The sequence below is a fragment of the Anaerohalosphaeraceae bacterium genome, from assembly GCA_037479115.1.
Lineage (GTDB): Bacteria > Planctomycetota > Phycisphaerae > Sedimentisphaerales > Anaerohalosphaeraceae > JAHDQI01.
The window spans coordinates 1-57,671 of sequence record JBBFLK010000004.1 but is presented as its reverse complement, the minus strand read 5'-3'; the positions used below and the strand labels follow the sequence as shown (position 1 = coordinate 57,671).

The following is a 57,671-nucleotide window of genomic DNA, read 5'->3' as shown; positions in this document are numbered from 1 at the left end:
AAGACGGTGATGAGGCCGAGCATCAGAAAAAGCAGAATCAGCATCGTTTGTTCTTTTTCGACGGCGGCGATTCGGCTGCGTCGGTTTTCCAGCCAGCTTTGGACGCGCACCGCCTCGAGCAGATTAAAATAGGGATGATTGCGGCGGCTGTCCAGATACTCCGTCCACAGTCTTCGCACCTGTTCGACGCCTTCCTGAAGCCCCACCGAGGGCTTAAAGCGGATATGAATCGAACTGATGCGCGGAAACGGGCTGTCCATTCCGGTCAGCAGGCGTGCTTCCTCCAGCGGCAGGTAAATCATGCTGCCGTCAATCTGCGGGATACCCGTGTGGCTGTCATCGGCCAGATAGTAGGTTTTGCTGTTGACCAGGTCTGTGCCGCCGCGCGCCATGGCCCCGCGTGGGGTCAGCGGAAAGCTGCTTAAAATCAGCCGGATGGGGACGGGCTGAAGCGGATGCAGGTAGGTTCCCTGCGAGGTTCGGCTGATTCCGGCCAAATCGATGCCGACCACACAGCCCGGCTCGTTCGGGGCATACGAAGGCACAAACGCCAGATGGGGCTGGTCTTTGCGGTAATGCAGGGAGCGGCCGAATCCGGTGGCGGCGCTGTGACGGACCGGGTCGATGCCGAGAAACTGAACGGCGATATTCCAATCGGCTCCGGCCTGGGTAATCAGGCCGACGCCGAATACGGCCGGGGAAACGGCCTCAATAAACGGCTGGGATTCGAGCAGGGCCAGCCAGTTCGGGTCATCCGGAAATCCTACCAGGGAATCCGTTGTAAGGATGCAGTCGCCGACGGCGCGGTGATTTTTTTCTTTGAAATCGGAGGCCAGTCCATTCATCACCGTCAGCACCACCACCACGATAAAGGTGCAGAGAGCCACGGCCGCCACGGCCAGCCAGGAACTGGGACGGGTGCGAAAATAGCGGACGGCCAGCTTCCAGACAAGCATCCTATTCGTACCTCAGCAAACGAACCGGTTCAAGCCAGGCCGCCCGCAGCGCCGGAATGAGGGCTCCGGCTACGGAGGCCAGAATCGCCGCCGGAAAAATCCATCCCGCAGCGGACCAGTCAACCGTATTCGGAATCTGCGAAAACATATACACCCCGGCTTTCCAGATTTTCAGACCGAACAGACGGCTGATTTGGAGTTCAATCGAATTGATATGAAAGGTAATCAGCCAGCCCAGAAGGATGCCGAGTGCCGCTCCGGCGGCGCCATTGAGGAAACCGAAGGCCAGAAACAGTCCGGCGACGTCGCGGCGGGAGGCCCCGCAGCTTTTGAGAATGGCGATGTCTTTTTGTTTGGTCATCACCAGCAGCGAAAAGATGCAGAAGACCAGCAGAATCACCGATAAGCTGACCAGTCCGAAAATCAGCAGCAGGACCCCCATTTGTTTGCGGTACTCAGCAATGAGCCGGGCCTGAAGCCGGCGAGAGGTTTCAATCGAGGCAAACGGTCCCCAGGCAAATCGGTCTTTGGCGAAATTGTCCCAGATGCCCCGGACAATTGCCAGACCTGTGTCTTCGGAAACGCCGGGGGCCAGCCGAATCTGAATAATATCCGCCGCCGGGGCGGGCAGGTCAGGATACAAAACGGCCGAAAGGGCTTCGAGCGGGACAAAGACATTCTGTTCATCCAGGTCCCAGACGCCGGTCTGCATCACGTCGGTGCAGGTAAACCGCAGGACCCTTCGTCGGAACTGCATCGGAGCCGGGCCCAACGACTCGCCGGCGGGCACGGATTGCAGCGAGCCGGTTGTCAGGGCCATTTTCTGTCCGATATAGCGTCGGACCTCGTCGAGGTTGTATTCATCGGTCTTTTCATCGGGCGCTGTGAGCACCCCAATGCCGACAAACCCGCCGATTTCACCGGTGTTCTGCGGGTCGAAGGACGGGTTTGTCTGTCCTTTCTGAACCAGCAGCGTATCCTGCAGGGGGCTGAGGGCCAGCCGCTGGGGCAGCTGAATGCCCCAAACCCGCACGGGACGGACCTTGCCGGGGCCGGCCAGAAGCAGACCGTGATTTTTCAGCACGGCCGCAGCCGCCTGGACGGCAGCGGGCTTTTGAAGCGCTTCCAGCAGCACCTCAAAATCGGTAATCAGCTGTCCGGAGGGGGCCTCCAGGACAATATCCCCCAGATGCCGCGTGGTGCTGGTTTCGAGGGCGGCGATAAAGCCGGTAAACAGACTGGCGGTAATCAGCAGCAGGGCGCAGCTGAGGGCCACGGCGGTGATGCTCAGCAGCATCATCCGGCGCCGGCGAAGATAGCGGCCGCATAAAAAGAAGGATACATGCTTCACACAGACTGCTCCTGCGAATTTCGAAGCGTTGACCGTCAGGAGGAAGCGTCCGTTTCCTCCAAAGATTCCGGCATCTGTCCGGCGGCAGCGGGCTTAAGCAGCGGAAAGAGGATGACATCGCGAATGCTCGGCGCATCCGTCAGCAGCATCACAAGCCGGTCGATGCCGATGCCCAGTCCGCCGGCCGGCGGCATCCCGTACTTCAGAGCCGTGATAAAGTCCTCATCCATTTTCGCCATGCTTTCATCGGCGCTGAGGCCCCGCAGCTGCCGGCGGAAGTTGGCCTCCTGGACATCCGGGTCGTTCAGTTCCGTATAGGCGTTGGCCAGTTCCATTGTGCCGGCGTACAGTTCGAAGCGTTCGGCGTAGCGGGGGTCTGCCTTGCTGGTTCGGGTCAGCGGGCACAGCTCCGCCGGATAATCCAGCACAAAGGTCGGGTTGACCAGATTCGATTCCACCGTCGCTTCAAACACTTCATTAATCACGACGGCATCTTCCATCCGGGTTTCGTCGATGCCCAGGGCACGGGCTTTGGCACGGACGGCCGGAATATCCTCAATCCGGCAGCCCGCATATTCCTCCAGCAGCTCGCTGTATCGGGCCCGACGCCAGGGCCGGGACCAGTTGACCTGCATCGAGCCGAACGGCAGAATCGGCCCCGGACAGTGGGTTTCTATCAGAGCGCTGATGAGCGATTCGGTCAGGTCCATCATATCACGGTAGTCTGCATAGGCCTGATAGAGTTCCATCATCGTAAATTCCGGGTTGTGCCGGGTGCTCAGGCCCTCATTGCGGAAGTTGCGGTTGATTTCGAAAATCTTTTCCATTCCGCCGACCAAAAGCCGCTTGAGGAACAGTTCGGGGGCAATCCGCAGATACAAATCGATGTCCAGCGCGTTGTGATGTGTTATGAAAGGACGGGCGGCGGCCCCGCCGGCAATGGACTGCATCATCGGGGTTTCCACCTCGACGAAGCCCTGCTGATGGAGAAAGGCGCGGACGGAGGCCACCAGAGCGCTGCGTTTGAGGAACCGCTGCATCACCTCCGGATTGGCCCAGAGGTCCACATAGCGGCGGCGGTAGCGCAAATCCACATCCGCCAGACCGTGAAACTTCTCCGGCGGCGGCAGCAGGGCCTTGCTCAGCAGAGTCAGCTGTTCGACCCAGATGGTGATTTCGCCGGTTTTGGTCTTGCCGAGAGTCCCTTCGGCCCCGACCAGGTCGCCCAGGTCGATGCGTTTGACCAGTTCCCACTGTCCGGCCAGAAGCTGTTTGCTCAGGCCCAGCTGAATGGCCCCGCTGGAGTCCCGCAGGGTGATAAAGATGAGTTTGCCGATGTCGCGCAGGAGCACAATGCGTCCGGCACAGCGGGCGCGCTGGCCCTCCTGCCCGTCGATGTATCGGTTTTTCACGGATTGAGCCGGTTCTGTATTCGGGAACCGGCCGCCGTAGGGGTCAAGACCCATTTGGCGAATCTGCTGACATTTTTCTCTTCGCTGCTGCTCGAGTTTGTTCATGCGGAGAACCTGTCCTTACAAAATTTCATTCGGGTCAATCGGCCGCTGCCAGATTGTCAAATCCGGCGGCTGAATCGGAACGCCCTGCTGAAGCAGTTTGGCCTGGACGACCAGCAGGGCCGCCGACAGCTGCGGGTCTGACAAGAGGGTTTCCTGAAGCGTATAGCGGCGTTCGTCTTCATTGTTGTGAAAGGTCTGCACGAGGATGTCGTTCTTTCGCTGAATCTCCAGCATCCGGCGCAGTTCATGGCTGTACATTTCGACTTCGACATCCGGAGCGATGCCCCAGTCTTTGCGGCCGAGCCGTTCCATCTGGTAGCGGTTTTTCACCGGCTGATCACTGGGCAGGTGATAGTAGGCCACGGTATATTTCAGCTGCGAGCCGCCGCCGGTAAAGGGGGTGACGACCTGGACGGAGCCTTTGCCGTAGCTGCGGGTGCCCACCAGGACGGCCCGGCGGTGTTTGGGGTCCTGCAGGGCGCCGGCCACAATCTCCGAGGCGCTGGCGCTGCCGCCGTTGATGAGGACGACCATCGGATAATTCGGGTGCGTCCCTTTTTCGTGGGCCATTTCATACGTGGCAAAGCCGTGACGCGGATTGCTTTTGACGATGACGCCTCTGGTCAGGAACAAGTCGGCCACTTCCGCGGCGCTGTTCAGATAGCCGCCGCTGTTGTAGCGCAAATCCAGAATCAGGGCCTTCATCCCCTCTTTTTCCAGCTGGGTGAGAATCTTGTCCAGGTCATCCCGGGAAGTCTCGGAAAAAGACGTCAGCCGCACATAGCCGATTCGATTGGCTTTGTCCGCCCAGAAGTCCCACTGGCCGGTTTCGGTGCGCTGCCAGCCGCGGATGGGCTGAACGACAATCCGGTCGCGGACGATGGTATAGTCCTTCACTTCGCCGGTGGAGGGCCGCCGGATGGTCAGCGTGACTTTGGTGCCTTTGGGCCCGGTGATTTTGCTGACCGCGCAGAAAATTGTCATCTTTTCCGTCGGTTCGCCGTTGACGGCCAGGATTTCATCATACGCATCCAGGCCCGCCCGATAGGCGGGTGTATCCGGCAGGAGACTGACAATCGTCAGCACCCCCGTGGCCTTGGAAATCTCCACGCCGATGCCGCTGAACTGCTGGGTCAGATTCTTCTCAAAATCCTTCACGTACCAGGGCCAAACGAGGTCGGTAAACGGGTCCAGCGTCTGCAGGACGGCCTGCGAAAAGTGGGCAATCATCACTTCCGGCGGAAGCGAAAGGGTGGTTTTGTTCAGCGTCAGCAGCGCATTCAGCAGCTCTTTGAGGTCGGCGGCCTGAAGGTCCGTTTTGCCCTTCCGTTCGGCTTCGAGAGCGTTCAGCTTTTCCAGAAAGGCCGCGGCGGCGGCTGCATCGGCGCGATAGGCGATTTCCGCCGAGGATTTTTCGAGCACCCGCACCAGCAGGCGGCACCGCACAAGGGCCTTGTCCATCATTTCCCTGTAATCGAGCGGACGCACATAGTTGTTGTCCAGCAGATACAGGGCCCGTTCAAACATCTCCGGCTTGATGTCCTGATAGCGTTTCTGGACGGTGTCGTCGCAGGAGCCGTCTTTGAGCGACAGCTCAATTTCCAGCAGTTCAGACAGTTCGTCGGCTTTTTCCCGATACTCCGGATTGTCCTCATCCAGGGCCGTCAGCCAGTAGTACGCGCGGAAATAGGCGTCGGTCCAGCGTCCCTGCTCTTCGTAGGTGCGGGCCCGCTGGAGGGCGGCCTGAACAATCTGCTGGATAAATGAGTCCTGCAGGAGGGCCTGTTTTTCCTCGTCTGTGGCCAGGTCCCGCAGTCGAATGGCGGCCGCCAGAACCCCTTCCAGCCCGTTGGCATCAGCCGGGGCCGTGCTGTCCGGCAGGTCCTCATCCTCCGAGAGAGCAAGCGATGTCTCGGACGGAGTCGGCTCGGCCAAAGCCGCCAGGTCCTGGATTTTCGATTTCAGTTCCGTCAGCCGCTGCTGCTGTTTTTCCCAGACCTGCCGGCGAATCTCCTGCCGCCGCTGCTGCATGGACTCCCAGCCCAGGAGAATTTGTCGAAATGATTCCAGAACCCCGTTCTCTCCGGCGGCGGTCTCGAGCGTTTCTCGGGCGGCCGCCGGATTGCCGCTGCAGAAAAAGTCAATGGCGGAAGCGGCTTTCAGCGAAACCGGCAGCGGAGAAGATGCGGCGGCGGTTTTATGGGATTCGGTGGGTTTTTGGGAGGACTGTGCCGGTCGGTCCGGCTCACAGCCCAATCCCAGCCACAATCCGGCTGCCAGGAGCAGTCCGGCGGCGAATTTCCAGTGTTTCATTTTTGCATACATATCGGTGTTTTGTTTTTTCAAGCAAGAGGCAGGACGGCGACCGCCGTCCTGCCGGGTTGGTTCTCCCTGATTTTTGTAAAGTCGTCTGATTACAGACATTCAGCGGCTTTGCCGGCGCAGCCGAGCACGTGCAGTTTGTGCTTGACCATCTGCTTGATGGCTTCACGGCCCGGCCCCAGATATTTACGCGGGTCGAATTCGCCGGGTTTTTCCGCAAAGACCTGGCGAATCTTGGCGGTCAGAGCCATTCGCAGGTCTGTGTCGATATTGACCTTGCAGACGGCCATTTTGGCCGCCCGGCTGATGGCCTCCTCCGGCACGCCCATCGCATCGGGCATCTTGCCGCCGTACTTGTTAATCAGGTCTTTGAACTCTTTCAGCACGCTGCTGGCCCCGTGCATCACCAGCGGGAAGCCGGGCAGACGCTGCTGAATCTTCTCTATCACGTCAAAGGCGATTTTCGGTTCGCTTTTGAACTTATACGCCCCGTGGCTGGTTCCGACGGCCACGGCCAGCGAGTCGCAGCCGGTCTTTTCCACAAAGGTCTGCGCCTGAGCGGGGTCGGTCAGGTGGGCCGATACGTCATCCACACCGACCACATCTTCTTCGATGCCGCCCAGCTGGCCCAGCTCGGCCTCCACAACCACACCGTGAGCGTGGGCATACTTGACCACTTCCTTGGTAATCCGGACGTTTTCCTCAAACGGATGGTGGGAGGCGTCAATCATCACCGAGGTAAAGCCGTCATCGACGCACTGCTTGCAGATTTCAAAGGTGTCGCCGTGGTCCAGATGCATGCAGATGGGAATGTCGGGGTTTTCCGCCACGGCCACGTCAATAATCGCCTTCAGATAGCTCATCTTGGCGTATTCGCGGGCCCCCCGGGAAATCTGCAGAATCAGCGGGGCCTTCTCTTCGGCAATTGCGGCCACGATGCCCTGCGTGATTTCCATGTTGTTGACGTTGAACGCCCCGATGGCGTAGCCGTTTTTGTAGGCCATTTCAAACATTTTTTTGGTTGTGACTAAAGCCATAACACTTCCTTTCTTCTTGTATTGACGTTCCGAAAAACAGTCTGTCATCCGGTTTTGAATCGGTCCGGCGGATTACTCCTCCCGCACCGGTTCGGTCATGCCCATATAGCGCCGTCCGATGGCCAGCTCCCGAACTCCCTGCGGCCAGATGCTCAGCGAAACCATCCGGCGGTCCAGGGATTCATCCAGCGAAAAACTCAGCCCGTAAAAGAGCCGGTGATAATGCCGAATCAGCGTCAGTTCGCTGCGGACGGTTTTGCCGTATTCGAAATTGTATTCCTGAGCCACGACGGCCGTATAGCGGGTGCCCAGCGAATACGTCAGGGCCGCCACGAGCGAATGGGAGCCCTCCTCGTGAATCCCTTTGGAGGGGATATCGACGCGCACGGGCCGCAGATACCGGCTTCCGATGTAATAACTCAGGTCCGGATAGACATAGCGGCTGATGCCGATATCCGCCTGCTGAATCTGTCCGCTGTCGATGTCATAATTCTGGTCGCTGAGCACGGCGGTTGTCTCGCTGACTTTCCATTCCACGTCGCTTCGGAGCGTGTTCCGCACCAGCCCGAAGAAGGGGTTGGCCCGTCGGGTCCGCAGCGGGATGGAGGGGTCGTTGAACAGAAAGCCTGCCGGTCCGTACCGCCCCAGCGGATCAATGTCTTCCTCCGCCGGATTCTTCACCCAGGTGGCATCCAAATCCCAGCGGAGCCAGTCCACGATTTCCTGTCGGCCTTCGGGGCCTCGGCGGGTCTGCCACCGCTGAGAAAGACCGACATTGTACATATTGCGCATTTCCACGGCGGGGCTGTTGTCTTCAAACAGGGCCGCTTCAAAGTGCGGTTTGACCAAATGGCGGATGCCGTTCAGATTCCACAAGCGGCTCTGGACGGACGGGTCTGTCTTCCAGAACATCGTGGACATCCGCACGCCGTACTCGCCGAGAACCGGTGTGTCTTCCGGAGAGACCGGCGTGCCGTCCAGGTCCAGATTGAATTCGCCGTGGTCCTCGTAAGCAAAGGTGACGGCGGCATACGGCACGGCCTTAATGGTGCCCAGCATCAGCGGCCAGTCCACTTCATTGCGGGTATAAGCCAGCGTATAGAAATCTTCTTTTGTCGGCGGCAAAACGAGGTCTTCATCAAACCGGTTGCGCAGCCGTCCGACCTGCGTGTCGCTGTAGAACGTCAGCCGGTGGTCCCAGAAGGACGCCCCTTTGAGGTGATATTCCACCGTCGGCAGTTCTTCGATGGTTGTCTCGAAGTCGTTGATGCGGGTCTTGCCGAGAATCGAAAAGGCCCAGTTGTCCTTCAGCCGCTTCAGGTGCACCAGTGTTTCCTGGGGCTTATCCGTATAGTATTCTCCCCGGTACATCCATTCCTGGAAATAGCGGTCGGACAGGTATCCGACTTCGAGGGTCAGCTGCCAGTCTTCGGGCAGGTATGTGCGGTGCCGCCAGCTGAACCGTCCGCGGACATCCTGTTCCGGGTCCACGTTGCGCCGTTCGCTGCCGTACCGCCCGAGGTCATCGGTGCCCCGATAGGTCATTACGTACCCGAGCAGCTCTCCGAATGAATCGGGGTGTTTGTATTCCGATTCGATGCCGGCGCCGACGCCCCGGTCGCTGAAATAATCCAGGGCCAGCTCGGCATCAGTGCCTTCCGCCTGGGCTTTGCCGAACAGGTTGGCCAGATTCCACCGGGTTTCCACGGCTGTGCCGAATTCGTTGTCGTTTCCGACCCGAAGCCGGCTGAGCGGAAAGGCCGGACGGGCGAAGTTTGTCTGGAAGGCAGGCCATTTCCATATCGTTGCAGGCCCGTATCGGAAGGACACGTCTTCAAAAACGGCTTCCGGTCGTGAGCCGGAGGCCCGGGTGCGTGCCCGTTCTTCCAGCTGCTCGCCGGTCATCAGAATCATTCGGGCGGCTCGGACGGAGATTTGCGGCAGATAGAACTCGCTGTCGGTCAGCTCCACCTGTTCGCCTTCGAATGTCGTCTCGTTGATTCGCCGCAGGGTTTCGGCCCGAATGTAAATCGGGATAGCGCGGGTGGGGCTGAAGGTCCGCAGCTCGGCCCCGACGACCAGCGCCTGCTGCCGCTGAAAATCATAGTAAATCTCATCCGCCCGGATGGTCATCTCGCCTTCAGTCATCACGATATTGCCGGCCAGATACACCCCTTCGATGGTGCCGGAGGCGATTTCATTGCCGCCGGGACCTGGTCGGGTCTGCGTCAGAGAATCACCCCCGTAATACACCACGGCGCTGTCCGCCAGAAATTCCAGCAGGGTGCCTTCCTCATCGCGCTTCTGCCACAGATAAAACCGTCCGGAAATGGTGGCGGCTTTGCGGCCGTCCGGCAGGGTTCGAATCTCAATTTCGGGGGCCGGTTCCCAGAGGGCGTTGATGTGAATCGGATACGATACAGCGGGCTTTTTCTCTTTGGGGGCGGTTGAGGAGGATTGGGCAAGGCGGGTCTGGGCGGCCGCGGCGGATTTTCGGACCGCCGGACTGTGCGGCGGCAGAAAACGGTCTTCCATCCGGGGCACATAGGCCGTCAGCGGCGGAACAGGGCCCTGACGAATCCGCCCGAAGGTGTCCAGGGCCCGCTGATACAGCGGGTCGCTTTCGAGCTCCTCTTGGCGAAGCGTTTCTTCCTCCCGGACCGTCACAAACACCTGTCCGGTCACCAGAAACCGAACGGCAAGCCGATGGGCGTTTTCCGCCACCGGCGCCGACGAAACCGTCATTCTCGAGCGGCTTCCTTTTTTCAGGGACACACCGCCCTCCAGATACAGATACGCTTCGTAATATTGTCCTTCAGAAAGACCGGATGGTTCCGTCCGCAGCCGGAGCACCGCGACAGCCCGGTCGGCAAAGAACTGGTTGTCGCCGATGCTTCCTTCGACCTGCCCTTCCAAAATCAGCCGGGACGGCTCCTGCGGGTCCTCAGCGGCCCGGAGCATTCGTCGGGCGGACAGATGCATATCCTGGCCGGCCGGAAACAGAGGGGTTCCTTCCGCCCAAGCGGCGGCCGATGCGGCAATCAACGGCCAGAAAAGCCATCCGATCCTTCGAATCTGCATGACTTATACCTTTCCGGAAGCTAACCAGACTCTTTGTATCTTTTCCGTGGAGAACATCCGCCTCTTCAAACCTGGAGATTATAGCGATTCAGCGGGTCAATTCCATACAAAAAAGCGAATAATCAGGGGATAGAACGCCCCCCGAATGCCGCCCTTAGAGACGTCGGTATTGGATAACCGCCCGGTACAATCCATTCAGACGGGCGGCTTTGACGATTTGCGGGGGGTATTTTTCATTTCGGGGCTGGAGGCGAATCTGGTCTTTGGAGTCAAAAAAGACCCGTTTGAAGGTGGTTTCATACGGGTTTTGGAGTCGGACAAGGCAGTCCGCCCCGCTCTGGACCGCGGCGGCGGGGGAGAAAATCACGATGTCGCCCTGGCGAAATTCCGGTTCCATCGAATCGCCGACCACCCGCAGGGCAAAGGCATTGGGGTCGTGCAGGTCCGGAGCCAGGACATAGTCGTCGGCAATCCCGGCCGGATAGCCGAGGTCGTCAAAATCGTTGGGATAGCCGGCGGCTACTTTATTGATAACCGGTATCCAGTTTCCAGGCGGGCGGTTGAGGGCGGTTTCCGTCTCCCGGCGAAACAGTTTGCTGACGTCTGAGATGCTTTGTTTGCGGGAAAGCAGATTTTGGATGAGAGTGCGATATCGGCGGTTTTCTGCCGTGAGGGCCTCAAACTCTCGTCGGATGTCGGCGGGGATTTTTTCTTTGTGTGCCAAATGAAGGAGATAGCCGCTCTTGAATTGGAGGATTTTTTCGAGTTTCCCTATCAGTTCGTCGGAGGGCGGGTTTTTGACTCGTCCGGTCTCAATGGTGGAAAGGTAGGGTTTGGAAAAGCCGGTCCTGGCGGCCACTTCATCTAAGGTCAGCCGGAGTTCTTTGCGTTTTTGACGGATGACTTGTCCGAAGGTCATAAAGCCAGTTTAACAACTGTTTGTGAAACAATCAAAGAATATTTGATAAATATCTAACAACGAAAGGAGAAAAAAAGAGTGGGTCTGTAAGCCGAGTTCTGTTCCCCGCACCTACTTGGAGTGCAGTCCGGTGTTTCCGCTGACAGGTTGAAAGACACGCTGTAAGGCACGTCGGACACTCCAAGTAGGTGCGGGGCGGCGGTTATTACACTGGACCGATTGTTGCCAATCGGCTCTGCCGGAAGGTTTCCCCTCAGGCAAGCAACCTACCCGCCGGAATCGCCCGGGCCAGGCTCCGGCATACTTGGTTTTGCAGGCGGCGGGGTTTGCCGTGCCGCTGCCGTTGCCGACAGCGCGGTGCGCTCTTACCGCACCTTTTCACCTTTGCCTGATCCCCGCACCTGCTTGAAGAGCCGAACGGGTTCTGTTCCGGAAGGTTGAAATGGTCCAAACCAAAAACCCTCTGTTCTTCAAGTAGGTGCGGGGCCATCGGCTGTGTGTTTTCTGTGGCACTTTCCCTCGGGTTGCCCCGGGCGGCCGTTAGCCGTCGCCGTGCCCTGTCCTGCTCGGACTTTCCTCCCCGCACCTACTTGGAGAGTAAACCGGTTTTTCCGCAGAGAGGTTGAAACACACGCTGCCAGACACGTCGTACACTCCAAGTAGGTGCGGGGCAACCGCCCGACCCACTCTTCTGTATTATACGAAAAAATTTTCTACGAGAGCAATGATTCAAAAAATTATATCCATTTCCGGCAGACAAACCGGCAAAATTAACTCGAGTATATCAAACGTCTTACAATAGAGGACATAATACGCCTTCTAATTCCTGAAAATATTTTCGTTTTTACATCTTTTTAATTTTGTCTCGGTTAACATTTGGGATATAATACTTGCTAAGTTGGGAGAAGGAGGGTAATCCCTTCGGGACTGCCCTCCTTAATTTTTGCGCACTTTTCGGCCGGCATTTTCACTCTGTCTTGAGTTCCTGTTTTTCTGGTTTCGGGCGAATAGCCAGCTTGTTGGCCCCATCCACAAACAGGATTTTGACCAGGGGGTTTTCTTCAATCCATTCATTGAGGAGAGTCTGCGGGTTTTTTACGGCCGTTAGATGAATATTGCGCACCAAGGGCTCTTCGAGCTGCGTGTGAATGTAGAACCTGCTTAGCCGACGCAGCAGCTGGGCGAATCGGTAGGGCTTGTGGCTGTACAATTTGTACTGAGCAGGTTTTTCGCGGAGGATTTGTTCAATCGGCTCGGTCAGTTTCAGATAAAAGTCCTTGTAGGCAATCTGCGGGCAGATGCCGTTGGCACAGGCCGCCAGAAACAGGATTTGCCCCCCGTCGAGCACGACCCGATGGGTCAGCTCCAGCGCCCGCTGGGCGATATACAAATCGCTGTCGTCCGGATGTCCGCCGCAGGAGACAACCATGCGCTCGACGCGCGGGAGGGTATATTCCGTGTGTTCATCGACGGCCAAAAAGGCCTGCGGGGTGACCTCCTGAGCCGGTCCGAACCGGGCCCAGTACAGTTTGCTTTTGTCGCTGATGGTTACGACAGCCCAAACGGCTCGCCCCCGAACGATTTTTTCCATCGCCTCCAGCTGGTCCGCCGCCAGCGGCTGAAGTCGGCGGGCCGGGTTCGGATGCCAGGGATGTGCGCCGTAAATCGAGCGGCTGTCAAAGGTCAGACTGTGATTGACCTGAGCGGTTTGGAACGCGCAGGCACCCGGTACAAAGTTTTTGACGGGATTGGAGTAGCCCGCAAAATAGTGAAATTTGACATCGCTGAAGACCAGAAACACATCCGCATTGTCCAGAACAGCGCTGTAAAGAATCGGTGTGCCGTATTGGGTTCTGCCGGCATCCGACATCCGCGACGTCTGGCAGTCGTGGAGAACGGTTTCATACGAAAAGATTCCCGCCTGCCGAACCAGCTGGACAATTTTTTCGAGGATGGCCTTGTTTTCCGGCGTTTGGGCGGTATGGGTACCGGTGCAAATCAGGAAGGTCAGCTGCTCGGCGCCTTTCAGCAGCCCAAAGACCGGCGGCAGGACCGCATTCCACGGAAAATCTCTTGTCCCATCCGGCAGCAGCACACAAAGACGCTTTCCCTGAATCTGCTGAACAAACTGCCTGGCTTGCGGACGGGCGGAGAGATTAACGAGGGAATCCTGCGGGTGAGCATCCGCCATCGGTCTGGGCCGAATCCAGCCGGCCAGATTTTCCGAAGGCAGATAGAGTTTTAGCTGTTCCCGGCCGTAGTGAAGCGATACTTCCATACCTACCATTTTATGCACTCTTGTCGGGGAAACAAGATTTTGCGAAGAACAGAAAAAGAATCTTGACAGGATTAAAACATCTGTTTAATATATTTGTTTCAAACAAATGTTTTAATTGGATATGGAAAATACCGATAATAATCCTGAAATCAGTTTGGATACACGGAATCGGCTCCTGGATGCGGCGGAAAAACTTTTCTGCCAGGGGGGGTTCGAGGGCATATCCATACGGGATATTACGGCCGAAGCCGGTTGTAATGTGGCCGCCGTCAACTACTATTTCGGCAGCAAGGAAAAACTGTACGAAGAGATGTTTCACAGGCGGCTTTCGGAAAAGATTCAGGGCCATTTGAAGACGATTGAGAGGGTTTGTGCCCGGCCTGAAGCGACAATTGAAGAGCTGCTGCGGGAACTGGTGCGTCCGACGATGGAGTCGGCTTTGCGGGGGGATACTTGGTCCCGTGTGGTGCGGTTTCTTGTCCGGGAGGCCCTTCATCGTCGATTTGATCGGGACAAAATCGCCGAGGAACTGATCGACAAATTTTTTGAGCGGCTGGCCGGGGCATTTCAGCAGCTGCTGCCGGGGCTTGAGAAGCGGGCGGCGTGGCGGGCGGTCCTGACTTTCGAATCGCTCGTGATGCACCCGATTTTGTTTTTTGAGATGTATGACCTAGTGCTGCCGGGCTTTACCGTAGAAGAAATCACCGAGCAGATTGTTCGGGTTGGGGCAGCCGGGCTTCGGAGTTGTTTGAAAGGAACAGCGGAATGATGAACATATCTGTCAGAGGATTTCTTGTTTTGCTGCCGATAGGGATGATTTTTACGGCGGGTTGTAGGGTGGGGCCGGATTATCAGCCGCCGGAGCCGCAGATGCCTGCGGCCTGGAGCCGGCTGGAGGACGCCTCCGTCCCGTCTCCGGACCTCTTCAAACACTGGTGGACGGTGTTGGATGACCCCGTGCTTGAGGGGTTAGTTCAGCAGGCCCTCGAAAGCAATCTGTCCCTGCAGGAGTCTTATTTCCGCATTCAGGAGGCCAGGGCCCTGCGTGATGCGGCTGCCGGCGGACGGTATCCGTCTGTAGGTGCTTCGGGTTCCTACACGCGCAGTCGACAGAGTGAAAATACCGCGTTTGCATACGGCGGGGGCACGGAAATCAGCACCTATTCGGCGAGTCTGGATGCCCTGTGGGAGCTCGATTTGTTCGGGCAGGTCCGCCGTTCCGTCGAAGCGGCGCAGGCCTCTTTGGAAGCGACGGTCGAGGCCGAACGGGCGGTGCGGGTCAGTTTGTGTGCGGAGGTGGCATCGGTTTATGTCGAGCTGCGCACAGCCCAGCTGCGGCTTCGTTATGCCCTGCAGAATCTCCAGACGCAGCAGGAAACGCTTCGTCTGACCTACAGCCGCTTTGATGCCGGATTGGCTCCGGAGCTGGATGTCGCGCAGGCCCGGCAGAACCTGGCGAATACAGAGGCCCAGATTCCGCTGCTTCAGCTGGCTGAACAGCAGGCCGTTCATCGGCTGGCGGTGCTTCTGGGACGTTTTCCGCGGGATTTTGAGATTGGGGCTGCCCGTCCGGATTTGATTCCGATTCCGTCGGAGAAAGGCATTCCGCCTTCGGTGCCGGCGGATTTGCTTCGCCAGCGTCCGGATATCCGGCTGGCTGAGCGTCAGCTGGCGGCCCAGAGCGCCCGCATCGGAATCGCCGCCGCGCAGCTGTATCCGTCGCTGTCTCTGTCCGGGATGTTCGGGCTGTCGTCGGAACATTTTTCCGATTTGGGCCGCTGGTCCAGCCGGACGTTTTCCTTCGGCCCCAGACTGGATTGGAATCTGTTTGCCGGCGGTCGGCTTCGCCGTCTTGTGGAGGCCGAAAAGGCGCGGTTTGAGCAGCTGTATTCGGCTTATGAACAGACAGTTCTGGCCGCCGTCGAAGAGGTGGAAAACGCCATAGCAGCTTATGCCCGCCATCAGGAGCGTCTGGCGGCTCTCCGGCGTTCCGCGGCGGCCGCAGAAGATACCGTTCGGCTGGTAGAAGCCCTGTATCGAAACGGACTGACGGATTTTCAGAATGTGCTGGATGCCCAGCGGACGCTGTATGCCCAGCAGGATTCTCTGGCCGCCGGCGAAGGAGCTGTGGTGCAGGATTTGATTCGGCTCTACAAAGCCCTCGGCGGCGGATGGGACCCGTCTGAGAACCTGGTTTCTTCTTCCTCTGCTTCGAAAGAAAAATCCTAAGGGTTGTTCGAGATTCGAAAGGATACATGCTTATGAAAGGTCGGAAAGCCGTTGTCATTGCCGCTGCTGTGACGCTGCTGATTGTCTTGGTGCTGGCCGCCGGAGTCTGGTTCTGGATGCACCGGCCTAAACCCGGCGCAATGCCGGCTCAGCGGGGACCGATGCCCCTGCCGGTCGTCGCCTGTGAAGTTCGGGATGTGACGGATTATTATGAATTTACCGGCACGACGGAGGCCGTTGATTCCGTGGAGATTCGGGCCCGTGTGGAAGGGTATCTTCAGGGGATTCATTTTACCGACGGCCAGCTGGTCGAAGAAGGGCAGCTGCTGTTTACGATTGAGCCGCAGGCCTATGCCGCCCGTCGGGATGAAGCGGCGGCCCGTCTGAAAGCGGCGGAAGCGGAGCTGGAGCGGGCCCGCGTGGATTTGGAGCGAATCGAAAAGGCCCTCCAGACCAACGCCGTCAGTCAGCAGGACCTGTCCACACGCCGGGCGGCTTTTCTGTCCGCTCAGGCGTCGGTCGATGCCGCTCGGGCGGCGCTGGCGGATGCGGAGCTGAATCTGAGTTATACCCAGATTCGCAGCCCTTTGCGCGGACGCATCGGACGGCATCTGGCGGATGTCGGCAATCTGGTCGGTCCCCAGTCCAAACCGATTCTGGCTTCTGTGGTCCGAACAGAGCCGATGTATGTGTTCTTTTATATGAGCGAATCGATGCTGGATGCCGAGCTTCTCCGCCGCATTCGGCAGGCGGACGGGGAGAATCCTGTGCCGTTTTTTGTTGGACTCGGCGACCGAACGGACTATCTGTTTGAAGGGCGTCTTTGCTTTGCGGACAACACAGTGGACCCGCGGACGGGGACGGTGTATGTTCGCGGGCAGCTGGCCAATGAAAAGGAACAATTGCTGCCGGGGATGTTTGTTCGCGTACGGGTGCCGATTCGACAGCGTCCGAAGGCCGTTTTGATTCCCGAAAAAACCATTCAGACGGATTTGGGCGGAAAATATGTTCTGATTGTCGGAGAGGGGCAGATGCTCCAGCGGCGCGATATTGTTTTGGGAGCATCAGAAGGAACGATGCGGATTGTTCTGCAGGGTCTGGACGGCAGTGAGACCATTCTGGCGGGCGGTTTTTATATGGCTCGCCCCGGGATGCCGATTCAGCCCGTTCCGGCGGGCCAGATGCCGCCGGGAGCCGGCGGGGCGCCGGGCAGTGCGGGCGGTCCGGCTCCGACCGAAAAACCTTGACCGTTTTCAGAGCCGATTTGAGGAAACATGGCGATGCAGTTCAGCAGATTTTTTATTGATCGGCCGGTATTTGCGACGGTCCTGTCGATTTTGATTATGCTGGTGGGGCTGATTGCCCTGCCGCTTCTGCCGGTGGAAAAGACCCCCGATATTGCTCCGCCGACGGTGATGGTCGAAGCGCAGTATCCCGGCGCCAGTGCGGAGGTGATTGCGCAGACGGTCGCTACGCCGCTGGAGCAGGCCATCAACGGCGTGGACGGGATGCTCTATATGACCTCCAGCAGCAGCGATACCGGAATGATGATGCTGACGGTGACATTTGAAGTCGGCACGGATGTGGATATGGCGACGGTGCTTGTGCAGAACCGGGTGGCGACCGCCGAGCCGCAGCTGCCGGAGGAGGTCAAGCGCTACGGCATCCGCACGCACAAGCGCTCCCCGAATATTACGATGCTTCTGGTTTTTCAGTCGTCAGACGGCCGCTACGACGATGTGTATGTGAGCAACTATATCAATCTTTATATTAAGGATGTGCTGACGCGTGTGTCCGGCGTCGGACAGGTGGAGGTGTTCGGGGCCAAGGATTTCGGGATGCGTCTGTGGCTGGACCCGGAAAAGATGCGGGCTCGTCAGCTGACGACGGATGATGTGCTCGCGGCGGTCCGCCGACAGAATATTGAGGTGGCCGCCGGACAAATCGGCGGCATGCCCAGTCCCCCGGACCAGCAGTTCCAGTGGACGATTCAGACCAAGGGGCGTCTGAGCACGCCGGAGGAATTCGGGAATATTATCCTTCGGGCGGAGGAGAACGGACGGCTGCTGCGGCTGAAGGATGTCGCGCGGGTCGAGCTGGGGGCTCAGAATTATTCCTGGTCCGTGCGTCTGCGCGGCAAGCCCGCCGTGGCGATGGCGATTTATGCTACACCCGAAGCCAACGCCCTGCGGGTGGCCGACGGGGTACGGGAGGCACTGGCTGAACTGTCCAAATCCTTTCCCAAGGGGCTTACCTACGAAGAACCGTACAATCCGACGCTGTTTATTCGGGAATCTCTGCGGGAGGTGGTTTCAACACTGCTGATGGTTGTGGCGCTGGTCGTCCTGACGGTCTTTGTCTTTCTGGAAGACTGGCGGGCTACGCTTGTGCCGGCGGTGACGATTCCCGTTTCGCTGATTGGAACACTGGCGGTAATGCTGGCCCTCGGCTTTACCATTAACACACTCTCGCTGTTCGGTCTGGTGCTGGCCATCGGGATTGTAGTGGATGATGCGATTGTCGTCGTGGAAAACTGCTCGCGTCTGATTGCGGATGAGAAACTGTCACCGCGGGCGGCGGCGATTAAAGCGATGGAACAGGTGACCAGCCCGGTCATTGCGACCACACTGGTGCTGCTGGCGGTCTTTGCCCCTACGATTCTGGCTCCCGGCATTACCGGCAAGCTCTATCAGCAGTTTGCCGTTACGCTGTCGGTGGCTGTTTGCTTTTCGACGCTTAACGCTCTTACACTCAGTCCGGTGCTCTGTGCGTTTCTGCTTCGTCCGCAGGAGGAGAAAAAGAGCCGCTTTTTCGGCTGGTTTGACCGCTGGCTGAAGCGCACGACGACGGCTTATACAGGCGTGGTTCAAAGCATCCTGAGGCGGACAATGATTGCGCTGGCTGTTTTTGCCGTCCTGACGGTTGTGGGACTGACCGGTTTTGGAAAACTGCCGACCGGCTTTCTGCCGACGGAAGACGAAGGGGCCATCTTTTTGGGCGTTCGACTGCCGGAAGGAGCTTCGCTGCACCGCACAGAGCAGGTGATGGAACGAGTCAATACGATTCTGGCGCAGACGCCCGGCATAGCCAACTTCGCCAGCATCAGCGGGTTTTCGATGCTGCAGGGAGGGATGATGGCCAACGGCGGGACCTGCTTTATCCGGCTGGAGCCTTGGTCCAAGCGGCGAGACCCGCAGCTGCATGTGTCGGCGATTGTGCAGCGGCTTCAGCAGCAGCTGTTTACGATTCCGGATGCGCTGTGTCTGGCCTTTCAGCCGCCGGCGATTATGGGGCTGGGGACTACCAGCGGGTTTGAAGTGCAGATTCAGGACCGCGGCGGCGTCGGGCTGGAGACCCTGGCGCGGATCGGCAGCGATTTGGTGTTTGAAGGCCAGAATGACCCGATTATTACGCAGCTGAACAGCACATTTGAGGCTGCCGTGCCTCAGCTGTATCTGGAGGTGGACCGCGTAAAGGTCCAGACGCTCGATGTGCCGCTGGAAAATGTCTTTAACGCCCTGCAGACGTATCTGGGCGGTGCGTATGTCAATGATTTCAATCTGTTCGGCAGGACGTTTAAGGTGATGGCGCAGGCCGAAGCGGACTTCCGCTCAAGAGCCGAGCACATCGGCCGGCTGGAGGTTCGCAACCGGTCCGGTCAGATGGTGCCGCTGCGCACGCTGGTTACCGTTCGCGAAACGGCCGGGCCGCAGACGATTTCCCATTACAATCTGTATCCGGCCACGCGCCTGACCGGCTCGGCCCGGCCCGGCTACAGCTCCGGGCAGGCCATCGAGCGGGTCCGTCAGCTGCTCGAAGAGAAACTGCCGGAAGGAATGGGGTATGAATGGTCGGGAATGAGTCTGCAGGAAGTCAAGGCCGGCGGAATGATGATTTACCTGTTCCTGCTGGCGGCCTTGTTTGCGTACCTGTTTTTGTGTGCCCAGTACGAAAGCTGGACGATTCCGATTGCGATTGTACTGGCGGTGCCGCTGGGCGTTCTGGGGGCGGCGGCCTTTACCTGGCTGCGGGGACTGGACAATAATATCTATACCCAGATGGGGATTGTCCTGCTTATTGGTGTTGTCTGCAAGACCTCGATTCTGCTGGTGGAGTTTGCCAAGCAGCTGCACGAAGAAGGCCGCTCGGTCGTGGATGCCGCGGTGGAGGCCGCCCGGATTCGTTTTCGCCCGATTCTGATGACGGCGCTGACAACGGCGCTGGGAATGGTGCCGCTGGTGGTTGCCAAAGGAGCCGGTGCGGCGGCTCGGCAGGCACTGGGAACCACGGTGTTCGGCGGAATGATTGTCGCCACCGTGCTGGGTGTGCTGCTGATTCCCGTTTTCTATACAGTGGTCCAGCGAACCAAAGAAAAAGCCGTCGAACTGGAAGAAAAGATTATTGACGCCGCAACACACTGGCCCGGATAATAGCCCGCGGAGAAATGTCGATGCGGATTGTACAGATAACACCGGGCTCGGGCGACCAGTTTTACTGTGAAAACTGCCTGCGGGATACGGCGCTGGTGCGGGCGCTGCGCCGGCTGGGGGCGGATGTGGTGCTGGTGCCGATGTACCTGCCGCTGTCGCTGGACGGGGACACCTCGCTGGAGCGCACGGAACTGTTTTTCGGCGGCATCAATGTCTATCTTCAGCACAAGCTGGGCCCGCTCGGGCGTCTTCCGGGGCCGCTGCGGCGCTGGCTGGATTCGGAGCCGCTTTTGCGGCGCATCAGCCGACGGGCCGGAATGACCAGCGCCCGCCAGCTGGGGGAAATGACGCTGTCGATGCTCGACGGCCCGCAGGGACGCCAATCCGCTGAACTGAACCGTCTGACGGATTTTCTGGCTTCTCTGGACCGCAGGCCCGATGTGATTATCCTGTCCAATCTGCTTTTGGCGGGGCTGGCCGGGCCGCTTCGGCAGCGGCTGGGCTGTCGGCTGATGTGCTGGCTGCAGGATGAAGACGGGTTTATCGACGGACTGGGGGAGCCCTGGACGGCACGCGTCTGGCAGCGGCTCAGGGAGCTGCTCGAACATTTCGAACTTTTCCTGCCGGTCAGCCGCTATTACGCCGAGGTGATGAAAAGCCGTTTGGGGCTGTCGGAGGAGAAACTCTTTGTCTGTCCGCCTGGTCTGGAGCTGGGGGATTATGCTCCCGCCCAGACGCCTCCTGCCCAGCCGTCCATAGGTTTTTTGGCTCGGATGGCGTATGTCAACGGGCTGGACATCGCCGCAGAGGCCTTTGCACTGCTGGCCTCCAAACCGGGACTGGAGCCGCTGCGGCTGCTGATTTGCGGCGGAAAGAATGCCGCCGATGAGCCGACGATTCGCTCCGTGCAGGAAACACTCGCTCAGGCGGGATTGGCCGAGCGGGTCCGCTTTGTTGAACGCTTCGAAAAGGCCGAGCGCCTGGCGTTTCTGCAGCAGATTCACGTGCTGGTCTGTCCGGCGCGGTACAGTCCGGCCTATGCAATGAATGTGCTGGAGGCGATGGCCTGCGGGGTGCCGTTTGCCGCCCCTCGGGCCGGAGTGTATCCGGAATGGGCGCAGCAGACCGGCGGGGGGATTCTGTATGAACCAAACAGTCCGCAAACCCTTGCGGAGACCCTCGAACCGCTTCTGCGAAATCCGCAGCAGGCAACCCAAATGGGAGCGGCGGCCCGGCAGGCCGTTCTGAGCCGTTTCGATATGGAACAAAATGCCCGCCGTTTTCTGCAGCGGCTGGAGACAAAAACCGGTTCGTAGTCTTTCGACCCTTTCGAGGAGCCCTCTATGCTCGAACTCAAGCAGGTCCGGAAACGCTATTCGACCGCTGTCGGCCCTCTGGAGGTGCTGCGGGGAATCGACCTGCGGCTGGATAAAGGGCAGTCGGCCTCCATCGTCGGCCCGTCCGGCTGCGGCAAAAGCACGCTGCTGAATCTCATCGGCGGTCTGGATAAGGCCGATGAGGGAACCGTTTCGGTTGAGGGTCGAGACCTTTCGACGATGGGCGAGGAGGCCCTGGCGGATTTTCGCAACCGCTTCATCGGGTTTGTCTTTCAGCAGCATCACCTCCTGCCGCAGTGTACGGTTCTGGAAAATGTGCTCCTGCCCGCTCTGGCCGGCGGGCGGCTTCGGGAAGAACCGGCGGCTCTGCAGCGGCGGGCGATGGAGCTGCTGGAGCAGGTGGGGCTGGCGGACCGGGCCGGTGAACTGCCCGGACGGCTGTCCGGCGGCCAGCGTCAGCGGGCGGCGGTGGCGCGGGCCCTGCTTTTGCGGCCGGTGCTGCTGCTGGCCGATGAGCCGACCGGCTCGCTGGATGAACAGACCGCTGTATCGGTGATTAACCTGCTGGACGAGGTGCACCGTCTTTACGGCCTGACCCTGATTGTTGTGACCCATTCAGCCCTTCTGGCCGCCCGGATGCAGAAGCGGTTTGTGCTTTCCGGCGGCCTGCTTTCTGAGCAGACACAGGACGCTGTGCGATGACGCTGTTTCGCTGGCTCATTCGCTCGCTGGTCTTTGACCGCCGCATCTGGCTGGGGGTTGTGCTGGCGGCGGCGGCCGCCGTGACGGTCTTTACCGGCTCTCTGCTCGTGGGCGATTCGGTGCGGCTTTCTCTGGCCCGGCAAAACCAGCTGCGGCTGGGCCGAACCGGCCTGGTGCTGACGGCTTCCCAGACTCTGTTTCGTGCACAGCTGGCCCAGGACCTTCGCGTACAGCTCAAACAGCCGGCGGCGTCGGCTCTGCTGCTGAAGGGCTGGGCGGAAAATGCCGACGGAACCGCCCGAGCCGTGAATGTCTCTATCGTCGGTGTCGATGATGCGTTTGCCGATTTTGCCCCGTCCGGAAAAGCACCCTGGCTGTCGGGTCTGGGCGAAGGAGCGGTGCTCAACGAACTCCTCGCCTCCCGACTGAATGTTCAGGCGGGGGATGAAATTGTCCTCACGTTTGAAAAAATCGGCGGGCTGGCGGCCGAGTCGGTGCTGTTTCCGGAATCGGAGCTGTCTGTTTCGGTTCGTCTGTCGGTTTCGGCCGTTGCGGACGCCGAATCCTTCGGTACGTTCAGTCTGCGGGCCGACACGGCCGGGGCGCTGAATGTGTTTGTCCGCCTCAATAGACTGGCCGAATGGATTGAGCAGCCGAACCGGGCCAACGCCATTCTTCTGCCGGACGGCTGCGGGCTCTCGGAAGCCGAGCAGGCCCTTCGGCAGGTCTTTCTGCCTGAGGATGTCGGTTTGATTGTCCGTTCTCTCAAGGGCCAGACCGGCGGCGAGGTGCTCAGCCGGCGCATCTTTATTCCGGAGCCGATTGCGGAGGTGCTCCTGCGGGCGGATGAACAGGCCGTCGGCATCCTCACCTATTTTGTCAACGAAATCACTCATCAGGACCGCCGCTGTCCCTATTCAACGGTCTCGGCGATGGCTCCGGCCTCTTCGGCGGTCTCCACCGTCTTTTCGCTGCTGGCCGATGATGAAATCATTCTCAATGAATGGCTGGCCGACGACCTGAAGGCCGATGCGGGCGATATTGTCACCCTGACGTATTATGTCCCTGCACCGACCGGACGAACCCTGATTGAGCAGACGGCGGAATTTCGGGTGCATTCCGTGATTCCGATGATGGGGTTGGGGGCGGACGAAACGCTGATGCCGGACTATCCCCAGCTGGCGCAGGCCGACAGCTGCCGCGACTGGAAACCGGGCATTCCGATTGACTTGAGCCGCATTCGCCCCAAAGACGAGGCCTACTGGAATCGATACCGCGGGGCCCCTAAGGCCTTTATTTCCCTGCCGCAGGCCCAGCGGCTCTGGGGCGGACGATTCGGGAATCTGACCGCCGTGCGTATCGGTTCGTCGATGACTGCCCGGCAGCTGACGGAGCATCTGCGGGCTTCTTTGCCGCCTGCGGCCGCCGGACTGCATATAGAGCCGGTTCGGCAGCGGGCCGCTCAGGCGTCCGTGGGGATGACGGATTTCAGCTCCCTGTTTTTCGGATTAAGTCTGTTTCTGCTCGTATCTTCGCTGCTGCTGACGGCGCTGCTGTTTCGCTTTGCCGTCGAGCGACGGTCTGAACAAATCGGCCTGCTCAAAGCGCTGGGTTTTCGCCGCGGCCGCATCCGGCTGATGTATCTGCTGGAAGGGCTGATTTTGTCGGCGGCGGGGGCCTGTTTGGGGCTGCTGCCTGCCGTTCTTTACACGCGTCTGCTGCTTTGGGCCCTCTCGGGGGTCTGGTCGCAGGCCGTGGCCGGGGCGTCTTTGGCGTTTGATTTTCATGCCTCGACTCTTCTGAAAGGGGCGGCGGCGGGACTGACGGTTTCGCTCTTTTCGATGATGCTCTCGCTGCGGCGCCGTCTGGCGTTGCCCGCTGCGGTCCTGCTGGGGATGCCCGCGGAGATTGCCCCTCCGCAATCCCTCAAACCGCGGCTTCTGTGGACCGCTGTTGTGCCTGGAATCGTCGGCCTTGTGCTGAGCGGCTGGGGGCTTCGTGCGGACCTTCAGAAAGCCACGGCTGTCTTCTTTGTCTCCGGTTCGCTGCTGCTGGTGTCGCTGCTTTTGTTCCTGCGATACAGTCTTTCCGCATCCGGTATCCTCATTTTCAAACGACCGGTCAGCGGTCTGATTTGGGCGGCTTGGCGCAATGCCTGCCGCCGTCCGGGCCGCTCGATGGCGGCAGCGGCCATGACCGCCGCCGGCGTCTTTCTGGTTGCGGCCGTTTCCCTGAATCAAAAATCGCCTCCGAAGGATGTTCGCGATCGCCGCAGCGGCACGGGCGGTTTCGTTCTGGCGGCCGAAAGCGCTCTGCCGATTCTGCAAAACCTTCCGGAGGCCGCCGCTCGGCTTGCCCCCGAGACGGACTGGGAGGTGCTGGGGCTGGAAGGGGCGGCCGCCTTTCGGGTTCGAGAAGGCGAGCCGGCCGGCTGTCTGAATCTCAATCGGGCCGTTCAGCCGCGGCTTCTGGGGGTTGACCCGGTGTCCCTTCGCAATCGCAGGGCCTTTGTCTTTCGGGAGGTTCTGCCGGGCACGGCGGCATCTCTGGAGGACGCCTGGCATCTGCTCGAGGCCGACTGGGGGCCGGATATCGTGCCGGCTGTCGGCGATGTCGGAACGGTCTATTGGGCCCTCGCACGCAAGGTGGGCGACACGCTTGTGCAGACCGATGAGCAGGGCCGGCCCTTTACCCTCAAGATTGTCGGCATGCTCGAATCCTCCGTGCTTCAGGGCAATCTGCTCATTCCGGAAAAGGCCTTTCTGGAGCGGTTTCCTTCGACGGCGGGCTATCGGGTCTTCCTGCTCGATGCACAGCCGCAGAAAGCCGAAGCTCTTTCGGCGGCCCTCAGCCGCACATTCCGCCGATGGGGGCTGGAGGTCGTTCCGACGGCTCAGCGGCTGGCGGTCTTTCAGGCGGTGGAAAATACGTACCTGTCCATCTTTTTGGTTTTGGGCGGGCTGGGACTGCTGCTGGGCACGGTCGGGATGGGCTGGGTGCTCTGGCTGAATATTCTCGAGCGGCGGGGAGAGCTTGCGATGATGCAGGCCGTCGGTTTTCGCAAACGGGTTCTTGTCTCGATGCTGGTTCAGGAGCATCTGCTTATCCTGTCGGCCGGTGTGCTGTGCGGTTTGCTGTCCGCTGTGCCGGCGGTGCTGCCGGCGCTGGCCGGGCGGATTGAACCGGTGCCGCTCGGACTGCTGCTGACGGCCCTGGCCGCCGTAATTTTCAGCGGCTGGATGTGGATTCGTCTGGCGGCGGCCTCCGCCCTCTCCGGGCCGATTCTGAACGCCCTGCGAAGTGAATAAGATAGACAAAAACCGCCTTTTCCATTATCCTGCCGGCTATGATTGCACGAAGAAAAACACGAACCGTTCAGGTGGGTTCCGTTCGGCTTGGCTCAAAGCATCCGATTGTCATCCAGTCGATGACGAAGGTCTTTACCACCCGCGCGGCCGCCTGTGTGCGGCAGATTGTCCGGCTTCAGGAGGCCGGCTGCGGTCTGGTGCGGCTGGCGGTGCCCACGCGAAACGACACCCGGGCCTTCGCCCGCATTGTCCGGCAGGTTTCCATTCCGCTGGTTGCAGACATTCACTTTTCGGCGGAGCGGGCGATTGAGGCCATCGAGGCCGGCGCCGCCAAGATTCGGCTCAATCCGGGCAATATCAAGGACCGCCGCGACATCCTGCGGATTATCGACTGTGCCAAACGGCACGGCATCGCTATCCGCATCGGCGTCAATGAAGCGAGCATACGCGATTTAAAAAGCGGTGATACGGCGATGGACCGCCGCGTGCGTCTGATGCGCACGGAAATGACCCGCTATGTGCGGCTGTTTGAGAAGGCCGGCTTTGACAATCTGGTTCTCAGTGCCAAAAGCGCCGACACGGTGCGGACGATTGAAATCAACCGGATTCTGGCGAAGGATTTTGACTACCCGCTTCATCTGGGCCTCACGCACGCAGGCCTTCCGGAGGATGCGGCTGTTCCTTCTGCGGTGACGCTCGGGGCGCTGCTGGCGGAGGGCATTGGCGATACGATTCGCGTCAGTGCCGCCGGCGACCCGGTCGAAGAGGTCAAAATCGCTCGTCAGATTCTTCTTTCACTGGGGCTGCAGGAGCCGACCGGACCGCAGCTGATTGTCTGCCCGACCTGCGGGCGGTGCCGCATCAATGTGGCCGCGCTGGCCCGCAAGGTCAAAAAGGAACTGACGCATCTGAACAAGCCCATTCGCGTAGCGGTAATGGGCTGTGTGGTCAACGGCCCGGGCGAAGCGGCGGATGCGGACATCGCTGTCTGTGCCGCCGAGGGCAAGGGCTTTTTGTATCGGCAGGGGGTGCGGACGGCTATCGTTCCCGCCGAGCGGCTTCTGGAGGCCCTGCGGGATGAACTCCGCCGCTGCCGATAGCAAACGCAGCTCCATCAACACAGGGGATTGACGACGAGATGTTCAAGCGGCTCAAATCCGATTTATATGCCTGCGGACAGGAAGGTCTGCCGAAGGAAATTACGGTGGACGGCCGGCGGTATCGGCTTCTTCGCACCTTCAAGCATGATTTTTTTGCGGCCACCGGGCTGTATGAGGCCGTTTTGGCCGACAAGCCCGAGGTCGGCACCCTGAAGGTGCTCAAAGCGGCTCGAATGCAGCCGTTTTTGGGGGTTGGGCTCTTGTGGCTGGGGCGGCGGCTGTGCCGGCGGGAACTGGAGATTCTCGAGCGTCTGCAGGATATGGACCAGGTGCCGCATCTGGTCGGACGATGGGGGCAGACGGGGTTTCTGTATGACTATATTGAAGGACGGACGCTGGATGAAAAGCCGCCGATTCCGGATGATTTTTTTGACCAGTTATCGCATCTGCTCGAGCGGCTGCACCGGCGCGGCATCTGCTATGTCGATTTGAACAAGCGGGGCAATATCCTGGTCGGACGCGACGGAAGGCCTTACCTGATTGATTTTCAGATTTCGATGGTGTTCAGCCGCAGCGGACGGCTTTGCCGGCTGCTTCAGCGGGAGGACCGCTATCATCTGCTTAAGCACAAGCGGCGGTTTCGACCGGACCTGATGAGCCCGCAGGAGCGGCAGGAAAGCTATCGCAAAAGTTTTTGGATTCAGGTCCATCGAGGTCTGGCCTGGCCGTTCCGACAGCTCCGACGGGGATTGATGCGATGGCTTTACCGTCGGGGGTACCTGCAAAACCCGCCGCCCGACCAGCGCTCCCCCGAAAACGACCCGGCGCGCTTTGACCGGTAAAGGCGCACGACCCCCGCCGGGGCGGGCGAAAAGCTTGTCCGTTTTGAAAGGCGGATTAACTGAAGCTCCGCTTGACGTTGGTGCTGCGTCCGGTGCGGCGCTTGCGAGAAAGAATCTGACGGCCTTTCTTCGTCCGCATCCGAGCCCGAAACCCGTGCTTGCGGGCCCGCTTGATTAAACTTTTGCGATGATTTTCCATAGGTTGCTGCTCCGCTTTCCGCGTTAAATATTTTTTGGATTTATTCTATCCTGTATCTAAAGGAGCGCAAAATTATACACATCCCGGACGTTTCGGCAAGAGGGAATCCGGGGATTTTGCGGAAAAGCGGGGTTATTCGAGGCAGGAAAGCCGGCCGCACCAGAGCCAATTTTCGGCAAAAACGGCAAAATCGGCAATGTCCACAACGCAGTCCCCGTTGGCATCGAACGGATTGGCCTCCAGACACGGGTCGGCTTGCAGCGGGTCGCTGTCCGGTCCGTTCTCATACAGGGCCCGTATCCACGGTTCGGAAAGCGGCACATTATAGATTCGCAGCTCATTAATCCGTCCTCGGAAAAGAGGATCAGAGGCAATCTGCGAGCGTCCCAGCCAGTTGTTGCGGTCATCCAGCTCCGACAGACGGCCGTTCAGAGTCGCTGTGTCCTTCAGCTGCCCGTTGACATAAAGCCGCATAGTCTGCTCCGGACTGCTCCAGACCACGGCGGCACAGATTTCCTGCTCCGGCAGTGCAGGCGGGGCCGAAAGAGTCTGAACAGATTGGCCCAGTCGGCTCTCAAACACCATCCTGGGGTGGGTCAGATGGCCGTTGTGCGGCGTGAGCATCAGATACCGGCTGCCGGCGGGCGAACCGGTCTGACCTTCCCCCCCTTCGCTGATTCCAAAGCTGAAAACCGGCTGATTGGCGGCGGTGCCCTCCGCGGTAAACCACACCATCAGCGTCAGATTGTTGCCCAGCGCGGACAGCAGACCATTGGGCAAATCGATGAAGGAAGCATTGGGGTCGCCGGACAGGCGCTGCTCCGATGCGAAAACCGCCGCCCCGTCCTGCAGAGAAATCCGCCCGCCGAGCGGGTCCACAGCGAAGGCATCGGCACCTCCGACGGAATCCTCCAGATTCTCATTCAGACTCCACCGATGCACAATCCGTTCGGAGGAAACATACAAAGACGCCGCGGCCGACTCATATTCTTCCAGATTGTCCAGCACCACTCGAACCCGATAAAGGCCCTCGTCTTCTTCGTCTGCATGGTGAATCGTCAGTCGGCTCAGGATATGAAACGGAGTCTCTACGGGGCGTTCTTCCGTGTATTTTGTCTGGTTGATTGGAAGCGGCTGTCCGTTGCGAAGCCACTGGAAAGAAAGAATCGGCCGGGCGGATACGGCCTCTATGGACCATTCCACCTGCGGCGCCGACGGCATCCGCAGCGTCGTTGGGTCCGGCAGCACATAACGGTCATCGAGTGTGCCGGAAAACGTCAGCCATTCCGGACAGGAGGCAAACGACCAGACATCGCCTTTGACCCATGTGTAAAGATTCCAGCAGGGTTCGTTGGTGTCCGGCATCACACACAGCCAGTTGGGCTCAATAACGAGGGTATCCACACGCCAGTAGTAGGTTTGGTTGCACTGCACGCCGTCAAAGAGAAACGAACCGTTTGGGTCCGTCGGCGAGGCCGGCGCAATCTCAAGCCCGCCGATAAGCATCGGCGCCGCCGGAAGATTGGGGTCGGCCACACGAGCCGGGTCTGTATCCAGATACAGTCTATAGGATTCCACCTGATTCGGATGCGTCCAGCGAAGGAGCACCTGGTAGGGTACAGGGGTTTCCGGCAAGGGGCTTATGCGAACGGCCTTCAGGGGCGGGTGAACGCCGTGCAGGCGAATCATATCGATTTCCGTCTGGGTCAGCACATGGTCAAAAAAGGCCAGCTGGTCAATCCGGGCGTTCAGGAACTTGCCGGGTTCGCCGCCGGTGGAGGCCAGATACAGCGGCAGAGGTTTTCTGGGATAAACCGGCGTGAGTGTATAGGTCTCTTCTGCAGGCCCATCATCAACGTAAATCCTGTATTCACCTGTGGTTCCGTTTCGAGTGCAGCAGACAAAATGCCACAGTCCGTCGTTAATCGGCGTCGATGAGAGGACGTCGTGCACCTCATCACATAACCCTCCGATTCCAAATCCGGCTTTGTCGGTACTCTCCAGGCAGACAGCCCAGTCGCCGATTTCGTTGGTGCATCCTTCATAGTCGGCACTGAGAATGCCTTTGCCGTTCCAGAACTTTCGGTTGCCGCCCGGGTGTGAATCGGTGGTCTGAATCCAAAAAACAATGCTGAAATCATGCACAACAAAGGAGGTTGTTACGGCAGTCTGGTCAATTCCGTTGAACGAAACAGCTTGGCCGTACAGGCCCGGGACAAAGACGGGGTTGTTTACCGGAATGAACGTTTTTTGCGGGTCCCCCAGAACGTCTTCAAACGACCCGTCGAATGGGTAAAAGGCAATCAACCTGCCCTGAACAGAGCCGGTCAAGACAAGCAGAACGAAACAAAAAAAATATTTTAAGAAGAATGAAATAGCCGCAGACCCCCTTTTTGCCACATTCGAAGTTTTCTCCAACAAAAAAATCCAGTTATTTTATAAACAAAAGGAACATAAAAGTCAAGGGAGCGGCGGGATGTATAAAGATTAGAGGGTCTGGTATGTCCAAATCGTTCAAAATGCGCAACTCCCCCTTTCCCCCATTTCTGACTTTCCTGTTTTTAATCTTCTGCCGCCATGGGGTTGTCCCCCGTTGCTGAAAAAGTAACCCTTAAACAGCCATTCTGCTGAAATAAAGGCGTTTGAGAGGTGGGAAGCATTGATAGAAAAAATTTCAAAATAGTAAAAATTTTTCATTTTTTCCTTTTTGGCCTATCAATGCCCCCCCTTTGACAGACGACTATATAGAGAAATCAGCAGATCAGGGAGGATTGCCTCAGTGATGCAGGGGGGGGGCGGACAGCTATCACAGTTTTGTTGAATGGATTCCATAATTTTTCAAGCAGATGATACGCAGGAGTTGGCAAAATGAAACGAGTATTATTGTATCTTGTATATCTTGTACTTGGTTCATGGGCGGCAGGCGGTGTCTTTTTTCGGTTGGCTGATCCGGATACTCTGCTGCCGCTGACAACCAATGAGGTCTTTCTCGGCCGGCCGATTTCAATTCTGATTTATTCGGATGCAAACGAACCCTGGCAGGGGGGGCTTTTCCTGCGCGGGCAAGACCGCCTTCACGGGCGTCTTGTCGGTCGAGGTACGGAACCGGTCCTTCGCCATTATCCGGACAGCTGCTTTGCCGATGCCGGCCCCCAGGCCCGCGCGATGCTTTGGAAGGATTCCTCTCTTTACGGGTTTGATTTTTATACCGAGCCGCTGGACCCGAACGCAGGCGACTGGTTTGTGGTAGATTACCAGGCCCTGCGCCCCGGTTCCTGTACTCTCGAATTTTTTGACTATTCTCCCGGAGACCCGAACAGCTGGTCAATCCCCGCCCAGACGCTGGTGCTCGAAAATATCCCATCCCGCGATTTCAATGAAGACGGCCTGGTAAATCTGGAAGATTTCGCCCATCTGGCCGCCTGGTGGTTTGAAGAGGGCTGTTCGGACCCGGACTGGTGTGCCCAGACCGATTTCGACCGGGACGGCTTTGTCGGACTGGGGGATTTGGCCCTATTTTCGGAGCACTGGCTTCGCGGAATGCCGGGCTGGCAGCCGCCGCTTCCGCCTTCCGCCGGGTTTGAGTACAAAGTCTTTTACAGGCTCACCGATGCCGAGGATGCCAACGAAATCACCCTTACCGTCGGCGAAAGCGTCCGCCTGTATATTCAGAAAACCACGGTTGAACAGGATATCAACCTGATTTATCTGGAGGCGGTGCTCTCCGATACCCAGCTGGGCTGGATCGACAATACGGAGTACGACCCCAACAATCCTCAGGCCTCCACAGCAGAACTGCTGGCCGAGCCGCGATACACCTTCTTTGATTACTGGGGGCCGGGCGAGACCCAGCCCGAAGGCATTGTCTTTTTTGCCGTCAGTCTCGGTGAACCCATTGAGGACGGCGCTGTCGCCAGTTTCCTCTATACCGCGTCCGAACCGGGCAATGTCCTGCTCGAACTGATTGATTCCAGTTATGTTCCCAGCAGGCGGTACAGCATTCTTATTCATCAGGTGGACCCGATGCAGTCCGACGGTTCCGGCGAACAGATGTATCAATCCGCTTCCATCCCGCCGGACAGCCAATCCGCTCAGGTACCGGAGATGGCCATCGAAGAAGCCGTAGAGTTTCTGGAGACCATCTGGGAGGAAAACCCGGATATTCGCGAGCAAATCAGCGAAGAACAATGGAATGATTTTGTCGAGAAAGTAAGGAATTCGAGCCTATGAATCGCACGAACTATCCAATGACAGGAGCAGAAATTTGGGGAAAACGGCTCACGGCGGGGCTGCTGCTTTTGTGTGCGGTTTCCGCAGCGGGACGAGTGTGGACCTCGGCGGAAACGGAAACCCTGCTTCGCACGCTGACGGGCTCGCCTCGTCAGTACTGGATTGAGGCCGGATGCATCCGCGCCAAACATCTTCAGTATCGCCAGGCGGATGACTGGCTGGCCCAGTCGGAGGAAAGCGTTGTTTTCGATGGGCAGCGGTTTCGTTGGGAAATCATCCTTGAAGGCGATGAGCAGGCGGTCCCGCAGCCGATGAAGCCGGGACAAAAACCTCTCCGCGTGCCGGATAAAGCGGCGAACCGCCACCGCGTTTTTCTTTGGGACGGGCAGCGGTACACCCGGTATTATCCCGCGATGGACTATGCGGTTGTCTCGGAACAGCCGGACGCCTCTATGGCTTCGCTGCGGGGCCCTCTGACGGCAGAGATTATCCCCTGGGGATACGGCGATTATGCCCTCTCCGCCCTGCAGTCTCGCCAGCCGACGGTTCGGGAGGAAAGCAGGGACGGCAAAACCGTTCTTCGTCTGTCTTTTGTCCATCAGCAGATTACGCCGCCTCTGGAGTGTGTGATGCTGCTGGACCCGTCCAGAGAGTATGCGGTCTTGTCTGTGACTGTCGAAAATCAGGCCGCTCGGATCAGCACGACGTACTCAGACTATGTGCAGGTCGGCGGACGATGGGTGCCCCGGGCGATTCGAACCGAACGGTATGCCAAGACAGGCACGGAACCGGAGCTGCTCTCTTATGAAGACTGGTCTTTTACAGAAATCCAGGCGGCGGCTCCGTCGAATGAGGCCCTGACCGCCCCTTTCAAAGACGGGACGCTTGTCGAAGTGCACCCCGGTCCGGGCAAAGAGTCGCTGCTGTATTATACCCGCCGTCAGTCGCCTGCTGCGGAACTCCTGTCCGAAAAACTGTCACAGAACAAGACCGAATCGAGGCAGACAGATTGTGCCTCCGCCGCCGTCCAGGTGCTCAAGCGCCGATTTGCCGCTTCCGTGCTGCCGGACACATCGCCGCGTGCGGCCTCTGCTGCTCCCGAACAGTCGATGACCAGTTTGTACGAGGTCAAGCAGACGCTCGAACAGGCCGGCCTGTATTGTCTGGCTGTGCAGACCGACCTGGAAACCCTTCGGGGCCTGACGGACTGCGGAATCATTGTTCATCTGCCGAACCAGCAGCATTACCTGATAGTGGACCGCATCGACAGCCAGTCAGTCTGGACAATTGATTTGAGCAGCCGGAAAATTTACTGGAAATGGCCGATTGCCGACTTTGTCCGGGACTGGAAAGATGGAACAGCTCTGCTGGTGGCCGATTCTCCGACCCGTCTGCCGACTCAGCTGCGTCCCCTTGACCCGATGCGGCTGTATGAAATCCTCGGCGGAGACGGTGAATTGTATGAGACCTATTCCTGCACCCAGAAGATTCAGGAGGATGACTGGATTCCCTGTCCGGTGCCCATCGGCGGATTTGTCTGCTACGGGAAAATCTATATTTATTATCCCCGCTACGGCTGTGTAGAGGATGTCAACGGGGGCTTTTGCGAGGGCAGACCGATGGAAGGAATGGACGTAGCGCCGTGTGTCAACCATCTGACTCTGTTCGGTTTCTGCCAGGTTTCGGATTGGTACACAACGTACATACGGGCCTGCCTATAGCGGTTTTTCTTGATTTTTTGGGGGGGCGCGGGTATCCTGTCTATTTATGAGAGACAGGAGAGGTTTGACCCTGATAGAAGTCCTCGTGACGGCGGCTCTGCTGCTTTTGCTGCTCGGAATGGTTTTTCCGACCCTGCAGTCCAGCCGTCGTTCAGGGCAGCTGCTTCTGTGCTCGGCAAATCTAAAACAGCTGGCTGTTATTACGGAAACCTACGTCCACGCCTACCGCCGGTACCCTCAGGGGTTCTGCAGTCTTTCTTCCTGCACGCAGGCGGCTCCGGCATCCGGGTTTGCAGGCCATCCGACATATGACCGGCCGGGGTGGTGGTGGTTTGATTTTTTGGGGGTTGACCGCTCCGCCGGAGGAATTCTCTGGTGTCCGGCCCGAAGGCCGATGAACAGCCCTTTCCACGATAATCTGCTGTGGTCCAATTACGGAATCAATCTGGCGGTTGCCAAGTGGGCCTCCGTTTCCGATTCCGGCGAGTTTCAGGGACTTTCGATGACCAAGGAGCAGATTCTTCGTCCTTCCGAAAAGATGCTTTATACGGATTCCGGATACGGCGTAATCAGCTGGAAGGCCGCCTCCGGCCTGCCTAATCCTTTTGATTACAATCCGCTCCGCCATGATTCGTTTTATTTTCCGGGCCTGAAGATAAACCGCATCCGCACCATTCATCCGGAACAGCAGACGGACGCAATCGACGGACGTCATCCGCGTGCCAAGTCCTCCGTTGCTTATGCCGACGGGCATGTTGCCGCCGAAAAGACCGAGCGCTTCGCCGTTCAGGCGGACTCGGAAGGGAATCTGAAACCCTCCTATTTTTGGACGGCCGGGCGATAATCAAATCCTTCCGCGGCGATTCGGCTCAACACCTCTGCATCCTGCGGATAGCGAATCAGCGTTGTTGAGACTTTTTGAAACGGATGGTGCTCCAGCCGCTCCCACCAGTCAATTCGAACCGGGAGTTTTGTCCGGGTGTCCAGATACCCGCGCCATCGCCGTTCAATTGGATAGCCCAGGGCGGAGAAATCCGTCCAGGTCAAATCATAAACCTGAACATTCGGCACAGTCGGTTCCTCCGGACGAATCATTTTCCATTTGTACTTGTCCGGCAGTTCCGAGGGACAGCGGAACGGAAGAAGCCCCCAGGGGATTTCGAATTTTTTGACGGGCTGTGTGATGGGAATCCTTTCAATTCCGGCGGCTGTTTTGATGTATTTGTGATGGCGGTTCAGGTCCCACAGGACCGAAGAATCCCTCCCGACAAACAGGTAAACCTCCAAAGATTTGGAAATCCAGATTTCCTGAAAAGGCCGCTGTTCTTCGAGAGCACGGGAGGCGATGATCAGATTCTGATTGTCCTGCGGATAGGATGTAATCGCGGCGTTGACAGGCTGTTCGAGCAGTTTATACACTTCGCTGATATCCAGCCCGCGCACCGGCCGAACCAGCCAAAGCAGATACACCGAGATAAGCAACACCGCCGCCGCGGCGTAACGAAGCCACCCGAGCGCCCGCCGTCTGACCGCAGCCGCCTTGTTCGGCTCCGCCGCCCGCTGCGCGACTGCAACCTCAAAGCTCCCATCTGAATTGCGGCTCAGTTTGGTCAGAACATCGGAATCCGCTCGATGCTCCATCGCCTGGAGAAGCTCGGCACAAGCGCCGGCGAACGATACACGAACGTCCTTGTCCCCGCTCAGGACGCGGGCAGCCGCCAGGGCCTGCTCCGCCGACAGCGTCAAACCTTTCAGGGCGGTCAAATCCTGCCGACACAGCGGGCAACGGGTCAGATGCGCCGCCGCCGGCGTGGGGACCGACGGAACCAGTTCCCCTGCGGCCAGGAGCGGCAGAAACGGCCTGACTTGGCGGCAGCCGACCCACTGTTCATACAGCGGCACCTGGCTCCGCAGAATCTCCGCCCGAACGGACCGAGCGGCCGGCTCCGGGCGTTCCAAAATCCCCTTCAGGCGTCCGAACTCCTCTCGACAATTGCGGCACTGTTCGAGATGCTCTCGAATGGACGCCGGAACTTCCGACGGCTCGTTTATATAGTCGTAATAGAACGCCGCCGCCTGCCGACAGATTTGTTTGGTCTCCTTCTTCATACGTTCATCCTTCTTTTTTATAAAACATTTCTCTGAGTTTTTTCAGACCGCTGCAGATGTAGCGGGCTGCGGTCTCGGGCTTGACGCCCAGTTTTAACGCCGTTTCCTTCAGCGAATAGTGGTCTTTGTAGCGGTAGAGAATGGCCCGGCCTTCGTTGGTCTGTAAGGATTCCTGAACCCGCTGGAAAAAAACCGCAATCTCCTCCTTTTCAGAGACGAGCGATTCGGTTTCTTTTTCTTGGGGGTCTATCTGGGCCTGGCGATAAAATTTCTGGAGAATTTTGCGTCTTCGAGACTGATTTCGATACCAGTCGCCGGCCCGTTTAAGTACGAGCTGATAGAAGAAACTTCGGGGTTTGTGAATCTCCTCGGTCGGCGGGTCCAGAACAAAAGACAAATACAGCTCCTGGTAAAAATCATCTCGATCGGAGGGGTTTTGAATCGCAAAGCGAATCACGGAACGGATAAAGTCCTCGTGTTCCAAAAACACACGATCGGCCCGATTCCGCAGTTCGGCCCACTGTTCCGGCGGCGTATTCTTTTCCGACCCCACAATGTCAACTCCGTGTTATTGCTTCTATCTCTTTAAAATAAAGCATTTTACGAAAAGTCCGCCGGAAATAGCAACCCTTTTTTCTCCGTTTTCTCCGATACACCTCTCTTTTTTCAAAGAACCCTCTGAATGATATCCGGCAATTCCATATCCGGAATAGCCCTATCCAGACTCCATATGCTTCTATCTCAAAGATGCCGGCAATTCATTCGCCCAGAGAAGGAAGGGCATTCTCCGTCTTCCTAATATAGGCGCCTAAGAAGCCCCCTTGATTGATAGAAAAAAATAAGAATTTATTAAGATTTTTTTCTAAAACTGTTCTAAGGATTTGTGAAAAAAAGGGATATAGATGGTTTTTACTCGAGAGGAAAGTCTTCTTGTGAAAATGTGTTCAGGAAGTTAGGATGCCCGTTTGTATGAACGGTCGGTTCTGGCGAAAATTCTGGAGGGTGCTTGTCTTAAGCTGGCGTCTGACGTCGGCCATCGTTCGCTGGTCGGCCGTTTTTCTTTGTTCTCTTCTGTGTTCTATCGGGATTGCTCTCCATATTCCGATAAAAATTGTGCTTTTACTGGCACTCATTCCGTTTGTTTCCGCATTTGTCCCTCGAAAAAGTCAAAAATGGTGCTGGGCTGCGATGGCTGTCGCCGCTATATCCGTCTGGATATGGATACAAGTCCCCTCCGGTGATTCGGCAGAATGGAACACTTATCCATTCGAGATAGAACAGACAGAAAATATCCCGGATAATGCCGCCGTCTTTTATAACTCCCTCGTGGAAAAGACCCGCGAATCCGTCTTTTCCTATCCTTATTCCGAATTTGAAGACCAATTTTCCTACGCCGGCCCCTGGAAACCGGAGCAGTTTCCCGCCTTAAGCCGCTGGATGGACGAATGTGAACCGATTCTTCAGCAGCTGATGGAGAACGCCCGCAAACCCCTGTGTCGTTTTGAGGTGCCCGGCGACCCCGTTCGTTATCAAAAGCAGCAGCTGCGCATCAAGGTCTTGAAGGCCTGGTGCAGTATCCTGCTCCGCTCGGCCAACCGCGATTTGGCCTGCGGCCGGCTCCAGCCGGCGCTCGAAAAACAGCTCACCATTGTTCACATAGCCCGCCATTTTTATCAGCAGGGAACGCTTCTGGACCAGGTAAGCGGGTATTATCTGGAGGAAGCAGCCGGGCGAGTCCTTTCCCGGATGATTGTGGAGGAATGCACGGAGCCGATGCTGGGGGAAATCGAAGAAACCCTTCGGCAGACTGACCCGATGTGGGAGAACAACTGGCCTCGCATTCTTCAGCGGGAAAAACTGCTGGCCCGCAATATCGCCGCGGTCTTTTACCAGCAGAATGCCCGAGGGCAGGTCCGCCTATCCCGGGATATCGGGCTGGGGCTTCATGAGGTGCTGGGCTATCCGCACTATCGGCTGTTTGCCACGGAACAATTCACCAAGCTGTCGGTTTTGATTATGTGGTTCAGCATGCCGGCCACGCCGCACGCGGCCGCCGACCTGATTAACGAACGCTACGACCGCTATGCACGAATGGCCGTGGAGGGAAAGGATTTGGAGTGGGTGGATACACAGCCGCTTTGGAAACGGGGACTCAACAGCCGCTCTCTGGTCGATTGGTATGCCAAACGGCAGGTGAGTTTCTATTATCCCCTCAACAGCCGAAACCGTCAGCAAAAGGCCCTGCGGCAGGCGACGGCCCTTCTGATGGAATTGAGGCGTTTTTATCTCCGGAATGACCGCTGGCCGCAGAATCTTGAGGAACTGTCCGCCTCGCGGGATTGGCTTGACCCTATCAGCGGCAAGCCGTTTGTTTATCTGCCGACGGAAAACGGCTTTCGCCTGTATAGTATTGGGGTAAACAAACGAGACGACCAGGGCGTCAATCATTTAAAGGAGGACAAAGATGACCGCCTGTACTGGCCGACGCCCCGATGGGAAGAGGAAACTGAAGGAGATGAAAAATGAACCGCACGCAAATGTCTTCCGGTAAACCGGAAAACACGGAGCAGAAAAACGAAACACAAACGAGACAAAAGAACCGAAGAATTTTGTTGTGGATTTCCCGTATTTTGTCCGTCCTTCTGATTCTCCTCTGGCTTTATGTCCGGCTGCCGTGGAAGGCGCTGGGGCTCTTTTGTCTATTCCTGCTCCCGGCGCTGCTTCCGAAACCTTATGCGAAAAAAGTTCGATACGGTCTTTTGGGCGTCGTGCTGCTGGTTCTGGTTTGGGTTTTCCTGCCGGCACAACCGGACCCGCGATGGAAACCCTATGCCCTCGAGGACCAAATCCTCCCCTGGCGGCAGGCACAGGAGATACCGGACGGCGAAAATGCGGCGGTCCTGTACAAAAATCTGCTGGCTCAAAAAGACTGGGAAGCAATGCGGGCTCAGCTGAACCGATTGGACCCGAAATCCGCTGCCGTCCGGCATCCGTGGCGGCGAGAGGATTTTCCTGAATTGGCCGGCTGGCTGAAAGAGAATGAATCCGTCATCGAACAGCTGCACGCCGCGGCGAAATACGAGAGATGCTGGTTTGGGCTGCAGCCGCAATGGGCTCAGACGTCAAACTGGGATAGTGTGTCCAATCTGAGAACTGCCGCCGGAATCCTGCTTCGCTCCTGTACGCTGGACCTGGCGGAGGGGCGCACCGAATCGGCACTGCAAAAGCTGTACACAGCCGCTCAGTTGTCCAGTCATCTCAGACAGCAGTCGATGTTTTTGTCCTTGCTAACCAGTCTTCATTTGGATGAGACGATTTGCGCGATTCTCAAATGCCACCTCATCGAAGGAACCGTCCAGCCGGGCCAGGACGAGCGGATTCAGAAGATTCTGGAGAAAATGGATATCTCCTGGCCCCGGCAGTGGTCTGCAGTAATGGAGTTTGAAAAACTGACGGCCAAACAGATGTGGGCCGCGTTGTATGAGGTCAACGAACAGGGACGGACCCGCCTGAAACGAAGCGGCACCGCCATTCTTCCTGTGCCCGATTCAGTCCCGCAGAACCGGCAGCCGCAGACTTATCTTGAGCAGGTCAAGGGACGGTTTCAATTCCTGCTGATGCGGCTGTTTTACCCCGGCCGTGTCGAGCCGCTCTTTCAGGAAATCGACAGAATTTTCGACCCGATCATTGAGCGGGGTCTTCGTCCGGAGCGCAGGATTGCTCTGTCGGAGAAAGACATAGTACCCCGATTCGAATTCAACGTTCGATTCATTCTGAAACTGCTTCATGAAAGCCCTCAGGGTGTCTATTGGAACATTACTGAATCTTATCTGCGGCACCAGTCGCAGCGGCGGGCGGTGGAGCTGTGCAGGGCCCTCCGTCAGGTCAGAGAACAGCATCAGGCCTGGCCGCCGGATTTGGATGCGTGCCGGCCTTATGCCCCTTCTGAAGAGATTTTCACAGACCCGCTTAGCGGCGGCCCCTATGTTTATCAGCCGAACGAGGCGGGCTTTCGCCTCTACAGCAAAGGCCGCAACGGCCTCGACGACGGCGGCGTCTATCAGCGGCGTTTGGACCGCAAAACAGGCCGGACCGTTGTCGAAAAGGATGACATTCCGCTCTGGCCGGTGCCGGAGAGCGGATGCCTGTAAAAACAGATTTGTATCTTTGACAGCGCAATAGTACAATCAGCCCTGTAAGGCAATAAGAAAAAAGACAGGTAAACGGTATTCTTTATGGCTTCGAATCTGCACGTTCCAAAAGAGCGTCTGGAGGTATTTTGCCGGGCGCACCGGATTCAGCGGCTTTCGCTCTTCGGCTCCGCCCTGCGGGGTGAATTGGGACCGGACAGCGATATCGATCTTCTGGTGGAATTTCTGCCGGGCTGTACACCGGGCTTTTTCAAACTGATCGAAATGGAAAACGAATTATCCCAGATTTTCGGGGGACGCCGGGTAGACCTGAGAACGCCGGAGGAATTGAGCCGCTACATTCGTGATAAGGTTGTATCCTGTGCGGAGGTGCAGTATGTTTCTCGATGACCGCACCCGAATCAGGCATATTCTGGATGCCGCCAGAGAAGCGGTCGATTTTCTCGACAAGTGTCAGCGCACGGACCTGGATACCGATCGAAAGCTGAATCTTGCCGTTGTGCGCCTGCTGGAGATTATCGGCGAAGCAGCTTATGGAGTAAGCGAAACCACGAAGGAGAGATACCCGCAGATTCCCTGGCATCAAATGACAGGGATGCGCAATCGGCTGATTCACGGGTATTTCGAGGTGAATGCAGACATTATTTGGAAAACGGTAAAAGAGGATTTACCAGCACTCATCAGACAGCTGGAGCAGCTGCCTTGTTTGTGACTTTTCAAAACTTTTTAAAATTAAATCATACAATTCACTATGACAAACAGCGCATTGATTTGTGAGCTCAAGCATCGAGCAGGACAGGAAGTTTTGCTGAACGGCTGGCTGTACAACAGCCGGCCCAGCGGCAAGGTTCAGTTTCTGATTGTGCGGGACGGCACGGGCTTCTGCCAGTGCGTCGTCGAAAAGGGCAAAATCCCTGATGACCTCTACGAAGCCCTCGAGCATCTGGGGCAGGAATCGTCTCTGTCGGTGGCGGGCATCGTTCGGGCCGAACCGCGCAGCCCGGGCGGCTATGAACTGCTGGTTACGGATGCCCGAATCCATCAGGCGGCCAAAGACTACCCGATTACTCCCAAAGAGCACGGCATCGATTTCCTTCTCCAGAACCGCCATCTCCATCTGCGGAGCCGCCGGCCCTGGTGCATCGGACGCATCCGCCATACCGTCATCGACGCCATCCGGCGATTCTTCAACGACCGGGGCTTTATCCTCGTGGATACGCCGATTTTCACCACGATTGCCGGCGAGGGCGAACAGACGCTCTTTGAAGTCGATTACTTCGGCCAGCCCCTGCATCTGACCCAGACGGGGCAATTGTATCTGGAGTCAGCGGCGATGAGTTTCGGGCGGGTCTACTGCTTCGGCCCGACCTTCCGTGCGGAAAAAAGCAAGACCCGACGGCACCTGACCGAATTCTGGATGGTCGAACCCGAAGTCGCCTATATCGACCTGAACGGCCTTTTGGAACTGGCCGAAGGGCTGGTGTCCTCGATTGTGCAGCGGGTCCTGACCGACAACCGCGCAGAGCTGGAGATGCTCGGCGCCGACATCGCCGGACTCGAAAAGGTCCAGCCGCCGTTTGTGCGGCTCACCTATACTCAGGCCGCCGAAATCCTCACCAGTCAGGCAACCCAGGAGTTTATGAAGCGGCAGCTCTCCCAGTTTCAGGCCCAAAAGGAGGCTCTCGAAAAAGAACTGGCCCAGCTCGAAGAGCAGGAGAAAAAAGGCGGTCTGAAAAAATGGCAGCAGGAGAAAAACGCCCGCCGCATCGTTGAAATCCGCAGCGATTTGGACGAACTGGAAACAAAAATCCAAAACAATCCCAAGCACGCCGAGCTGGCGGCCTCCTTCCGATGGGGCAAGGATTTGGGCGGTTCCGACGAAACTATTTTGTCTTTGATACACGAAAAACCCGTCTTCGTGACGCACTATCCCAAAGAGGCCAAGGCCTTTTATATGAAGGCCGACCGCTCCAATGAGCGCGTGGTCGAAAACTTTGACCTGCTGGCACCGGCCGGATTTGGCGAAATCATCGGCGGCTCCGTTCGCGAGGATGACTATGACCGGCTGCTCAAGCGGATTCAGGAGGAAGGATACAACCCGCAGAACTACTGGTGGTATCTGGATTTGCGCCGGTACGGCTCGGTTCCGCACGGCGGCTTCGGGCTGGGTGTGGAGCGCACCGTCGCCTGGATTACCGGTGAACGGCATATCCGCCAATGCATCGCCTTTCCACGACTAATGGACAAAGTATATCTGTAAATATCATAATATATCAAAATTTACTTGTTTTTCTGCAAAATATGTAGTAAAATGATGACGATATCATCAATATGCAACATATTTATATCGACAGAATTGTAACTCAAAAGATCAGGAGTCTTCTGGAAGACTTTCCTGCCGTGGTTATTTCCGGTGCCAGACAAGTTGGAAAGAGCACTTTGCTCCAACATGTGTTCGGACAGGAGGCGGACTATGTCGTCTTTGAAGAGTTTTTGGATGTGGAAAATGTCCGCAAAGACCCGGAGTTTTTTCTTCGGCAGCACCCGAAGCGTCCCCTGATTCTTGATGAAATCCAATACGTACCGGAACTGGTGTCAACTCTGAAGCGTTATATCGATCGAAATCCGTCTCCGGGGCAGTTTTTGCTGACAGGTTCTCAGCAATGGTCTGTCATGAAATCCCTTTCAGAGAGTCTGACAGGACGAGCGGCTTTTGTTGATTTGGAGGGATTCTGTCTTTCCGAAATTGCGAATCAGCCGTTCCAGAAATCCTGGCTCCAGCAATGGCTTGACAGTCCGGCTGAATTTCTGACAGAAAAGCATGAGCGCCTGAATTTGAACTACACTGTTCTGGATATCCTGTGGCGCGGCGGGCTTCCGCAGGCCTACTTCATCAAGCCGGAAAATCTGCCGGATTTCTTTCTGGCGTATCTGCGAACCTATATCGAAAGAGATGTGCGTTCTTTCGCCGATGTGCTCGACTGGCAGCTCTTTGGACGTTTTGTCGGGCTGTCCGCGGCTCTGACGGCGCAGGAGATTAATTACAGCCAGTTAGGAAGGGATTTGGGGCTGACTCCTCAGACGGCACGCCGATGGCTGGCCATGTTGAAGGCAACCTTTCAATGGTTTGAGGTTCCCGCATTTTCAGGAAATCCGGTGAAACGCATTTCCGGAAAACCCAAGGGTTATTTTGCAGACACAGGTCTTGCCTGTGCCTTGCAGGCAATCAGTTCGCCGAAAGCGTTGGGTACCAGTCCGCTTCTGGGCCGTCTGTTTGAGACAGCTGTCGTCGGTCAAATCCGAAAGTTGTCCGCCGTACTGTCCGGCAGACCGATTCTGCATCATTGGAGAACCTTGCGGGGAGCCGAAGTGGACCTGCTTCTCGAGCGGGACGGGCGGTTCTATCCAATCGAAATCAAAGTTGCCGGGGTGCCGTCCCGCAGCGATGTGAGCGGAATTGCCGCTTTTCGAAAAACCTATCCGAACCTCCAAATTGAAAAGGGATTGGTCATTTGTCCTGTCGAGAAAATAATGGCTCTTTCGGACGAGGATTATGCCGTCCCGTGGGATTTATTGTAACTCCGCAAAAAAATATCTTTCTTGATTATCCACTCGCAAAGGGGTAATCTGTCTGTTTTGTAGATTTACAAAAAGACAAAAAAATTTTTTAAGACTATGAAAGGAAAAGGTTTATGAAATTGGTTATGCCGTTTGCCCTGTGGACGGCTCTGGCTGGCATTGCGGTTCTTTCGGGCTGCAAAGATGAAAAATCCCAGCTTCAGCCTGCCTCGGCCCCTGCGCCCGCCGCTTCGTCCAAACAAGCCGCCGAAAAAGCCAAGCCGGCCGCCGATGCGGTGGTGGTAACGGTCAACGGGCAGCCTATCCTGGAATCCAAAGTCGCTCAGGAAGTCGAAAAGCGGGTGCAGGCCCGTCTGAAAATGGTTCCGCCGGGAATGGAAATTCCTCAGGAGCGCATCCAGATGCTTCGTGACCAGACGCGCCGGCAGGTCGTCGAGATGCTCGTGGACCTGACCCTGATTGATATGGCTCTCAAAGAGAAAAATATCCAGGTGACGCCGGAGCAGGCCGAGCAGGAAATGAAGAAGTTTGCGGAAGAAAACGGCCTGACCCTGGAGGCGATGACGGAACAGATTGCCGCCGCCGGAATGACCGTTGAAGATGTCAAAGAACAATTCCTGACCCGTGCCAAAGTCGATGCCCTGATGAAGGCCGAAATGGGCGACTTGAATGCCACGGAGGCGGAAGCGAAAACCTATTACGATGAACACCAGGAGGAGTTTGCTCAGCCCGAACTGGTTACCGCCAGCCATATCCTGCTTCGCACGCAGGGCAAGACTGAGGAAGAAAAAGCCCAGATTCGGCAGAAAATGGAAGGCATTCTTCAGCGGGCTCGGGCGGGCGAGGATTTTGCCGCGCTGGCCAAAGAATATTCGGAGGACCCCGGCTCCAAAGACCGCGGCGGCGAGTACACCTTCCCGCGCGGCCAGATGGTCAAGCCCTTTGAGGATGCCGCCTTTTCTCTGCAGGACGGACAAATCAGCGACATCGTCGAGACGCAGTTCGGCTATCACATCATCAAGAGAACCGGGTATAAACAGGCCGGCACCCAGCCCTTCGAGGAAGTCAAAGCGGACCTGATGGAGCGTCTGACCGATCAGAAGCAGATGGAAACCTGGCAGGCCCTCAAAGCCCGGCTTCGGGCCGCCGCCAAGATTGAATGGTCACCGGAGGAACAGGCCCGGCAGCAGGCCTTTGAGCAGCAGATGCAGATGATGCAGCAGATGCGCATGCAGCAGGTTCCGCCTCCGCAGCAGTAATCTCACACAGTCAGCCGATTCAGCCGCCGTTTGAGTTTTCACACGGCGGCTTTTTTTCTGCGCTGGGCTTGTGTGTTCGCCGGCCGTTTCCGCAAATCCGGAAAATCTCCCGAATGTCAGGACAGGCCTTCGATCAGGAGGGGAAGAAACTGTCCCTGTACGGATCGAAGAAATACGGGTCCAGGAGCCGTTCTCGGTCGGCCGGATAGGAAAACTTCAAAATTGTCGGCTGCACCAGCCGCACATACTCGTCGATTTTCAGATGAACCGAAACATCATGCTTGCCGGCAAGAAACGAAATCTCCTGACCGTTCATCAGGGATTTATCCATCAGGGTCGGCAGGTGATACAGATTCCCGAACGGCGCTTCGGCCCCGACCTCCGCATCCAGAAACAGCAGGGCCATTTGGTCTTCGTCCGCCAGGCGCACCTGCTGGACGTGAAGATGTTTCTGGAGCGCGGCAAAATCAATCTTCCGGTCCGCCGGAAGAACACACAGATAAAAACGCCCGTCCGCCTCCACAACCACTGTTTTGGCCACCTGCGTGGCAGGCAGTCCCTCCACGCGGGACAGCTGTTCGGCGGTATACGCCGGTTTGTGGCGGACCATTTCGTACTTGGCCTGCTGCTGGTTCAGATAATCAATGACTTTCATAAGCACCTCCTTGCTGGATGATGGGAAGGGAAAAATGATTTACTGAAAAAAGGAATGCCACGGAGCTTCCGGATGAGGTTCCGCAAGGAAATAATAGACAAACACCCCGAAGGAAATCAGACCCAGCAGGATAAAGAGCCACAGGAGTGGTTGATGTTTCAGTTTGGATGCGGATTGATGTGCCAGATGGGCCCACGCCGATGTCCAGGGATGGGTATGAATCGCAGTCATGATTTTGCCCTCCGCATATGGTTGACTGCTCGGCTCGTATCCGATTTTCGGGTTTCGGGCCGTCCCAGTTTTTCTTCACGCAGCAGGGAGCTCGGAGGTGACAGGTTTATTGTACAAAAAAGCCGGTCGATAAATCAATTGTTTTCCGCCTTTTTCTACGAGGGGTTCGAAAAGGAAGTTTGCGGAATTTCCGGGGGAAAAGCCGACAAGTTTTATCGAGACAAGATGACTCCTGAATGGGGTTTACAGCATGATATTCAGCTGTTCGTCGGCCCGGAGCATGGCTTCGGTTTCATTTTCCACCAGCTGGCGGATGAGCTCTTTGCGGATGCGGAGGATTTCCATCCGAAACACCTTTTCTTCGACCTGACCGGCAATAGCCCTCGCCAGCGGACGGCTGAGATGATGCCGACGCATCAGATGCTCAACGATGACGGATTTGCTCCAGGCCGAAACGGAAGGGCCTTCGTGTGCGGAATCATCAATGACTTCGATGCGTTTGCGCAGCAGTTTTCGCTGGATTCGATGCTGGTTGAGCGTTTCGGCGGCCGCACGATGTCCTGTGTCGTGCAGGACGGCCTGAATCATCAGATGAATCTCATCCGCGGTGACGGTCCGGCCGGAGGAACCGCTGTGCAGGTAATAGGTGACGGCCTGAGCCATCTGCTCGGCGGCATACAGATTCGGTTCCCCGGCGGCACTGAGGGCATGATGAAACGTCCCGAGCACTTTGGTATGCAGGTAGGGTTCTGTCGTCCCGTCGGTTTTTATCACCCGCACACGCATGGCGATTCCTTTCGACAGAGGTTAAACGGCCGAACGGCTTGGCGAAAGCCGTTCTTTATGACTGTCCGAACAAGCCCGGCTGGTCCGACAGGTCCGGTTCCTGGAGGACCTGATGGACCTCATCCAGCAGCTCGCCGGCGTCTTTAAACTCCCGATAGACGCTGGCAAAACGGATATAGGCCACTTTGTCCACCTTCCGCAAATGACGCATCGCCGCTTCGCCCAGAAACCGCGAAGAAACCTCTTTGTCAAAATTGCGGAAGACCTCTTCTTCGATTTTGTCGGCAATCTCCTGCATCTGTTCGGCGGAGACCGGACGTTTGTAGCAGGCCTTTTGAAGACCGGCGATAATCTTTTCCCGTTCGTAAGGGACGCGGGACCCGTCTTTTTTGATGACGCTGAGCTTGTAAATTTCCCCGACTTTTTCGTAGGTGGTAAACCGCCGCTTGCAGACCAGGCACTGCCGGCGTCGGCGGATTATCCGCCCTCCCTCGCTGGACCGCGAGTCAATCACCCGATCCTGGTCTTCTTTGCAGAATGGACATCGCACGAGCTGGTCCCCAAAACCTTTTTCGCAACGCGCCGAACAGCAATACTATATGTAGGCCCTGCCTATTCAGATGTCTTATATATAGCGTTCTACGGCAAAACTGTCAACAGGAAATCTGTTAAAAATGGGACAGCCGGGAAAGAACGTATCCTTCTGGAGGGGATCCGCTTCCGGACAGGCGGAATCTGTCAGCAGAGGGTGACTGGATGACAGGATGAATCCAAAGTTGGGGGTCCTCAGCAGAAGACATGGCGGCTCCGGAATGCCTTCGAACATTCATGGCCTTCGAACAGCGTGACCCTCTCGGCATTTGTCCTGTTTCTTCGGGCGTTTTGAGCCGGGGCCGGTTCTGGTTTTTCGTGGTTTTTCTGTTATTTTATAGACCTGTGAAAAATGAGTATGACATTGTGGTTGTCGGGGGCGGACATGCGGGAGCGGAGGCGGCCTGGGCGGCCTCGCGGATGGGGGCCCGGACGCTGCTGCTGACGCTGTCGCGCGACACGATTGCCAAGATGAGCTGCAACCCGGCCGTCGGCGGCATCGGCAAGGGCCAGCTGGTTCGCGAAATCGATGCGCTCGGCGGTCTGATGGGCCGGGCCATCGACGCAACGGGCATTCAGTTCCGCGTCCTGAACCGCTCCAAAGGCCCGGCGGTGCAAAGTCCCCGCGCGCAGGCCGACAAATACGCCTACAAAGACTGGATTCGCGACGCTCTCGAAGGGGCGGACAATCTGGATATTGCCGAAGGCATGGCCGCCGAGATTCTTCTGGCTGACGGACGGGTTGCGGGCGTGGCCTGCACGGACGGACGGGTCTTTCGAGCACCGGCGGTCATTTTGACAACGGGTACCTTTTTGGGCGGCATCCTGCACTGCGGCCCGGAAAAATGGCCCGGGGGGCGGCTGGACGAGCCGGCCTGCAATGAACTGTCCGACAGCCTGCGCCGGCTGGGGCTGACCGTGCGGCGGCTGAAAACCGGCACACCCGTCCGGCTGGACGCCCGCACCGTGGATTTGGACAAACTGGAGGTGCAGCCGGGCGATGAGCCGCCGGTGCCGTTTTCATTTCTGACCGATTCGATTCGGCAGCCGCAGGTGCCCTGCTGGATTACCTACACCAACGAGGCCGTCCACAAACTCCTGCGGGACAACCTTCACCGGGCGCCGATGTTTACCGGCCAGATTGAGTCGGTCGGCCCGCGGTACTGTCCGAGCATCGAAACCAAAATCGTCCGGTTTGCCGACAAGAGCCGCCACCAGATTTTTCTGGAGCCCGAAGACCGGGCCGTGACGACGATTTACTGCAACGGCATCAGCACGTCTGTGCCCAAAGATGTGCAGGAGGAAATGCTGCGGCTGATTCCGGGCACCGAAAAGGCCCGGATTGTTCACTATGCCTACGCCATCGAATACGACTATTGTCCGGCGACGCAGCTGAAAATCAATCTCGAAAGCCGCCGCATTCCGGGGCTCTTTATGGCCGGGCAAATCAACGGTACGACCGGCTACGAAGAGGCCGCCGCGCTGGGGCTGACGGCGGGCATCAACGCCGTGCTGTCCATTCGCGGGCAGGAGCCCTTTGTTCTGGGACGCGACCAGGCCTATATCGGCGTGATGCTCGATGACCTGCTGACCCGCGAAATCGATGAGCCGTATCGGATGTTTACCTCCCGTGCGGAATATCGGCTCACGCTCCGTTCGGACAATGCGGATGTGCGGCTGACGCCGCTGGGCCGGCGGCTGGGTCTGGTGGATGACGCCCGCTGGCAGGCCTTTCAGGCCAAACAAAGGCAGATGGAGGAGCTGACGGGCTACCTGCGTTCGGTTCGGATTTCGGGCAAGACGCTCTGGGAATGGCTCCAGCAACCCGGCCATCCGCTTTCCGAAGACCTCCGCCGCGATGAAACAGTTCGGCAGATGAATCTGCCCGGGCAGGTGCTCGAGGCGGTGTCGATTGCCGCCAAATACGAGGGGTATCTCCAGCGCCAGCAGCGGCAAATCGAGCGGTTTCGCCGGCTTGAGAATGTCCGCCTGCCGGAGGGGCTGGATTATTTCCGGGTCCCGCACCTGCGGTACGAGGCCAAAGAGAAACTGACGGCCTTTCGCCCGTACACGCTCGGGCAGGCCTCGCGAATCGGCGGAATTACGCCTGCGGACATCGACGTGCTGGCCATTTACCTGCGAAAAACCGTAAGCGTTTGACAGAAAAACAGATAAAACAGCATAGACCGCAGGATACTCCCAAAAATCCTCGAAAAATCCCTCAATCCTGCTTGCATTTTGGAGATGCGGATGGTATGTTTCCTTCTTTGCTGAACTGCTTTCAGCCGACGGGTAGGTAGCTCAGTTGGTAGAGCAACGGACTGAAAATCCGTGTGTCGGCGGTTCGAATCCGCCCCTGCCCAGTTCTCCTATCAATTGTGCCTCTTTTTCTTCCAATTTCCCCTCTTTCAATCAATTATTAATAAAGCTTTTGCAAAACAAAATCGAGGTCGGGGTTAAAATGCCCCTGAAAGAGAAGCAGCCATGGAAAAACAAGGGATTCTGTTGAAAAGTGCTCTCGTAGCGGCGCTGGGGGGCCTGCTGTTCGGCTTTGATACCGCCGTCATTTCCGGCGCCGAAAAGACCCTCGAGCGGCTCTATCACAATCAGTATCTTTCGGCGGCTCAATGGTTCGGGCGTCCGGACCTTCCCGCCGGTCAAAGCGAGGAGGCGCTTCCCGTCCTGCAGAAGACCTCTTTCTGGCACGGGACGGTGGTTGCCAGCGCCCTGCTCGGCACGGTCATCGGTTCGCTGCTGTTCGGAAGACCCGCCGACCGGTATGGACGGCGGACGATTCTGAAGGTGCTCGGCATTCTCTATTTTGTCTCGGCGGTCGGCAGTGCCCTGGCCTGGGGGATGATTTCCTTCAGTATCTTTCGCTTTATCGGCGGGCTGGCAGTCGGCGGGGCCTCCGTCATTTCCCCGATGTACATCGCCGAAATCTCCCCAGCACGTTTGCGAGGTCGGCTGGTTGCTATTACCCAGTTTAACATCGTCTTGGGGATTCTGCTGGCGTATCTGTCCAACTGGCTTATCAGTCTGATGAATCTGGGGGCGTGGGAATGGCGCTGGATGTTCGGCGTAGAGGCCTTTCCGGCAGCGGCATTCTTTCTTCTTTTGTTCGGCGTGCCCCGAAGCCCGCGATGGCTGGTTGCTCAGGGCCGCCTTGAAGAAGCCAAAGACGTGCTCAATCAGGTCGGCACTGACAGCGGCGATGTGGAGGAGGAGCTGCGGGCAATTCAGAAGTCCCTTACAGAAGACGCCGCCAGTTTGAAGGAGCCGTTCTTCCGCCGCAAGTATCTCAAACCCATCCTGCTGGCGGTGATGATTGCCGTCTTTAACCAGCTGTCCGGTATCAATGCTCTGATTTACTACACGCGGCGGATTTTCGAGATGGCCGGAGCGGAAGGCACCTCCGCCCTGGCCCAGTCGGTTATCATTGGGCTGACCAATCTGGTCTTTACGATGGCGGCTTTGGCGGTCATTGACCATTTCGGACGCAAAAAACTGATGCTGGCCGGCTCCATCGGATACATCCTCAGCTTGAGCATCGTCGCCTGGGCCTTTTATTCCGGCGCCGGCGGCGTAATGGTTCTGGCGGGCTTTATCCTTTTTATTGCCGCCCACGCCTTCGGACAGGGGGCCGTCATCTGGGTCTTCATCAGCGAGATTTTCCCCAATGCCCTTCGGGCTCGTGGGCAGGCTCTGGGCAGTTTTACCCACTGGATTATGGCAGCCCTGATTTCTCAGACGTTTCCGATGTTTGCCGAACAGCTCGGCTGGCGAATCTTTGCCCTGTACGGGCTCTGTATGGTCGGCCAGCTCCTTTGGGTGCTGTTCGTAATGCCGGAGACCAAAGGCGTACCGCTTGAGCAGATGCAGAAACAACTGGCTGTCGGATAATATCGCAAGGAGTGCGTCAATGAATCGGCCGGAGCGTTATAGACGAATGGTATTTGCGGTCGCCGCCGCTGTTTTTCAGGCCGGCTGCGCAAGGTTGGTCGAACATCCGGCCTCTGCAGAGCCGCACCGCCCAAATCCGGCTGTTGTTCGGGCGATGGAATCGATGCTGGCTCGTGTGCCCGAGGCGGCCGCCGACCCGATGCGTCCGGCCTATCATTTTTCTGCGCCGGCTCAATGGATGAACGACATCAACGGCGTGCTCCATTACAGGGGCTACTATCACATCTTTTATCTGCTCAACCCTTACGGCGACCAGTGGGGCACGATCCACTGGGGACACGCCCGAAGCCGGGATTTGGTGCATTGGGAACATCTGCCGATTGCCCTGTGGCCCTCCCGCGAAAAAGGCGAAGAACATGTTTTTTCCGGCTGTCTGACGCTGAATTCCGCAAACCAGCCGCTTATCTTCTATACGAGCATCGGGCATCCTTTGCCCGAACAGTGGGCGGCTGTCGGCTCTCCTGACCTGCTCGTGTGGGAAAAATACGCCGGCAATCCTGTCCTGAAAATGGAGGACCACGGCGGCCTTTCGATTGAAGAGTGGCGGGACCCGTTTGTGTTTTGTGCGGAGGGGAAAACCTATCTGGTTTTGGGCGGACGGCTGCCGGCCGGCGAGGGAAACCGGGCCGCGGCGTTTCTCTATGAAGCCCGGCAGGGGGACCTGCTGAAGTGGACATACAGAGGGATTCTCTTTCGGCATCCGGACCCGAAACTGCACAGCATCGAATGCCCGAATTTCTTTCCTTTGGAAAACCGCTTTGTGATGCTGATTTCGCCGTATGGGCCGGTGGAGTACTTTGTAGGCGATTTCGATGCAAAACAGGGAACGTTTACGACCGTTCATCGGGGCCTGGCGGATGCCAGCGAGAACTTTTACGGCACGAATGTGCTGATTGACCGCCGCGGACGGCGCATTCTGCTCGGCTGGCTGCGGGGGTTTCAGAACACAAAGGGCTGGAACGGGTGTATGTCCCTGCCGCGGGTTCTGACCCTTTCAGATAGAGGAGAACTGCTCCAGACGCCGGCGCCGGAACTGAAGTCGCTGCGAGGTCCGCTTTGGCAGCAAAAGCAAATTCTTCTCGAAAACCAGCGGATTCCTCTCGACATCCGCGGAAAACAGCTCGAAGTCAAAATGAAAATCGTCCCTGCCGACGCCTCCGAATGCGGATTGATTGTCCTCTGTAAAGAAGACGGAACCGACGGATTGGCGATTACCCGACAGGCGAACCGGCTGACTGTGGGGGACCGAGAGGTTCCATTGTCGGGCAATGAACCCGTTGTACTCCATCTGTTTTTAGACAATAGTGTCGTTGAAATCTATATTAATAACGGCCGCCAGTGCATCAGTCGGGTTTTGTCGCCTTGCCCTGAACAGGATTGGGACTATGTCTATCTGTTTTCAAATAATGGCCAAGCCCGATTCGAGTCTATCCGAATTTGGCAGCTGAATTCTATCGATAAGCAATCCGGCCTTTCTCAAGATTAACATAACTGGAGTATTCCTTGTTTTAATTCGAGGAATATGGCCTAACTTATCTTACCATATTATTCATTTTTCACTTTTTTAGAATTTTTCACCAGTCGTTCATTATCCCTTAAGGAAGCGGCTTTGGAATGCCGTTTTTCAGGACGTGGGGCGATTTGAACGGATAATTATGGATAAAAAGAGTGCAAAATTTTTCCGCTTGTACACGAGCATCCAGAACCGGCTGCACTCCATTATCCTGGTGATTGTTCACAATCCCAGCGCCGCCGATGATTTGCTTCAGGAAACCGCGGCGACGCTGTGGGAAAAGTTCGACCAGTTTGAGGAAGGAACGAATTTTTCCGCCTGGGCCATTCGAATCGCCAAAAACAAATGTTTTGAATATCTGCGGCGGAACGAAAAGACCAAGAAGCTTTTCCGCAACGAGTTTTACAAACAGGCCGCCGAGTTGGCAGTTGAATCATCAGAGGAGCTGTCCACTCGCCTGAAGGCCCTGGATATCTGCTGTGAAAAACTGGACGCCAGGCGGCGCTCTCTGCTGAAACTGCATTTTTCGGACAATATTTCCGTCAAAGAATTGTCCGTCCAGTTCGGCCAGCCTGTCAGCACGCTCTACAACCATATTGCTCAGGCGCTGGACTGGCTGCGGTTCTGCATCAAAAAGACTTTGTCCGCTCAACCCGTTCAGAGGTTCGAATGAATTCGTATCCGAACAGACGGCTTATTGATACTTTGATTCTGAAGCTGCTGGAGAATACCATCAGCGATGAAGAGATTCAGCAGCTGGATGAGCTGTTCGCGGCGCATCCGGAGCTGGTCAGGCATTACTGCGAGTTTGTCATTCACTACAACACGGTTCGGACCAAGTTTCAAAGCGAGCTTCCTTCCGGAGCCGCCTCGCTGCTGGCCGACAGCTCCATCGACGAGCGGTTCTGGGGTGAGCTGGCTCATGAGGAAAAATCGGCGCCGGCTGTAGAAGTGCCGCCGGCCCCCAAAGAAGAACCCCGCGAGGAAAAGCCCCAGCTGCAGCTCAAAACAGCACCGCGTGTCAGCAAATTTTCGATTTATTCACTGGTCCTCTCCTCCGCGGCTCTCTTCTTTGTTCTTGTGTATGCCTTTTTCTCACCGCCCGGAAGCGGAATGGAGGTGGCGACGGTTTCCGATTCCTACAACGCCAAATGGGGCACTAAGCAGCCGATTCAGAACGGCAGCCGTCTAGTGACCAAATCCGAGCCTCTGCTGCTGTACGAAGGAATTGTGAAACTGGCTTTTGACAACGGCAGCACGCTCCTTCTGGAAGGTCCGGCCAAATTCGAGATTCTTACCGAGGACCAGGTGCATCTGAATTTCGGACGGCTGTATGCCATCGTTCCTTCCCACGCCGTTGGGTTTATCGTCAGCACCGCCAACTCGAAAATCATCGATTTGGGCACGGAATTCGGCGTCAAAGCAGAGCCCGACGGGCAGACGGAGGTCCATGTGCTGTCCGGCAAAACCCTGCTGATTTCCGGCACGGGCAGCAATCCAAAAAATCACGTGGAAATCGCCCGCGGCCAGGCCAAGGCAATCGCCGGAAATGGAACAATTCAGGATATTCCGCTCAAAAAAGATTCGTTCGTCCGCCATATCCACTCGCAGACCGGTATCATCTGGCGCGGACAGACGCAGCTGAATCTGGCGGATATAGCCTCCGGCGGCAACGGGCTGGGAACCGGCAAAAACGAGATGGGCATCGACCCGTCAACCGGACGCGCTTCGACCATTCTTTTTCACAATCAGGAATCCCCCAACCTGTACCGTCCGACGCCGAGTCTGGACTATGTGGACGGGGTGTTCATCCCCAACGGGCGAATGCCGCAGATTGTCAGTTCTCGGGGACATATCTTTCAGGAATGTCCCGTCACCAGCGGCTGGTGGTTTACCAGCATAGTCGCCTCTCTTCGGCCGTTCCCGTGGCCTGTTCCGGAAAACTACTCCCAGGCGGTTCCGCCTTTTGTGAACTGTCTGGTGATGCATGCGAATATGGGGATTACGTATGACCTCAAGGCGCTTCGAAAAGACCTGCCGGGCGTCAAAATTGTCCGATTCCGCTCTTACTTTGGAATTGAGGGGAATGCGATTCGTCCGGAAGCCGCCAACGCCGATTTCTGGGTGCTGGTGGACGGAAAACCTCGCTTCTGGAAATCCCAGGTCAAAGTCGGACAGTTCGATTTTGCAGAAATTGAGCTGTCGGAAAACGACCGCTTCCTGACCCTGATGACTACCGACGGAGGCGATGCCCCCAATCGGTTTCTTAACGGTCAGTGGGTGACCACGATTGACAGCGACTGGTGCTTGTTCGCCGAACCGGTTTTGATTCTCGAATAGAAAAGAAAGAAAAATGCATGGAAAGGAGAGCAAGAAAATCTATGAGAAGAGCATACGGATTTACCCTGATTGAGCTGCTGGTGGTGATTGCGATTATCGGTCTTTTGCTGTCGATTATGATTCCGGCGCTGGGCCGAGCGAAGGAATATTCGTATAAAGTTGTCTGCAGCAACAATATCCGCTCCCAGGCGCAGGGGATTCGTCTGTATGCCGAACAGAATGACGGCTCGGTTCCGCTCAATGAAGGCGGCAACTGGCTTCAGGACCTGTCCTTCTGGTGCAGCAATCAGATTATGCAGTATGCCGGGCTGGATCAGAAGTCGTTTTACTGCCCGTCCAACCGGTTTAAGAGCTCCGACGACGGGCGGTTCTGGCAGTTTTCCTGGGTGGGCGATTCAGACTATCAGCCGCCGGTACCCGGTGCGGTGACCGGCCCGCTGCCTCTGCGGGATGAGAGCCGTCTGCCGGAGGCCCGCCAGCGGCAGGAGTTTCGCGTGATGTCCTACAACTATCTGTTTGACCGGGTCAACTACGCCAGCAATCCTCCGACCTCCCGGTATCCGGATCGGCTGCTGAGCGGAGTGCGGGCGGTCTGGATTCGCAAACTGACCACGCTGAATAACAGCAGTGCAACACTGATGATTGTGGACAATGTGCTCAGCCAGTACAGCGGCACAGCCGCTTCCGGCTACGTGCAGGCCCCGCCGGGCGGATGCAATTTTACAGAGGTGGCCGGCGGACTGTACAGCGCCTACGGACTGTATGACAGGGCCAACCATCTGGCTCGTCAGTCCGAACCGGGCTCCAACCGCAAGGACGTCGCCGGGGCCAACATGGCGTTTGCCGACGGACATGTGGAATGGAAACGGCGGCAGGACCTCCGGACACAGATTCAGTTCGGTCAGTATTTCTGGTGGTGAAAAACAGGCGGGAGAAGACATGGGTGATGAAACGCAGCAATCCCGGGCGGCAGCATATCCCTTGTTTGTTTCCCTGACTTCGTGAATAGATGTGTGAAGTGTGTGAGGATAGAGCGTACGAAAGGGATTGAGGAAGAATAACCACATTTTCGGAGGAAAGACGATGAAAGGTACGGGGATTTTCTTGTTGGCAATGATATGTGCAGCGGGCACAGCTTCCGCTGTTGTGACGGTCTATTCCAATGATTACAACAGCGAGACCATCGGCGCCGGTTTTCCGGCCTGGAACTGGATTGACGGCGATACGGCAAACGGTTTTGTCAAGAGCCATACGGCTGTTTATGCAAGCGAGGGAGCACCCTACAATACGGTTGTCAAACATGTGGGCCTGATTGACAATTCTCAGGGCACTGCGTCTGTGAACACGCGTTTCGGCTCCAAGTGGACGATTACCGTGTCCGGAAACACCAGCACCAATCCGGCAGACTACACCATTTCGTTTGATATCAAGAACGTTTCGGGCAGCTGGGACCCCATCGCGCTTGAATTCTTTGTGCTCACCGGAACGGGCAACGGCGTCGGCAGGGGCTCGGGTATTATGAACTTCACGCAGGCCGCCGGCTGGGTGCATGTGGAAAAGAATCTTTCGGAATTGACCGTAAACTGGTGGAACGGAAGTGCCTGGGATCTGACAGACACGACCTGGCAGATTGAAATCGGCGGTCCGGGCTGGCCGGGCTGGGCGGTTGCTGCCGGCACACCGGCCTGGGAACAAATCTGGCTGTTTGACAACCTGAAAATCACGATGATTCCTGAGCCGGCGAGCATGACTCTGCTGGGGCTGGGAGTGCTTGCTCTCAGACGAAAACGCTAAAAGTTCTCTTCTCTTCTTCAGTCGGAACCTGCTGATGGGGCGGCGCCTCCGAACCATCAGCAGCCCGGCTGAAATCCGAAACAGAGAAAAGGACTCATGCATCGCAGGGCAAGAGAACAGGTGTGAAGTGTGTGATATCGTGTACGCGGACTGAAATGGTAACAAGTATTTTTGGATGGAGGATTAAGAGATGAAAAAAGTATTGGTTCTATTTATGGCGGCTGCGTTGGCTGCAGGGTCACAGGCAATGGTGGTTATCGATTCATTTGTGAACATCGATTTTGATTCCGGGACTGTGACTTCCTGGCCGTTTAAAGGCTTTGACGCTCCGTGGGCCACGGAGATCCTTGGATGGACAAACTATCCTTCCACCGGCCCGCTGAACGATGCAGGGGTTGAAGGACCGGGTGCCTGGTGGCTGACCCAGGCTTATACCGATGTTCATAAGAATGCGGGCTTTATGTCCGCCGGCGATGCGGCCTACACAATGAGCTCCTATACCATCCAGGCTGGGGATGTGTTTTTCATTAAGTATATAGCCGGTGTGTGGGGCTGGACCGGTACGGGGCAGTGGACGGCTTCTTTGTTCTATAACCATCCGGACAATGTATTCGGCAGCTATGTCCAGAACATTAATTCCTGGATGCCGGATGGGGTCTGGTATTCTGATTCTGTTGGAATTCCGGCCACGCCTGCAGCGGTCGGCGGTACGCTCGGCATTCTCCTGAAAAGTACGGGGACCGGAATCGTGCAGATAGATGAAATTACGGTTTCTGTCGTTTCCATTCCCGAACCGACCATTATGGCCTTGCTGAGTCTGGGCACCCTTACCTTGCTCAGAAAACGGAAATGAACGCTTTTTTCTTCGGTCGGAACCTGCTGATGGGGCGGCGCCTCCGAACCATCAGCAGCCCGGCTGAAATGGCGGAGTGTGACAAAAGACCCCTTTGCAACAAAACTGAAAGGAGATTTAAGATGAGAATCAGTATAGTTGTTTTGATGCTTGTGGGGGTGTTTGTCGGAACCAGTCAGGGCCTGAATATTGCCGTATCCGGGACGAGCCAGACCGGCAATCAGGCCATCATTGACTTTTTTGTTCAAAACTTTAATGCGACGGTTACATTCGGGGATTTCAGCAACC

General features: G+C 57.1%; 44 protein-coding genes, 1 tRNA gene and 1 other RNA gene (1 of these 46 running past the window's edge). 28 read left to right on the top strand and 18 right to left on the bottom strand.

The window, feature by feature from the left end; all coding sequences use genetic code 11:
- The 9 genes from WHS88_02990 to WHS88_02950 form a co-directional block, all read right to left on the bottom strand.
- Nucleotides 1-956, bottom strand: the 5' portion of a protein-coding gene (locus WHS88_02990) for an FtsX-like permease family protein (GenBank protein MEJ5259135.1). 397 nt of this gene lie to the left of the window's left edge; only the first 956 of its 1,353 coding nucleotides appear in the window; its start codon is at nt 954-956; its stop codon lies beyond the left edge, outside the window.
- A 1-nt stretch (nt 957) separates the two neighbouring features.
- Nucleotides 958-2,307, bottom strand: coding sequence for an FtsX-like permease family protein (locus WHS88_02985; GenBank protein ID MEJ5259134.1), 1,350 nt, complete (start codon nt 2,305-2,307; stop codon nt 958-960).
- A 35-nt stretch (nt 2,308-2,342) separates the two neighbouring features.
- Nucleotides 2,343-3,824, bottom strand: coding sequence for a lysine--tRNA ligase (gene lysS / locus WHS88_02980; protein ID MEJ5259133.1), 1,482 nt, complete (start codon nt 3,822-3,824; stop codon nt 2,343-2,345).
- Nucleotides 3,825-3,839: 15 nt separating this feature from the next.
- Nucleotides 3,840-6,149, bottom strand: coding sequence for a S41 family peptidase (locus WHS88_02975; GenBank protein MEJ5259132.1), 2,310 nt, complete (start codon nt 6,147-6,149; stop codon nt 3,840-3,842).
- 89 nt (nt 6,150-6,238) lie between these two features.
- Complete coding sequence (gene fba, locus WHS88_02970; protein MEJ5259131.1) at nt 6,239-7,183, bottom strand: class II fructose-1,6-bisphosphate aldolase; 945 nt, start codon at nt 7,181-7,183, stop codon at nt 6,239-6,241.
- Between the two features lie 72 nt (nt 7,184-7,255).
- Nucleotides 7,256-10,264, bottom strand: a complete 3,009-nt coding sequence (locus tag WHS88_02965; protein ID MEJ5259130.1) for a hypothetical protein — start codon at nt 10,262-10,264, stop codon at nt 7,256-7,258.
- A 154-nt stretch (nt 10,265-10,418) separates the two neighbouring features.
- Nucleotides 10,419-11,183 (bottom strand): S24 family peptidase, encoded by a 765-nt coding sequence (locus WHS88_02960; GenBank protein ID MEJ5259129.1) that lies wholly within the window; start codon nt 11,181-11,183, stop codon nt 10,419-10,421.
- 71 nt (nt 11,184-11,254) lie between these two features.
- An RNA gene (rnpB, locus tag WHS88_02955) (RNase P RNA component class A) lies at nt 11,255-11,873 on the bottom strand.
- A 277-nt stretch (nt 11,874-12,150) separates the two neighbouring features.
- Entirely contained in the window at nt 12,151-13,470 is a 1,320-nt protein-coding gene (locus tag WHS88_02950; protein ID MEJ5259128.1) for a lactate racemase domain-containing protein, read from the bottom strand.
- A 112-nt stretch (nt 13,471-13,582) separates the two neighbouring features.
- On the opposite strand from WHS88_02950, the gene WHS88_02945 reads away from it, so the two are divergent.
- Genes WHS88_02945 through WHS88_02905 form a run of 9 tightly spaced genes read left to right on the top strand, consistent with a single transcriptional unit; the run spans nt 13,583 to nt 27,409 of the window.
- Nucleotides 13,583-14,230, top strand: a complete 648-nt coding sequence (locus tag WHS88_02945) for a TetR family transcriptional regulator (GenBank protein MEJ5259127.1) — start codon at nt 13,583-13,585, stop codon at nt 14,228-14,230.
- The gene (locus tag WHS88_02940) at nt 14,227-15,690 is read left to right on the top strand and encodes an efflux transporter outer membrane subunit (GenBank protein ID MEJ5259126.1); all 1,464 of its coding nucleotides are present in this window, start codon (nt 14,227-14,229) and stop codon (nt 15,688-15,690) included. The genes WHS88_02945 and WHS88_02940 overlap by 4 nt, the downstream gene beginning before the upstream one ends.
- 32 nt (nt 15,691-15,722) lie before the next feature.
- Nucleotides 15,723-16,937: an efflux RND transporter periplasmic adaptor subunit gene (locus WHS88_02935; protein ID MEJ5259125.1), complete on the top strand. Its 1,215-nt coding sequence runs from the start codon at nt 15,723-15,725 to the stop codon at nt 16,935-16,937.
- 33 nt (nt 16,938-16,970) lie between these two features.
- Entirely contained in the window at nt 16,971-20,120 is a 3,150-nt protein-coding gene (locus WHS88_02930; GenBank protein MEJ5259124.1) for a multidrug efflux RND transporter permease subunit, read from the top strand.
- 20 nt (nt 20,121-20,140) lie between these two features.
- A complete protein-coding gene (locus tag WHS88_02925) occupies nt 20,141-21,436 on the top strand; it encodes a glycosyltransferase family 4 protein (GenBank protein MEJ5259123.1) in 1,296 nt (431 codons plus the stop codon).
- 27 nt (nt 21,437-21,463) lie between these two features.
- Nucleotides 21,464-22,159 carry an ABC transporter ATP-binding protein gene (locus WHS88_02920; protein MEJ5259122.1) on the top strand — a complete coding sequence of 232 codons (696 nt, stop codon included), beginning with the start codon at nt 21,464-21,466 and terminating at the stop codon, nt 22,157-22,159.
- Nucleotides 22,156-25,467, top strand: coding sequence for an ABC transporter permease (locus WHS88_02915; protein MEJ5259121.1), 3,312 nt, complete (start codon nt 22,156-22,158; stop codon nt 25,465-25,467). Before WHS88_02920 ends, WHS88_02915 begins: the two co-directional genes overlap by 4 nt.
- Before the next feature lie 38 nt (nt 25,468-25,505).
- Nucleotides 25,506-26,567 (top strand): flavodoxin-dependent (E)-4-hydroxy-3-methylbut-2-enyl-diphosphate synthase, encoded by a 1,062-nt coding sequence (gene ispG / locus WHS88_02910; GenBank protein MEJ5259120.1) that lies wholly within the window; start codon nt 25,506-25,508, stop codon nt 26,565-26,567.
- A 38-nt stretch (nt 26,568-26,605) separates the two neighbouring features.
- Nucleotides 26,606-27,409, top strand: a complete 804-nt coding sequence (locus WHS88_02905) for a hypothetical protein (GenBank protein MEJ5259119.1) — start codon at nt 26,606-26,608, stop codon at nt 27,407-27,409.
- A 55-nt stretch (nt 27,410-27,464) separates the two neighbouring features.
- Here the strand turns inward: WHS88_02905 and rpmH are convergent, their stop codons facing one another.
- The 3 genes from rpmH to WHS88_02890 form a co-directional block, all read right to left on the bottom strand.
- Complete coding sequence (gene rpmH, locus WHS88_02900) at nt 27,465-27,608, bottom strand: 50S ribosomal protein L34 (protein MEJ5259118.1); 144 nt, start codon at nt 27,606-27,608, stop codon at nt 27,465-27,467.
- A gap of 132 nt (nt 27,609-27,740) precedes the next feature.
- Nucleotides 27,741-29,915 carry a LamG-like jellyroll fold domain-containing protein gene (locus tag WHS88_02895; GenBank protein ID MEJ5259117.1) on the bottom strand — a complete coding sequence of 725 codons (2,175 nt, stop codon included), beginning with the start codon at nt 29,913-29,915 and terminating at the stop codon, nt 27,741-27,743.
- A 207-nt stretch (nt 29,916-30,122) separates the two neighbouring features.
- The gene (locus WHS88_02890) at nt 30,123-30,305 is read right to left on the bottom strand and encodes a hypothetical protein (GenBank protein MEJ5259116.1); all 183 of its coding nucleotides are present in this window, start codon (nt 30,303-30,305) and stop codon (nt 30,123-30,125) included.
- Between the two features lie 171 nt (nt 30,306-30,476).
- On the opposite strand from WHS88_02890, the gene WHS88_02885 reads away from it, so the two are divergent.
- From WHS88_02885 to WHS88_02875, 3 genes are read left to right on the top strand one after another with little or no spacing between them, the layout of a single operon-like run.
- Complete coding sequence (locus tag WHS88_02885; protein MEJ5259115.1) at nt 30,477-31,838, top strand: hypothetical protein; 1,362 nt, start codon at nt 30,477-30,479, stop codon at nt 31,836-31,838.
- Complete coding sequence (locus WHS88_02880; GenBank protein ID MEJ5259114.1) at nt 31,835-33,559, top strand: cysteine peptidase family C39 domain-containing protein; 1,725 nt, start codon at nt 31,835-31,837, stop codon at nt 33,557-33,559. The genes WHS88_02885 and WHS88_02880 overlap by 4 nt, the downstream gene beginning before the upstream one ends.
- Nucleotides 33,560-33,605: 46 nt before the next feature.
- Complete coding sequence (locus WHS88_02875; protein MEJ5259113.1) at nt 33,606-34,403, top strand: prepilin-type N-terminal cleavage/methylation domain-containing protein; 798 nt, start codon at nt 33,606-33,608, stop codon at nt 34,401-34,403.
- On the opposite strand, the gene WHS88_02870 is transcribed toward WHS88_02875, so the two are convergent.
- Nucleotides 34,379-35,668, bottom strand: a complete 1,290-nt coding sequence (locus WHS88_02870) for a hypothetical protein (GenBank protein MEJ5259112.1) — start codon at nt 35,666-35,668, stop codon at nt 34,379-34,381. The genes WHS88_02875 and WHS88_02870 overlap by 25 nt on opposite strands.
- 4 nt (nt 35,669-35,672) lie before the next feature.
- Nucleotides 35,673-36,221: a sigma-70 family RNA polymerase sigma factor gene (locus WHS88_02865; protein ID MEJ5259111.1), complete on the bottom strand. Its 549-nt coding sequence runs from the start codon at nt 36,219-36,221 to the stop codon at nt 35,673-35,675.
- Between the two features lie 416 nt (nt 36,222-36,637).
- On the opposite strand from WHS88_02865, the gene WHS88_02860 reads away from it, so the two are divergent.
- The 7 genes from WHS88_02860 (at nt 36,638) to WHS88_02830 (ending at nt 44,657) form a co-directional block, all read left to right on the top strand.
- Entirely contained in the window at nt 36,638-38,194 is a 1,557-nt protein-coding gene (locus tag WHS88_02860) for a hypothetical protein (protein MEJ5259110.1), read from the top strand.
- Between the two features lie 86 nt (nt 38,195-38,280).
- The gene (locus tag WHS88_02855) at nt 38,281-39,819 is read left to right on the top strand and encodes a hypothetical protein (protein ID MEJ5259109.1); all 1,539 of its coding nucleotides are present in this window, start codon (nt 38,281-38,283) and stop codon (nt 39,817-39,819) included.
- 84 nt (nt 39,820-39,903) lie between these two features.
- Nucleotides 39,904-40,209, top strand: coding sequence for a nucleotidyltransferase family protein (locus tag WHS88_02850; protein MEJ5259108.1), 306 nt, complete (start codon nt 39,904-39,906; stop codon nt 40,207-40,209).
- Nucleotides 40,196-40,531, top strand: coding sequence for a DUF86 domain-containing protein (locus tag WHS88_02845; protein MEJ5259107.1), 336 nt, complete (start codon nt 40,196-40,198; stop codon nt 40,529-40,531). Before WHS88_02850 ends, WHS88_02845 begins: the two co-directional genes overlap by 14 nt.
- A 93-nt stretch (nt 40,532-40,624) precedes the next feature.
- Complete coding sequence (locus WHS88_02840; GenBank protein ID MEJ5259106.1) at nt 40,625-42,079, top strand: asparagine--tRNA ligase; 1,455 nt, start codon at nt 40,625-40,627, stop codon at nt 42,077-42,079.
- 71 nt (nt 42,080-42,150) lie between these two features.
- A complete protein-coding gene (locus WHS88_02835; protein ID MEJ5259105.1) occupies nt 42,151-43,398 on the top strand; it encodes an ATP-binding protein in 1,248 nt (415 codons plus the stop codon).
- Nucleotides 43,399-43,511: 113 nt separating this feature from the next.
- Nucleotides 43,512-44,657, top strand: a complete 1,146-nt coding sequence (locus tag WHS88_02830; protein ID MEJ5259104.1) for a peptidylprolyl isomerase — start codon at nt 43,512-43,514, stop codon at nt 44,655-44,657.
- Nucleotides 44,658-44,790: 133 nt separating this feature from the next.
- On the opposite strand, the gene WHS88_02825 is transcribed toward WHS88_02830, so the two are convergent.
- The 4 genes from WHS88_02825 to nrdR all read right to left on the bottom strand — a co-directional run bounded on the left by WHS88_02825 (nt 44,791) and on the right by nrdR (nt 46,879).
- Complete coding sequence (locus WHS88_02825; protein MEJ5259103.1) at nt 44,791-45,312, bottom strand: YbaK/EbsC family protein; 522 nt, start codon at nt 45,310-45,312, stop codon at nt 44,791-44,793.
- A 39-nt stretch (nt 45,313-45,351) separates the two neighbouring features.
- Entirely contained in the window at nt 45,352-45,543 is a 192-nt protein-coding gene (locus WHS88_02820) for a hypothetical protein (GenBank protein MEJ5259102.1), read from the bottom strand.
- A 243-nt stretch (nt 45,544-45,786) separates the two neighbouring features.
- Nucleotides 45,787-46,329, bottom strand: a complete 543-nt coding sequence (locus WHS88_02815; GenBank protein MEJ5259101.1) for a hypothetical protein — start codon at nt 46,327-46,329, stop codon at nt 45,787-45,789.
- Between the two features lie 55 nt (nt 46,330-46,384).
- A complete protein-coding gene (nrdR, locus tag WHS88_02810) occupies nt 46,385-46,879 on the bottom strand; it encodes a transcriptional regulator NrdR (protein MEJ5259100.1) in 495 nt (164 codons plus the stop codon).
- A gap of 248 nt (nt 46,880-47,127) precedes the next feature.
- Here nrdR and mnmG point away from each other — a divergent pair, with 248 nt between their 5' ends.
- From mnmG to WHS88_02765, 9 genes are all read left to right on the top strand, one after another.
- Nucleotides 47,128-49,080, top strand: coding sequence for a tRNA uridine-5-carboxymethylaminomethyl(34) synthesis enzyme MnmG (mnmG, locus tag WHS88_02805; GenBank protein MEJ5259099.1), 1,953 nt, complete (start codon nt 47,128-47,130; stop codon nt 49,078-49,080).
- A gap of 130 nt (nt 49,081-49,210) precedes the next feature.
- Nucleotides 49,211-49,283 (top strand) — tRNA-Phe (locus WHS88_02800).
- Nucleotides 49,284-49,404: 121 nt separating this feature from the next.
- A complete protein-coding gene (locus tag WHS88_02795) occupies nt 49,405-50,823 on the top strand; it encodes a sugar porter family MFS transporter (GenBank protein MEJ5259098.1) in 1,419 nt (472 codons plus the stop codon).
- A gap of 19 nt (nt 50,824-50,842) precedes the next feature.
- A complete protein-coding gene (locus WHS88_02790; protein MEJ5259097.1) occupies nt 50,843-52,369 on the top strand; it encodes a glycoside hydrolase family 32 protein in 1,527 nt (508 codons plus the stop codon).
- Between the two features lie 169 nt (nt 52,370-52,538).
- Complete coding sequence (locus WHS88_02785; protein MEJ5259096.1) at nt 52,539-53,069, top strand: sigma-70 family RNA polymerase sigma factor; 531 nt, start codon at nt 52,539-52,541, stop codon at nt 53,067-53,069.
- The gene (locus tag WHS88_02780; protein MEJ5259095.1) at nt 53,066-54,736 is read left to right on the top strand and encodes a FecR domain-containing protein; all 1,671 of its coding nucleotides are present in this window, start codon (nt 53,066-53,068) and stop codon (nt 54,734-54,736) included. The genes WHS88_02785 and WHS88_02780 overlap by 4 nt, the downstream gene beginning before the upstream one ends.
- Nucleotides 54,737-54,777: 41 nt before the next feature.
- Nucleotides 54,778-55,656, top strand: a complete 879-nt coding sequence (locus tag WHS88_02775; GenBank protein MEJ5259094.1) for a type II secretion system protein — start codon at nt 54,778-54,780, stop codon at nt 55,654-55,656.
- Between the two features lie 163 nt (nt 55,657-55,819).
- The gene (locus WHS88_02770; protein ID MEJ5259093.1) at nt 55,820-56,530 is read left to right on the top strand and encodes a PEP-CTERM sorting domain-containing protein; all 711 of its coding nucleotides are present in this window, start codon (nt 55,820-55,822) and stop codon (nt 56,528-56,530) included.
- A 190-nt stretch (nt 56,531-56,720) separates the two neighbouring features.
- A complete protein-coding gene (locus WHS88_02765; protein ID MEJ5259092.1) occupies nt 56,721-57,383 on the top strand; it encodes a PEP-CTERM sorting domain-containing protein in 663 nt (220 codons plus the stop codon).
- The last annotated feature ends 288 nt before the right edge of the window (nt 57,384-57,671 follow it).

Bases quoted from the DNA above. Each gene is read 5' to 3' on its own strand.
- WHS88_02845 (MEJ5259107.1), top strand. From the start codon at position 40,196: ATGTTTCTCGATGACCGCACCCGAATCAGGCATATTCTGGATGCCGCC.
- WHS88_02775 (MEJ5259094.1), top strand. From the start codon at position 54,778: ATGAGAAGAGCATACGGATTTACCCTGATTGAGCTGCTGGTGGTGATT.
- WHS88_02960 (MEJ5259129.1), bottom strand. From the start codon at position 11,183: ATGACCTTCGGACAAGTCATCCGTCAAAAACGCAAAGAACTCCGGCTG.
- WHS88_02870 (MEJ5259112.1), bottom strand. From the start codon at position 35,668: ATGAAGAAGGAGACCAAACAAATCTGTCGGCAGGCGGCGGCGTTCTAT.
- WHS88_02835 (MEJ5259105.1), top strand. From the start codon at position 42,151: ATGCAACATATTTATATCGACAGAATTGTAACTCAAAAGATCAGGAGT.
- WHS88_02850 (MEJ5259108.1), top strand. From the start codon at position 39,904: ATGGCTTCGAATCTGCACGTTCCAAAAGAGCGTCTGGAGGTATTTTGC.
- WHS88_02940 (MEJ5259126.1), top strand. From the start codon at position 14,227: ATGATGAACATATCTGTCAGAGGATTTCTTGTTTTGCTGCCGATAGGG.
- WHS88_02795 (MEJ5259098.1), top strand. From the start codon at position 49,405: ATGGAAAAACAAGGGATTCTGTTGAAAAGTGCTCTCGTAGCGGCGCTG.
- WHS88_02890 (MEJ5259116.1), bottom strand. From the start codon at position 30,305: ATGAAAAATTTTTACTATTTTGAAATTTTTTCTATCAATGCTTCCCAC.
- WHS88_02965 (MEJ5259130.1), bottom strand. From the start codon at position 10,264: ATGCAGATTCGAAGGATCGGATGGCTTTTCTGGCCGTTGATTGCCGCA.
- WHS88_02815 (MEJ5259101.1), bottom strand. From the start codon at position 46,329: ATGCGTGTGCGGGTGATAAAAACCGACGGGACGACAGAACCCTACCTG.
- WHS88_02785 (MEJ5259096.1), top strand. From the start codon at position 52,539: ATGGATAAAAAGAGTGCAAAATTTTTCCGCTTGTACACGAGCATCCAG.
- ispG (MEJ5259120.1), top strand. From the start codon at position 25,506: ATGATTGCACGAAGAAAAACACGAACCGTTCAGGTGGGTTCCGTTCGG.
- WHS88_02930 (MEJ5259124.1), top strand. From the start codon at position 16,971: ATGCAGTTCAGCAGATTTTTTATTGATCGGCCGGTATTTGCGACGGTC.
- WHS88_02875 (MEJ5259113.1), top strand. From the start codon at position 33,606: ATGAGAGACAGGAGAGGTTTGACCCTGATAGAAGTCCTCGTGACGGCG.
- WHS88_02825 (MEJ5259103.1), bottom strand. From the start codon at position 45,312: ATGAAAGTCATTGATTATCTGAACCAGCAGCAGGCCAAGTACGAAATG.
- WHS88_02820 (MEJ5259102.1), bottom strand. From the start codon at position 45,543: ATGACTGCGATTCATACCCATCCCTGGACATCGGCGTGGGCCCATCTG.
- WHS88_02830 (MEJ5259104.1), top strand. From the start codon at position 43,512: ATGAAATTGGTTATGCCGTTTGCCCTGTGGACGGCTCTGGCTGGCATT.
- fba (MEJ5259131.1), bottom strand. From the start codon at position 7,183: ATGGCTTTAGTCACAACCAAAAAAATGTTTGAAATGGCCTACAAAAAC.
- WHS88_02950 (MEJ5259128.1), bottom strand. From the start codon at position 13,470: ATGGTAGGTATGGAAGTATCGCTTCACTACGGCCGGGAACAGCTAAAA.
- WHS88_02905 (MEJ5259119.1), top strand. From the start codon at position 26,606: ATGTTCAAGCGGCTCAAATCCGATTTATATGCCTGCGGACAGGAAGGT.
- mnmG (MEJ5259099.1), top strand. From the start codon at position 47,128: ATGGCGGCTCCGGAATGCCTTCGAACATTCATGGCCTTCGAACAGCGT.
- lysS (MEJ5259133.1), bottom strand. From the start codon at position 3,824: ATGAACAAACTCGAGCAGCAGCGAAGAGAAAAATGTCAGCAGATTCGC.
- rpmH (MEJ5259118.1), bottom strand. From the start codon at position 27,608: ATGGAAAATCATCGCAAAAGTTTAATCAAGCGGGCCCGCAAGCACGGG.
- WHS88_02860 (MEJ5259110.1), top strand. From the start codon at position 36,638: ATGAACGGTCGGTTCTGGCGAAAATTCTGGAGGGTGCTTGTCTTAAGC.
- WHS88_02975 (MEJ5259132.1), bottom strand. From the start codon at position 6,149: ATGTATGCAAAAATGAAACACTGGAAATTCGCCGCCGGACTGCTCCTG.
- WHS88_02885 (MEJ5259115.1), top strand. From the start codon at position 30,477: ATGAAACGAGTATTATTGTATCTTGTATATCTTGTACTTGGTTCATGG.
- WHS88_02880 (MEJ5259114.1), top strand. From the start codon at position 31,835: ATGAATCGCACGAACTATCCAATGACAGGAGCAGAAATTTGGGGAAAA.
- WHS88_02920 (MEJ5259122.1), top strand. From the start codon at position 21,464: ATGCTCGAACTCAAGCAGGTCCGGAAACGCTATTCGACCGCTGTCGGC.
- WHS88_02935 (MEJ5259125.1), top strand. From the start codon at position 15,723: ATGAAAGGTCGGAAAGCCGTTGTCATTGCCGCTGCTGTGACGCTGCTG.
- WHS88_02765 (MEJ5259092.1), top strand. From the start codon at position 56,721: ATGAAAAAAGTATTGGTTCTATTTATGGCGGCTGCGTTGGCTGCAGGG.
- WHS88_02925 (MEJ5259123.1), top strand. From the start codon at position 20,141: ATGCGGATTGTACAGATAACACCGGGCTCGGGCGACCAGTTTTACTGT.
- WHS88_02915 (MEJ5259121.1), top strand. From the start codon at position 22,156: ATGACGCTGTTTCGCTGGCTCATTCGCTCGCTGGTCTTTGACCGCCGC.
- WHS88_02790 (MEJ5259097.1), top strand. From the start codon at position 50,843: ATGAATCGGCCGGAGCGTTATAGACGAATGGTATTTGCGGTCGCCGCC.
- WHS88_02770 (MEJ5259093.1), top strand. From the start codon at position 55,820: ATGAAAGGTACGGGGATTTTCTTGTTGGCAATGATATGTGCAGCGGGC.
- WHS88_02945 (MEJ5259127.1), top strand. From the start codon at position 13,583: ATGGAAAATACCGATAATAATCCTGAAATCAGTTTGGATACACGGAAT.
- WHS88_02780 (MEJ5259095.1), top strand. From the start codon at position 53,066: ATGAATTCGTATCCGAACAGACGGCTTATTGATACTTTGATTCTGAAG.